Source organism: Nonomuraea roseoviolacea subsp. carminata, from assembly GCF_024172185.1.
In the GTDB taxonomy this organism is placed as follows: domain Bacteria; phylum Actinomycetota; class Actinomycetes; order Streptosporangiales; family Streptosporangiaceae; genus Nonomuraea; species Nonomuraea roseoviolacea.
On the sequence record NZ_JAMZEC010000001.1, the window covers coordinates 1,198,148 to 1,253,170 of the forward strand.

A 55,023-nucleotide genomic window follows, 5' to 3' on the forward strand; every position below is an offset into this window, starting at 1 on the left:
TCGCGCAGCTGCTGCAGGATGACCTGCTTGGCGGTCGTCGCCGCGATCCGGCTGAAGTTGCCCGGAGTGTCGTCGAACTCCCGGACGACCTCGCCGTCCTCGTCCAGCTCGGCCGCCCAGATCGTGACGTGCCCGCTCGTGCGGTCGAGCTCGGCGCGCGCCTTGGGCGCCGCGCCCTCCGTGCGGAAGTAGGCGATCAGCAGCGCGTCCTCGATGGCCTTGACGACCAGGTCGAAGGAGATGTCCTTCTCCCTCTCCAGGCTGCGCAGGACGCTCATGTCGATGTCCACGAGGCTCCCCCCTTAGCCCTCGTCGCCGTCATCGTCGACGTCCGCGTACGCGTCGTCCGCGTCGTCGTCGTCGAACCGGCGGAACTCCACCTGCACCCGTCCGCGGGCCAGGTCCTGATAGTCGAGCCGGCGGACCGTGCCGTCGACCACGAGGTCCACGCCGCCGTCGTCGGCGGAGCGCACCCTGCCCTCCACCACGGTCCCGTCACGCAAATCCGCCTTCACCAGCCGCTTGGCGGCACGCCGCCAGTGACGCGGCTCGGTCAGCGGGCGGTCGACGCCCGGCGAGGAGACCTCCAGCGTGTAGGCCGCCTGGCCCATCACGTCGGTGTCGTCGAGCGCCGCGGAGACGGCCTGGCTCACGTCGGCGACGTCGTCGAGGCTCACCCCTCCGTCGCGGTCGACGATCACGCGCAGCAGGCGGCGCCTGCCCGCCTGTGTGACCGTGACGTCCTCCAGGTCGAGGCCCTCCGCGCTGACGACGGGCTCAAGGAGCTTCATCAGGTGGTCGCGGGGTGACGCGCTGCCCATATCGACCTCCCCTATTGTCATGTCTCAGCCGGGCGGACCTCGCCTGCGGCCCTGCGCCGTCTGGCCGCTCAGCCAGCGACGACAGTTGACACCCTATCTGTAGGAGGACGTCCAAAGAGCGCCAGTCGGCGCGGACGCACCCTGAGCATGGGCGAGCGTACGGGGCGGGGGCTGCGGGCCCGTCACGGGGTCCCCGGAAGGCGCGTCCGGAGCGTTCCGTTGTCGCGGCGACGCGGGGCGAGGGGACGCGACGGTGCGGCGGCGCTTGGGTGCGGGGACGCGGCGGAGCGGGGACATGGCGGGCGCGGGGGTGTGGGGACGGGAGCGACGCGGCGACACGGCGACACGGCGACGACGGACTGTGGGCCTCGCTTGACGGCGGGCAGGGGCGCGAGCCCGTACGATGCTACGTGCGTCCGTAGTCCGGAGGGCTACTCGCGTCCCGTCCGCGGCGCGGAGGACCGGCCAGGTCCCGTCCCGCCCGGCGGGCTCCTCACGTCCAGCCGTGGCCCATGGGGCCGCGTACGTCCGCGTCCTGGAGGTTCCTTCCCGTGGGCCCTTCCCTCTCCCGGCGAGCCGCGCTGGCAGGCGGAGCGGCCGTGGTGGCGCTCACGGGGTGCAGCGGCGAGGACGGCGCCGGGCCGGAGCAGCCGCCGGCCGAGCCGCCGGAGCTGGTGCTCGCGCGGGAGCTGATCGCCGACAAGGAACGCGTCATCGGCCTGTACGGCGTGCTGATCGGCAAGGGGGCCGGTGAACTGGCGCCGTTCCGCGACCGGCACCAGGCGCACCTGACGGAGCTGCGCCGCCGCTTCCCCGCCGCGGCCTCCCCCGCGCCCGGCGCCACCCAGTCCTCGGGCACTCCGTCACCAGGCGCCTCCTCCCCCGCGGCTTCGTCCCCGGGCGCTCCCACGGCGGGGGCGGCCAAGGTGTCGCTGTCGTCGCTGCGCGAGGTGGAACGCAAGGCGGCCGCCCAGCGCGCCCGCCGGCTGTCGGGGATCGCGCCTTCGATGGCGCAGCTCGTCGCCAGCATCGGCGCCTGCGAGGCCGCCCACGCCCTGGCCCTGCCGAGGTCCCTGTGAGCCGCGCCGCCGAGATCTCCTTGAGCGGCCTCGCCGAGGTCGGTGCGGGACACTCTGCCGATGTCCGCGGAGGGCGCCCGGCGGTCGTCCCTGACCGACGCCCTCATCGAGGTGCCTGTGAGACGAGGAGGTCGTCGTGAGCGGTGACGTCGAGAGACTCGGCAAGGCGCTGGCCGCCGAGCACGCCGCCGTCTTCGCGTACGGGCTGATCGGCGCGCGCACCACCGGGGCGCTGCGCTCCAAGGCCACGCAGGCGTTCGACGCGCACCGCGCCCGCCGCGACCAGCTCCGCACCTTCATCACCGGCCGGGGCGGACGGCCCGCCGAGGCCGAGGCGTCCTATTCCCTGCCCCTCGTCCCGTCCACACCGGCCGACGCCGTGCGGCTGGCGGTGCAGATCGAGGCCGGCATGACGGCCGCCTACCTGGAGCTGGTCGCCGGCGATGACGCGGCGCTGCGCAAGTACGCGGCGCTGGCTATGCAGGAGGCGGTGGCCCGCTCGTACGCGTTCCGGCCGGCCGTCGGGACGGCCTTCCCCGGCATGCCGGGCGCCGCGTCCCCCGCGTCCTCGCCCGCTTCCCCGCCGGCGTCGCCGTCCGCGCCCACGGGCGGCTAGGTCGCGAGGGCGCGTCCCGGGCGCGGGCGGCGTGGAGTGTCCACCCCGCGCCGACCCAGCCTCTCCTCGTGCCTGACCGCATGGTGCCTCCCCCGTTCTTGGGGTCGCCCCAGCCGCGACTTTGTAGGGTCGCCGCCCCCCTGAGGGGTCTCAGCCATGTGCCGCCGCTCCTCAGGCCGCCGCGTCCGGCACGCAGGTGTTCCCACCCGCCGCCCTGGAGTCCGCGCAAGCGGTCCAGGCGAGAACGCGACGGCGCCGGAGCCGCGGCAGGCTCCGGCGCCGTGGTCAGGCTCGTCTGAACGAGCGTCAGAGAGCCTGTGACGGCCCGTATGGCGAGCCGAGACCCAGGGCGTCTCTCCGTCGCCCGGAGGGTCGCACAGCGCCCGTGAAAGCCCGGAGGGCCAGAGTCCGGAGGAAGGGGCGGGCGACCCACGCGGGCGCAGTGCGGAACGGCGCAGCGCTGAGTGGGCCCGGTGGACCACATGGCGCCGAGGAGGGCTGGGGGCTCGCCCCCAGCCCCAAGGAGGACGGGGGTGGCTCGCCCCGGCCCAGAGAAGGACTGGGTGGCTCGCCCCCGCCCCGAAAGGGAGGACCCAAGTCACCCACCACGGCCCCGGAGGGCCGGGTGGGCGACGGGTCAGGCGCGGCAGGCCGCCGTGACGCGGTCGGCCGCCTCCGCGAGCGGGATCTCCGTCTTCTCGCCCGAGACCCGGTCGCGCAGCTCCACCACGCCCTGGGTGAGCCCGCGGCCCACCACGACGATGGTCGGCATGCCCAGCAGCTCCGCGTCCTTGAACTTGACGCCGGGCGACACCCCGGCCCGGTCGTCCACGAGGACGCGCAGGCCGCGGGACTCCAGCTCGGCGGCCAGCTCCAGGGCCGCCTCGATCTGGTTCTCCTTGCCCGTGCCGACGATGTGCACGTCGGCGGGCGCGACCTCGCGCGGCCACACCAGGCCGAGCCCGTCGTGGAGCTGCTCGGCCAGGACGGCGACCGCGCGCGAGACGCCGATGCCGTAGGAGCCCATGGTGATGCGGATGGGCTTGCCGTCGGGGCCGAGCGCGTCGAGGCCGGCCGCGTCGGCGTACTTGCGGCCGAGCTGGAAGATGTGGCCGATCTCGATGCCGCGGTCGATGGAAAGCGCGGAGCCGCACCGGGGGCAGGCGTCGCCGGCGCGCACCTCGGCGGCCTCGATGGTGCCGTCGGGCACGAAGTCGCGGCCCGCCACGACGTGGGCGGCGTGCCGGCCGGGCTCGTTGGCGCCGGTCACCCAGGCGCTGCCGGTGACGACGCGCGGGTCGACGAGGTAGCGGATGCCGAGGCCGCGCAGGACCTGCGGGCCGATGTAGCCGCGGACGAGGCCGGGGTGCCTGGCGAAGTCCTCGGCCTCGAAGATCGCGGGCTCGCCGGGGGCGAGCGCCGCCTCCAGTCGCTTGAAGTCGACCTCGCGGTCGCCGGGCACGCCGATGACGAGGGTCTCGACCTTGTCGGAGCCGGGCGTGGTCACCTTGACGACGACGTTCTTGAGGGTGTCGGCGGCGGTGACGGACAGGCCGTGGTGCTCGTTGACGTACGAGACGAGGCTCTCGATGGTCGGGGTGTCGGGGGTGTCGAGGACCCGCAGCGGCTCGTTGTCCTCGATCGGGCGGGCGGCGGGCGCCGGGGTGGTGACGGCCTCGGCGTTGGCGGCGTAGCCGCAGGAGTGGCAGGCGACGAAGGTGTCCTCGCCCGTGGGGGTGGGGGCCAGGAACTCCTCGGAGGCCGAGCCGCCCATCGCGCCCGACGTGGCGAACACGATCTTGTAGGTGATGCCGAGCCGGTCGAAGGTCCGGATGTAGGTCTCGCGGTGCTGCTCGTAGGAGTGCTTGAGACCGTCGTCGTCGAGGTCGAAGGAGTAGGAGTCCTTCATGAGGAACTCGCGGCCGCGCAGGATGCCGGCGCGGGGACGGGCCTCGTCGCGGTACTTGGTCTGGATCTGGTACAGCGTGACCGGGTAGTCCTTGTAGGAGCTGTACTCGCCCTTGACCATGTCGGTGAAGAGCTCCTCGTGGGTGGGACCCAGGAGGTAGTCGGAGCCCTTGCGGTCCTGCAGCCGGAACAGCAGGTCGCCGTACTCGGTCCAGCGGCCGGTGGACTCGTAGTACTCGCGGGGCAGCAGCGCGGGGAACAGCACCTCCTGGCCGCCCATCCGGTTCATCTCCTCGCGGACGATCCGGGTGACGTTCTCCAGGACCATCTTGCCGAGGGGCAGCCACGAGTAGATGCCGGGCGCCACGCGGCGGACGTAACCGGCGCGGACGAGGAGCTTGTGGCTCGGCACTTCCGCGTCTGCCGGGTCGTCCCGCAGGGTGCGAAGAAACAACGACGACATGCGCAGCGACACGGCTACTCCTTGCTCGGGCCGGATGTGGAGGATTACAGGCTATCGACTCGGGAGAGGGGGCCGCTCAGCTTATTCGCGCTCGTCGGCGCTTTCAGGGGCCGATCCAGAGGCCGCCCCACAGCGTGTCCGTCAGGAGGACGGCGACCAGGCCCGCGAGCGCCGCTGAGACCGCGAGGGCGCGCAGCCGCCCGGCGAGGGTCCGGCGCAGCCCGAGCACCAGAGCGATGGTCAGGCCGCCCACCACGATGGCGGTGACGGGCCAGAACGCCCGCTCGGTGGCGATGAAGCCGGGCGTGGAGCGGTCTATCACGTCGGCGAGCAGCGCCGCGCCGATGGCGCCCGCCGCGAGGTCGCCCCAGTGGTCCCGTCTGCGCGCGACATAGCCGAGCAGGCCGAGGCCGACCAGCATGAACAGGATCCAGTTGAGCCCGGCCAGGCTGCCGCCGACGACGTCGAAGGTGAAGTCGCGGCCGTGGACCGCGCTCGCCCCCATGGCCGCGACCAGCATGGACACGGCGGCGAGGAACGTGCTCAGCGCCGCCCAGCCGAACCCCTGCGCGGTCACGCCCAGCGCGATGGCCAGGGCGAGGTAGGCGTAGGGGTCGTAGAGGCGCACGCACCAGGCGGGCCCGCTCCCGGACACGAACATGCCGACGAGGCCGACGGCCAGTCCCCCGATGAAGGCCGCCAGCACGTGCCGCTCGATGCCGCGCTGGCGCCGGTCGTAGTCGGCGAAGTCCGCGTACTCGATCGTCGGTTTCTTCATGTCCATCCCCGCTCATACCTCCCCGGGACCTTCGGGATGGACGACCACATTCCGGTGATGCGGATGTACAAAAACCGCAAAGCTTCCCAACCACGGCCATATCAAGCAATCGCTTGGTAGTCTCGCGGGCGTGACGGTCACCGACGAGCTCCGCGACGTGGTCCGCTCCTACCTGGCCGACCGGCCCGGCGCCTCCTGGGGGATGTTCGCCGGGGAGCTGGGCGTCGCGGGGCTCGCCGTCCCCGAGGAGTACGGCGGGGCCGGGTGCGGGCCGGCCGAGGTCGCGGCCGTGGCCGAGGAACTGGGGAGGGCGCTGTCGCCGCACCCGTTCCTGCAGACCGCGGTGCTCGCCGTCGAGGCGGTCAAGGCGGGCGGCGACGCGGCGGCGATGGCCCGGCTGCTGCCCGTCCTGGCGGGTGGCGGGCGCAGCGCGACCGTGGCGCTGCCCGGCGACGGCGAACTGGTCCTGGAGGACGGGCTGCTGTCGGGCGTCGTGCCGTACGCGCCGGCGGGCGAGCTGGTGCTCGTGTACGCGGCCGGGCTGCTCATGGAGGCGGAGCCGATGCGGCGCGCGCCGCACCGCACCGTGGACGAGAGCCGGCCTCTGGAGGAGCTGACCTTCGAACGCGTTCCGGTACGGCCGGCCGGCGACGGCTCGGGCTGGACCCGGGTGCGCGACCTCGGCGTCGCGGCCCTGGCCGCCGAGCAGACGGGCGGGGCGGCGCGCTGCCTGGAGATGGCCACGGACCACGCCAGGTCGCGCCACCAGTTCGGCCGGCCGATCGGCTCCTTCCAGGCCGTCAAGCACAAGCTGGCCGACCTGCTGCTGCTGGTGGAGTCGGCCCGGTCGGCGGCCCTGGGCGCGGCCGGAGCCGGGGAGGCGGATCTGGAGGAGGCGGCCGCGATCGCCGGCTCGTACTGCTCGGAGGCGTACCTGACGGCCGCCGGCGAGAACATCCAGATCCACGGCGGCATCGGCGTCACGTGGGAGCATCCGGCGCACCGCTACTTCAAGCGGGCCACCTCGGACGCGCAGCTCTTCGGCCCTCCGCAGGCGCACCGCGCGCGCCTGGCCGCCCGCGTGCTCGGGTAGGGCCGCCCAAGGGACTCCCGCCGGGGGCGGCGGGCCGCTCAGCCACCGAGGAGCTCTTCCCAGGGGTGGCGGGCGTTGGTGCGGCGCGTGGTGTCGAGCGCCTCGGCCAGCCGCCAGAAGCCGGGCCTGGCGCGTACGCGGTCGGCGCCCATGGGGTCGATGGCGTGCAGCTCGAACCGCACCCCCATGACGTCGAGCACGGCCGACGCCGCGCCGCCGGGACCGGCGGCGGTGACGGCGCCCGGCGCGGCCAGCCGCTCGGCGAGCAGGGCGGCGGCCTCGGACGCGAACGGCCCGTCGCGCCATTCGAGGTGCCAGCTCTCGTCGGAGCCGCGCCACCAGGTGAGGTCGCGGCAGGACTCGATGAAGTCGGCCTCCGTCGCCAGGGCCGCCATGACCCGGCCCAGGGCTTCGTAGCGGCGCGCCCCGGCGGAGGTGGGGTCGTCCTCGTCCTTCGCCCGCCGCAGCGCGTGCTTTCGCCTCACGAGCATCCACTTTGATCGCGACGGCGCCCTTCCCGCAAGGGTTTACCGCTGATAGTCTCTACCAAGCGAGCGCTTGGTTTACTACTTTCGCCGGAGGCGCGATGACGTCCCTACGGATCAGCCTGGGGTATGAACTGGAGGTCCGCGGGCGCACCCGCGAGGTCGAGCAGAAGGCGTTCCAGAACGTGATCGAGCAGGTCGTCCTGGGCGACCGGCTGGGATTCGACACCGCGTGGTTCGTGGAGCACCACTTCACCCGCGGCTTCTCCCACTCCTCGGCCCCCGATCTCGTGCTCGCCGCCGCCTCGCAGCGCACCGAGCGCATCCACCTCGGGCTCGGCGTCGTGCTGCTGCCGTTCCAGTCGCCGATCCGCACGGCCGAGCGGGTCGCCACGCTGGACGTGCTCAGCGGCGGCCGGGTGGAGTTCGGCACCGGCCGCGGCGCCTCCCCTCTGGAGTACCAGGCGTTCCAGCGGCCGTTCGAGAAGTCGCGGCAGATCTGGGAGGACTGCCTGGAGGCGACGCTGGCCATCTGGCAGGCCGACGGCGAGCCGGTCAGCCGCTCCAACGAGTTCTTCGAGATCCCCGACGTGGCCGTCTACCCGCGTCCCGCGCAGGTGCCGCACCCGCCGGTCTGGGTGGCCTCCACGTCGCTGGAGGGCTACCTCGCCGCGGCCCGGCACGGCTACAACCTGCTCGGCATGACCATGCTCAAGGGCATCGACGACGTGGCCACCGACATCGCCCGCTACCGCGAGGCGCTGGAGGAGGCGGGCTTCGACCCGGCGACGCGGCGGGTGGCCCTGATGATCCCCTGGTTCGTCGGCCCCACCCGGGACGAGGCCGCCGCCACGGCCGCCGACGCCGTGCTGTGGTACATCCGCCGCCAGGTCAACCTGGTCACCCCGCCCGACTACTACGACGCCCGGCACGCCACCCACCGGGTGCTCGGCCAGCTCGCCGCCGGGATGCCGCCTGAGGAGGCGATGGCGACGTTGCGGGAGCACCTGATGGTCGTGGTGGACGACGTGGAGGGGTCGCGCAAGGCGCTGGCCCGCATCGCGGAGGCGGGCGCCACGGACCTCATCCTCCAGTGCCAGGTCGGCGGTCTCGCCCACGAGCACGTGTGCGCGTCCATGCGGCGCTTCATGGCCGAGGTGGCGTCATGACGGCCGGCTCGGGCGCGGCCCGGCACCCCGGCGCGGTCCAGGACTCGGGCGCGGCACAGGATCCGGGTGCCGTCCAGGACCCCGGCGCGGCCCAGGAGCCGAGCGCGGGGCCGTACCGGTGGCTGACGCGCGACGACCTCGGCGCTGCGGCGGCCTCCGCGGGCGGGCTGCTCCACGTCTCCCCCGACGTCTCCGCCGTGTACCCGCTCGCCCTCGCCGACCGCGCCGCGGAGGAGGAGCGGACCGCCGCCGCGCTGCGCGCGGCCGGGGTGGGCGGGCGCGACCGGGTCGTGGTCGCGCTGGCCGAGCCGGCGGGCGCGCTCTGGGCCGCGGCGGCCTCCCGGGTGGCCGCCGCGGCGGCCTCGGTGGGGCCGCGCGGCCGGATGCGCCTGCACCACGCCCTGTCGGCGCTCGGCGCCACCACGCTGGTCGCCACCCCCACGGGCGCCATGGACTTCCTGTCCCGGCTGCACCTGGAGTTCCTGCTCGACCCGCTCGACCTCGGGCTGCGCCACATCGTGCTCACCGGCGAGATCGCCTCGAAGCGGACCCTCGGTCACCTCGCGGGCGAGTTCGACGCCGAGGTCCACGAGGTGTACTCCAGCCCGTTCAGCGGCGGGGCGCTGGCCTGGCGGGCCTCGGAGGAGGCCCAGCTCACCCCGCTCGCCGAGGGCCTGCTGCGGCTCGCCGCGCTCGGCAAGGACGAGCTGTCGCCATACACCGCCGGCACCGCCGAGCTGGTGATCACTCCGGTCGGCCACTCCACGCTCGGCGACGCCGCGCTGCGCACCGGGCAGGTGGTACGCGGCCCGGCGGACGGCTCCCCGGGACGCCCGGACGGCGCCGCCTCCTCCCCGCCTGGCGCGATCCCCGCGCCGGCGCACACCGTGGGCGACCACGTGCTGGTACGCGGGGTGTGGCTGTCGCTGCCGCGCATCGGCCGGACCCTCGCCAAGATCGACGGGGTGGCGCGCTGGGAGCTCGGCGTCAGCAGGCAGGGCACGCTCGACGCGGCGACGCTGACCGTGACGTTCAACCGGCCGAGCCTCGTGGGCAACCCGATGTGGCGCTCCCGCCTCCAGGAGTCGCTGCGGGCCCTGACGCCGATCGCGCTCAAGGTGGAGATCGCGCCGGAGGTCGCCGAGACGTCCGCCCCCGGCATGGTGAGCGACCTGCGCGGTCACCACCTCGGCCGGGACCGGGCCCTGGTGACCTGACCTCCGCAGCACCCCAGCAGCTCGTGACCCGACCCCTCCTGGAGGCGCGAGAGCCGTGGAACCGGTGCCCGACTGGGGGACGATCCCCCGCATGCTGCGCGACCAGGCCGCCCGGCACCCCGACGCGGTCGTCGTGGCCGGCGAGGCGACGCGCATGAGCATGGCGGAGCTGCTCGGCGAGGCCACGCGGGTGGCGCGGGGCCTGATGGCCCTCGGCGTCGGCCCGGGCGACCGGGTCGCGCTGTGGGGCGTGAACGACCCGTCCTGGGTGGTCCACGCCTTCGGCGTCTGGTGCGCCGGCGCGGTCGTCGTGCCGCTGTCCTCCCGGGCCAAGGGGCTGGAGGCGGCGGCGATGATCCGCAAGACCGGCGCCCGGGTGCTGATCACGGGCGAGGGGGCGGGGCACACGGTCCTGGCGGACCTCCTGCCGCCGGGCACCGGCCTGCTCCACGCGGTGGTCCCCGTCCCCTCTCCGCCCGGGAAGAAGCCCGGTCCCGGGCGGCTCACGGTCGCCGAGCTGCGGGAACAGGGCGAGGAGGTCGCGCCGGACGCCGCCGAGCGGCGGGCCCTGGCCGTACGCCCCGACGACCTGTGCGAGATCATGTCCACCTCCGGCACCACCGGCACGCCCAAGGGCGTCATGCTGGACCACGCCCAGGTGCTGCGCGGCTACTGGGACTGGGCCGAGATCGTCACCCTGCGCGAGGACGACCGCTACCCGGTCATCGCGCCGTTCAGCCACGGCTTCGGTCTGAACGCCGGGCTGCTCGCCTGCGTGCTGCGGCGGGCCACGATGCTGCCGGTCCCGGTGTTCACGCCCGACGGGCTGATGGAGCTCGTCTCCTCCGGCCGGATCAGTGTCCTGGCCGGGCCGCCCACGCTGTTCCACCGGCTGCTGGACGAGCTGGACCGGGGCGCGTGGGACGTCTCGTCGCTGCGCGTGGCCATCTGCGGGGCCGCCGCCGTCCCGCCGTCGCTCATCACCCGGCTGGTCGAGCAGGTCGGCGTGGAGCGTGTGATCAACGCGTACGGGCTGATGGAGGGCACGGTCGTCTCCATGACGCGGGCCGGCGACCCGGTCGGGGTGGTGGCCGCCACCACCGGGCGGGCGGTGCCCGGCATCGAGGTCAGGATCGTGGACGAGGCGGGCGAGGACGTCGCGGCCGGCGAGCGGGGGGAGATCCTGCAACGCGGCTACGGCGTGATGCGCGGCTACTGGGACGAGCCGGAGCGGACCGCCGAGGTGGTCGACGCGGACGGGTGGCTGCACACGGGCGACGTCGGCGTGCTCGACGAGGCCGGCAACCTCGCGATCGTGGACCGCAAGAAGGAGCTCTACATCGTCAACGGCTTCAACGTCTCCCCCGCCGAGGTCGAGTCGCTGCTGCTGCGCGAGGGCTCGCTGGCGCAGGCCGCCGTGGTGGGGGTGCCCGACCCCGTCTCCGGCGAGGCGGGCCGCGCGTACGTCGTGCCGCGTCCCGGCGCCGACGTGGACCCGGCGGCGCTGCTGGCCTGGGCGAAGGAGAACATGTCCAACTACAAGGTGCCCAGGCGGATCGTCGTGGTGGACGCCCTTCCCGCCAACGCCAACGGCAAGATCGACAAGCTGGCGCTGCGGGCCCGCGCGACACAGGAGGACTCCGAGCCCGAAAAGAGGCTGTCATAGGCGCCCGTCCGGGTAACAATCGCCACGAGGCGGCGATGCCGGCCGGACGACGTGCCCGGGCCGCGCGGTCGCCGTCGCAGGGAGGCGACGTGGCGTTGCGCGTGGCGGTCATCGGATCGGGTCCCGCCGGGATCTACACGGCCGAGGCCCTGGTCAAGCAGTCGTCGGAGCCGGTCGAGATCGACGTGCTCGAACGGCTGCCCACGCCGTACGGGCTGGTCAGGTACGGCGTCGCGCCCGACCACACCTCGATCAAGTCCATCGCCGGCTACCTGCGGCGGGTGCTGGAGCTGCCCCAGGTGCGCTTTCTCGGCGGTGTCACGCTCGGCGCCGACGTGTCCGTGAGCGACCTGCTGAGCGCCTACGACGCCGTCGTGTACGCCACGGGCGCCATGGTGGACCGGCGGCTCGGCATCCCCGGCGAGGACCTGCCGGGCAGCGTCGCGGCCACCGACTTCGTGAACTGGTACTGCGGCCACCCCGACGTGGACGCCGGCCGGTTCTCCCTCGACAGCTCCGAGGTGGCGGTCATCGGCGTCGGCAACGTGGCCGTGGACGTGGTGCGGATCCTGGCCAAGACGGCCGCCGAGCTGAGCGCGACGGACGTGCCGCACGAGGTGCTCGAACGCCTGCGCGCCAGCCAGGTCAAGGCCATCCACATGATCGGCCGGCGCGGGCCGGAGCACGCCAAGTTCACCCTCAAGGAGCTGCGCGAGCTGGGGGAGCTGGCCAACGCCGACGTGTGCGTGCGCCCGGAGGAGGCCGTCGTGCTCGGCGGCGACTACCCGCGCCAGGTGCGCGGCAACATCGAGGTGCTGCGCTCGTGGTCGGAACGGGTGCCGCAGGGGCGCCCGCGCCGCCTGGACGTGCGGTTCTGGCTGCGTCCCGTGGAGATCCTCGGCGGCGACCGGGTCGAGGGGCTGCGGCTCGAACGCACCCGCCTGACGCCGGAGGGGCGCGTGCAGGGCACCGGCGAGTTCGAGACGCTGCCGGTGGGGATGGTGCTGCGCTCCGTCGGCTACCAGAGCGTGCCGCTGGCGGACGTGCCGTTCTCGATGGAGACCATGACCGTGCCGAACGAGGCGGGGCGGGTGCGCGAGCGGGAGTACGTGGCGGGCTGGCTCAAGCGCGGCCCGACCGGGGTGATCGGCACGAACAAGTCCGACGCCGCCGAGACCGTCCGCACGCTGCTGGCCGACCTCGCGGGCCGTGAGCACGAGCTGAAGACCGACCTCGACACGCTCCTGGCCGAGCGCGGGGTGCGGCCCGTCACCTACGAGGAGTGGCTGGCGATCGAGGCGGCCGAGGCCGATCTGGGCGGCGCGCTCGGCCGCGGCGAGCGGGTCAAGCTGCCCGGCCTGGAGGCCATGCTGCGCGCCTGCCGTCCCTGACCGGCGCCCGCCGGGTGCGGCTAGGGTGCAGGACATGCGGGTGACCATGGGAGACGTGCCGCTGTCCGGATTCGAGGAGGCCCTGCGGACCCAGCGGGCGCGCTATCCCGGCGCCGACCCCGCGTGGCGGCCCGGGTGGCAGCCGGTGCACACCGTGTACGTGCCGGCCGACCGGTTCGAGGCCGGCACGGTCGCGGACTGGGGCGGGCGCGCCCTGGCTTTGGCGCGGGCGCACCTGGCCGGTCCCGCCGAGGTCGCGGACGTGTTCGGGGTGCCGGAGGCGCTGGCGCCGGCCGTGCACGAGCGGGTGCTGCGCAAGCTCGGCCGCGAGCCGGTCGAGGACCTGCGGATCGACTTCGAGGACGGCTACGGCGCGCGGCCCGGCGAGGAGGAGGACGCGGACGCCGTGCGGGCCGCCGAGGCGGTCGCGCGGATGCGGGCGGCGGGGACGCTGCCGCGACGCTGGGGGCTGCGGGTGAAGTCGTTCGCCGACGGCGACCCGGCGCGCTCGGCGCGCACGCTGGACGGTTTCCTCACCGAGGTGACGCAGCGGTGCGGCGGGCTTCCGCCGGGATTCGTGGTCACCTTTCCGAAAGTGCTGATGGAGGAGTACCTGCCGGCGTTCGCCGACCTGCTGGCCCGGCTCGAACGCGGGCTGGAGCGCGGGCTCGGCGGCCGGGCCGAGTTGCGGCTGCGCTTCGAGGCGCAGGTGGAGGCGCCGCAGACGCTGGCGTTCCTGCGGGGCGACCTCGCGGAGCGGCTGGAGGGCAGGCTGGCCGCGGCGCACTTCGGGGTGTTCGACTACACGGCGGCGATCGGCCTGCCGCCGCGCGAGCAGCGGCTCGACCATCCGGCCTGCGACCACGCCCGGCACGTCATGCTGACGGCGTTCGCGGGGACGGGGGTGGAGCTGTCGGACGGGTCGCTGGCGGCCGCGCCGGCCTCGGACGCGGCGGCGGACGTGCGGGCGCTGTGGCGGCGGCACGCGGAGCTGGTGCGGCACTCCCTGGCCCACGGGTTCCACCAGGGGTGGGACATGCACCCCTCGCACCTGGTGAGCCGGTTCGCGACGGTCTACGCCTTCCATCTGGCGACGTACGACGCGTACCGGGAGCGGGTGCGGGCCTGGGAGGAGCGGCGCGCGGCCGGTGGCGGGGTCATGGACGAGCCCGCCACGATCAGGACGCTGGCGGCGGCCCTGGCCCGCGCGGACGCCGCCCTGTCCTGACGGCCCCTCCCTGAGGGCTTCAGTCGCGGTCGACGAGGGCGCGCCACCGCTGGACCAGCCGCGGGTCCACGGGCTCCGACCAGCTCTCCCGTACGGCCGAGCCGACGTGGAAGGCGCGCACGCCGTAGTCGAGCAGGGCCGGCACGTGGGGCGCCTTGAGCCCGCCGCCGGCCATGATGATCGAGCCGTCGCCGGCCTCGGCGCGGCTCTTGAGCACCGGCAGCCCGTCGGCCACGCCGGTGGGCGCGCCCGAGGTCAGGACGGTCGCGAGGTTCGGCAGCAGCCGCACGGCCCGCCAGGCGGCCTGCACGTCGGCCGCGTGGTCCACCGCCCGGTGGAACGTCCAGGGCAGCGGCGAGACGGCGTGGATGAGCGCCTCCGTGGCGGCCAGGTCCACGGCGCCGTCCCCGTCGAGGAACCCGAAGACGAAGCCGGCCGCGCCCGCCTGGGCCAGCTCCTTGGCGGCGCGGCGCAGCCGGTCGAGCGTCTCGGGCCCGGCCGTGAACGTCGCGTCGAGGCGCAGCATGACCATCTGGGGCAGCGGGCACTCGGCCGCGATGGCGGCGACGGTCTCCGGCGACGGGGTGAGCCCGTCCGCCGCCATGTCGGCGACGACCTCGACGCGGTCGGCGCCGCCTCGCTCGGCGGCCACGGCGTCGCGCACGTCCAGCGCGATCACCTCAAGGAGGGATCCGGTCATGAGGAGAGGTTATCGGGTGCTCTACCCCTTTCATCAGGGGAAGCCCCGAAAGCCCGTTACGCCCCACTTGACCTCGCCTGGAGCCCGCCCGGCGAGGAGACCCTCAGGCGCCGATGAGCTCGGGGAGGGTGAGGTCGCGGAAGGCGGCGACCAGGGTGTCCTCCGCGGGCCGCTGGAAGAGGGCGCCCGAGGCGCGGTGCGGGAGGTCCACGGTGCGGACGTGGTGGAAGCCGCGCCGCCGGTAGTAGTCCTGCAGGCCCGGGTTGCGCTTGGCGCAGTCGAGCCGCAGCCAGCGGCGCCCGGAGGCCCACGCCGTGGCGCCCGCCCAGTCCAGCAGGGCGTCGCCGAGGCCCGTCCCGGCCCAGGGCCGGGCCACCGCGAGCTTGTGGACGTACAGGGCGGCGCCGGGGTCGTCGCCGGGGGTCCAGAACTCGGGGTCGGCGTGGTCGTCCAGGGCGATGGTGGCGACCGGCGGGACGTCCTCGTCCGGGTCGAGGTAGCGCAGCTCGTCGTCCAGCAGGTACAGCACGCGCTCCTCGATCAGCGGCTCGATGCGCTCGGGGCCGAAGCCGCCCCGCGGCCACTGGCTCACCCCCTTGGAGTGCAGCCACTCGGCGGTGTCGGCGAGGAGGGTGAGCACGCCCTGGAGGTCGGAGCGGTCGGCCCGGCGCAGTGCCAGCGGGTGGAGGAGGGTGGCCGAGGCGAAGGAGGAGCCGGAGAAGGAGGCGGAGAAGGGGGCCGTGGTGCCGGAGACGGTGCTGGAGTGCATGGTTCGCCCTTTCGATGCGTTGGGTGTCCGAACGACAGCGCACAGTGATGATGCTGTGGCGCACGAGCTCGGCATAGGTGATTAAAGGCGATATGTACGCATATATGCGCATAAATAGGTCTTGGGGAGTACGCGCAACTCCCCTAGCCCTGCGAGGCCGGATTACTCGCGGCGGGCCGCCGGCGGGATCACCCCCAACGGAGCTCGACTAGCGGCGGTCGAGCTCGTATCTGATCAAGTGCTTGTCGGCGGGTAGCACCGAGACCGCGACACGCACCGGCATATCAGCCCTGTCGTAACCAACTCGGACATACACGACAACTGGCGTGCCCAGTTCCAATTGAAGCCGTTCAGCTTCCTCTTGGTTGGGCATTCGCGCCCAAATGTCGTCAATCACGCGAACTTGTTCGTGGCCGAGCTCCTCCAGAACACGGTTCGCCCCTCGCGCGATGTCGCCTGGCCTGGCGATTTCCGAGTTGGCCACCAAATCCCGGGGGAAGTAGGAGTCGTTGGTGTTGTACGGCTGCCCGTCCACGAAGCGGAGCCGCCGGCGCACCACGGCGAGCTCCCCGTCGGCCAGCTCCAGGCGGCTGGCGATCTCCTCGACGGGCGTGACCGTCAGCACCTCGATGAGCTGGCTGGGCTCGCGGCCCTCCTGCGTGACGGCGAAGGCGAAGGCCTCGCGCAGTTCGCCGCTGGGCTGGGGTTCCAGCTCTCGCTGCGGGTAGATGAGCAGCGGCCGGCGATCCCGGACGATCGTGCCGCGGCGCGGGGTGCGGGTGACCAGTCCCTCGTTGACCAGCTCCCCGAGAGCCAGCCGGACGGTGTTGCGGCTCACCCCATGGTCCTCCATGAGCTGGGCCTCGGTCGGCAGCTGCGCCCCGGGACCGAGTACACCGGAGTAGATGGCCTTCCGTAGTTCGGAAGCCACCTGCTGGTACAGCACCGACCTTGCCACTTTCACCCCTTATTGTGCCAACAATTTAGACGATCTGGTTCTAGCAGGCCACAACCCCTTGACCAAAGGGCCCCGACAGCCGCATCATCCATTCGTTGGTACAAATCCATCGAAAGGCCCGGGAGGGGGTGAGGGCCGGTGTCGCCGGTCCACGCGGGTACGCCATACCTGCCCTGGCAAGACCCAGACGATGCACCACGTTTACTGCGTTACGCGGTGCGCCGCCATACGTTCGGTCTTCCCTGCTCGGACACCCGGAATGGCAGTCCCGTACCGACCAGGCCGACCGTGCGTTGCCGGCGACAGGAGTCCTCGCACTCCCCCACCGACTCCGTGCGCGAACCATCGATCTAGGACTCCATCCCTCGCCGGAGTCCTGGCGTCGCCGCGCATGGGGCTGGAAGCGCGTCCTGGCGGGTCCCCCACGCCCGCCAGGGCGCGCGTTCCGTTCCCTGCTCCGAAGAGCCCCTGACGGCCCTCACGGCCCCGCGGGCGGCCGTTCACTCCCCGGCGGGCTCCCAGTCGACGAGCGTGAGCCCCCCGGCCCCCGGCGTGAACACGCCCCTGACCCGCTCCCCGCCGACCGGCTCGCGGGCCGCCCGCCACCCGCCGTGCAGCAGGCAGTCCGGCACGGCGGCCGGCCGCACCATGACCACCACGTACGGCTCGCCGCCGCCCGCCCCGAACGCCTGGTGGTTGACGATCCAGCTCTCCACGGTCCCCTCGGGCTCGGCCGCCTCCCAGTGCCACCGCTCGGTCCGGCAGGCCGGGCAGAACGCCCTGGCCGGCAGGCGCGCGCGGCCGCAGGCGTCGCACCGCTGCACCGCGAACTCCCCCCGCCCGGTCCGCTCCCACCACGGGGCCGAGTCGCGGTCCGTCGTCACCTGGAACACCGGGCGCATGCGATCAGTCCTTCCTGAGGATCAGCGCCGACGTCGCGGGCAGGACGTAGCCGGGCTGGGCCGTCGACAGCGCCACCTCCGCGCCCGGCACCTGCCGGTCCCCCGCGTCGCCGCGCAGTTGCGAGACGGCCTCGGCGACGTGGTTCATGCCGTGGACGTAGCCCTCCGACAGGAAGCCGCCGTGGGTGTTGACCGGCAGCTCACCGTCCAGGGCCGTGGCGCCCGAGGCCACGTACGGCCCGCCCTCGCCCTTCGGGCAGAACCCGTAGTCCTCCAACTGGACGATCACCGAGTACGTGAAGCAGTCGTAGATCTGGGCCACGTCCACCTCGCGCGGGCCGAGGCCGGCCTGGCCGTACAGGCGGGGAGCGAGGGCGGCGGCGGCCGTGGTGGTGGGGTCGGCGGGCCCGCCCGACAGGTGGCTCTCCCCACCGCCCCAGGCGGCGGCCGAGACGAGCACGGGCGGCCGGCGCAGGTCGCGGGCCCGCTCGGCGGTGGTGACGACCAGCGCGCAGGCGCCGTCGGTCTCCAGGCAGCAGTCGAGCAGCCGGAACGGCTCGGCGATCCACCGGCTGGCGAGGTAGTCGTCGAGCGTGATGGGCGCGCGCATGAGGGCTCGGGGGTTCTTGACGGCGTTGGCGCGCTGGGTGACGGCCTGCCGGCCGAAGTGCTCGGCCGTGGTGCCGTACTTCAGCATGTGGGCGCGGGCGTACATCGCGTACTGCTGCGGGGGCGCGAACAGGCCGTACGGCGCCTGGTACTGCACCTCGGGGCTGGCGGGCAGGGCGCGGCCGGTGCCGCCCATGCGGAACTCCGAGCGGGCGTTGATCGCGCGGTAGCAGACCACGGTCTCGGCCACGCCGGCGGCCACGGCCAGCGCGGCCTGGCCGACGACGGCGTGGGAGACGCTGCCCCCGCCGAACTGGTCGAGGTGCCAGCTCAGGTCGCGGATGCCGAGGGCGGGCCCGACCAGCGTGGGCGGCGCCGAGTCGCCGACGCGGTGGGTGGCCAGGCCGTCCACGTCGCCGGGGCCGAGCCCGGCGTCGTCCAGGGCGGACAGCACGGCGCGGCAGGCCAGCGTGAGGGTGCTGACGCCCGAGTCCTTGGTGAAGGGCGTGTAGCCCACGCCGGCGACGGCCGTACGATCCCGGAAATCAAGCAAGCGCTTGGCCATCAGTCCACGCTAGGCCGCCCGTCGCGACCATGTCAACGACGCCCGCGGGGCGGGGCGGCTTGACAGGCTTTCCGCCCCGCGCCTACCGTCCAAGCAAGCGCTTGGTAAGATAGAGTCCGTCAGGCGGACGAAGGAGGCCACACGATGAGCACTCACGCTGCCCGGCTGGTCGCGCCGGACGGCTGTGCCGGCCGTCCCACGCCCTACCAGCGCAGGACCCTCCACGGAGCCGCCATGCCCAACGGCCCTGTTCCCCAGAGCGCGAACGGCCATCTCGACGCCTTACGGTTCCGCCAGGTGCTCGGACGGTTCGCCACCGGCGTGGTGGCGATCACCGCGCTCGACCCGGCGACGGGCGGCCCGTGCGGGCTGGCGGCCAACTCGTTCACGTCGGTGTCGCTGGAGCCGCCGCTCGTCGCGTTCTGCGTGGCGCACACCAGCACGAGCTGGCCGCGCGTGCGGGACGCCGAGGTGGTGACCGTGAACGTGCTGTCCGAGCACCAGCAGCCGGTGTGCGCGCAGATGGCGGCCAGGGGCGGCGACAAGTTCGCCGGGCTGAAGTGGACCGGCTCCCCCGGCGGCAACCCCGTGCTGGACGGGGCGCTGGCCTGGATCGACTGCGTGGTCGAGGCCGAGCATCCCGCCGGCGACCACATGATCGTGGTCGCCCGGGTGCTCCAGCTCGACGTCCACGCCGACGGCGGTCCGCTGGTGTTCTTCCGCGGCGGGTACGGAGGCTTCGTTGAGCCTGCGTGAGCAGGCCGCGGCGGGTACGGGGGCTTCGTCGGGCCTGCGTGAGCAGGCGCGGGCCTGGCTGGAGGAGAACCTGACCGGCCCGTTCGCCGGCGCGCGCGGCCTCGGCGGGCCCGGCCGCGAGCACGAGGGGCACGAGATCCGGCTGGCCTGGGAGCGCCACCTCGGCACGGCGGGCTGGACCTGCCTGGCCTGGCCCGAACGGTACGGCGGGCGCGCGGCGTCCCTGGCCGACCAGGTGGCCTTCCACGAGGAGTACGCCCGGGCCGACGCCCCGGCCCGCGTGGGCCACATCGGCGAAGGGCTGCTCGGCCCCACCCTCCTGCGATTCGGCACGGATGAGCAGAAGGCCCGGTTCTTGCCGCCCATCCAGCGCGGCGAGGAGCTGTGGTGCCAGGGCTACTCCGAGCCGGACGCGGGCTCCGACCTGGCCGGCGTGCGCACCCGCGCGCAACTGGTGGGCGGCCGGTGGGTCGTCGACGGGCAGAAGGTGTGGACGTCGCTGGCCCACGTGGCCGACTGGTGCTTCGTGCTCTGCCGTACGGAGCCGGGCTCCCAGCGGCACCGCGGCCTCTCGTACCTGCTGGTCCCGATGCGGCAGCCCGGCGTCGAGGTGCGGCCGATCGTCCAGATGACCGGCACGTCGGAGTTCAACGAGGTGTTCTTCGACGGCGCGGTCACCGACGCCGCCAACGTCGTCGGCGCGCCCGGCGACGGCTGGCGGGTGGCCATGGCGACGCTCGCCCACGAGCGCGGCGCGTCCACGCTGGGGCAGCAGATCGGGTTCCGGCGGGAGCTGGACAAGGTCATCGAGACGGCGCGGCGCACGGGGGCGGCCGAGGACCCGGTGCTGCGCGACCGGCTGGTGCGGGCCTGGCTGGAGCTGCGGATCATGCGGCTGAACGCGCTGCGCACGATGCGGCCCGACCCGGGGCCGGAGGCGTCGATCGGCAAGCTCTACTGGTCGGAGTGGCACCGCAGGCTCGGCGAGCTGGCCCAGGCCGTCCAGGGCCGGGCGGGGCTCGTCGCCCCCGAGGGCGAGCTGAACGACCTGCAGCGGCTCTACCTGTTCAGCCGCGCCGACACCATCTATGCCGGGTCCAGCGAGATCCAGCGCACGATCATCGCCGAGCGGACGCTGGGCCTGCCCCGGCAGTAGTCCTCCGGAGACGGGAGCACGATGAGACCGCTCTACCCGCGGGCGCACGGCCTGCTCGACGGCAAGGTCACGCTCGTGACGGCCGCGGCGGGGGCCGGCATCGGCTACGCGACCGCCCGGCGCTGCGCCGAGGAGGGCGCCGTCGTCGTCGTGTCCGACCGGCACGAGCGGCGCCTGGGCGAGGCCGCCGAGGCGCTGGCCGAGCTGACCGGCGTGAAGCCGCTGGCCGTGCCGTGCGACGTGACCTCGCAGGAGCAGGTGGACGGGCTGTTCGAGGCGGTCGAGCGGCGGCACGGGCGGCTGGACGTGCTCGTCAACAACGCCGGGCTGGGCGGGACGGTCGAGCTGGCCGCGATGACGGACGAGCAGTGGCACGCGGTCATCGACGTGACCCTGACCGGCACCATGCGCTGCACCAGGGCGGCGCTGCGCCGGATGTCCGCCCAGGGGTCGGGCGTCATCGTCAACAACGCCTCGGTCGTCGGCTGGCGGGCGCAGCGCGGGCAGGCGCACTACGCGGCAGCCAAGGCCGGTGTCATGGCGCTGACCCGGTGCGTCGCGATGGAGGCGGCCGGGGACGGCGTGCGGGTCAACGCGGTGGCGCCGTCGCTGGCCGTCCACCCGTTCCTGGCGAAGGTGACCAGCGAGGAGGTACTGGCCGAGCTGACGGCGCGCGAGGCGTTCGGGCGCTCGGCGGAGCCGTGGGAGGTGGCCAACGTCATCGTCTTCCTGGCCAGCGACTACGCGTCGTACATGACGGGCGAGGTCGTGTCGGTGTCGTCCCAGCACCCCTGACCCTCACCATATCCTGTCTCGCAGGATATAGTGAGCACGTGAACGTCACGGAACCCATGTTCCTCGCCCTCACCGCGCTGGTGGACGAGCCCCGGCATGGCTACGGCATCGTCCAGGAGGTCGAGCGCCTGTCCGGCGGGCGGGTGCAGCTCAAGATCGGCAGCCTGTACGGCGTGCTGGACCGGCTCGCCGGCGACGGGCTGGTCGAGCTCGACCGCGAGGAGGTCTGGCGGGGGCGGCTGCGGCGCTACTACCGGCTGACCGACGACGGCGCCCGGATCCTGGAGGAGGAGGCCGCCCGGCTGGCCGCCAACGCGGCCGCCGCGCGTTCCCGCCTGCGGGCGCGAGGACTGTCCACCCGGCCGGCGGGAGGTCCCGCATGACCGCCGCCGAGTCGTCGTCGACCGAGCATCTGGAGGAACGCGTGGACGATTCCGAGCCCGTGCTGCTGGAGCGTCGCTACCGTGCCGCGTTGCGGCTCCTGCCCGCCTCCTATCGGGCCGAGCGGGAGGAGGAGATGGTGGCGGCGTTCCTGGAGATGTCCGGCGACGTGCCCGACGAGCGCGGGCCTCGGCCGCGATGGGGCGAGCTCGCCAGCGTGGCCGCCCTCGCGGTGCGGGTGCGGCTCGGCGGCGCCGGCGCGCGGGCCGCCGCCTGGGGCGAGACGGTCCGGCTCGTGGCGCTGCTCGGCCTGGCCTTCCAGGCGATGCTGGGGGTTTACGGCCTCGTGGGACGGGCGGCCGCGGCCGCCGCGCACCTCCCCACCCCAGGCGCCGCCACCTCGCCGATCCCGGTGGTGGCGGACGTGCTCTGGATCGTCGCGTTCGCGGCCGCCATGCGCGGCTTCACCGGTCCGGCCAAGGTCGTGGCCGCCGCGGCGGGAGCGGTCTCGCTCCTGCTGATCGGCGCCGGGCCGGCCGTCCAGCTCACCTTGGCCGCGCCGCCCGCCGCGCTCATGGCGTCGGTGCCGCCGCTCGCCCTGCTGGCGGGCTTTCACGCCGAGGCGCCGGCAACGGTCCGCCCGTGGCGCCTCCTCCTGCCACCGGTGGCCGCGACCCTGCCGTTGGTGTTGCTGTCGTGGGCGCCTGTGCCGTGGGACTCGGCGTTCGAACCGCTCCTGGCCCTGTCGTCCCTGCTCTCTCCCGACGGGATCGCGACCGTGGCGTGCGCCGTGGCGGGCATCGTCGCCCTGCGCCGCGGGTGGGCTCCCTCGGCGCGCCTCGCCCTGGCGGCGGCGGGGCTGTTGCTGCTGGCGTGGCGCCTGCCCATGGCGTGGCCGGTGCCGGGCGCCGAGGTGTTGTGGGGGCCCGCCGCGGTGCTGTGCGGCGTGCTGGTGACGGTGATCGTGCCGCTGGTCGTCACGGGGACGCGGCTGCTGCCCCCGGAGCGGCGGGCGAAGCCCGGACGGGCCTCCTGACCGGGCGCGACTGCACCCCTGACAACCTAGGCGGCGGGGGCGGGGACGCCCTACTGTCCGGTGTATGGCAACCCGCTCCTCCTTCCTGCTCGACGTTCTCACCACGGAGTTCGGCGAGTCGATCAAGCGCGACCCGGCCGCGTTCCGGCGCAAGTTCCGCAAGATGGCCGCCTCGCCGTTCGCGTTCTACCGTGGCAGCGCGAGCCTGTTCTACGCCGACCTCACCGGCGACTTCGCCGACGACTCCTACCTGGACGGGCCCACCAGCCGGGTCTGGATCCACGGTGACCTGCACGCCGAGAACTTCGGCACCTACATGAACGCCTCCGGCGTGCTCGTCTTCAACGTCAACGACTTCGACGAGGCGTACGTCGGCCCGTACACCTGGGACCTCAAGCGCTTCGCCGCGAGCGTGGCGCTCATCGGGTACGCCAAGGCGCTGTCGGACGAGGTGATCACCGCGCTCGTGCGCGGCTTCGCCCTCTCGTACCTGGACGAGCTGACCGCCATCGCCCGGGGCGGCGACGACGCGATCGGTTCGCTCACGCTCGGCAGCACGACCGGCGTCCTGCACCGGGTGCTCCAGACGGCGCGGCTGCGGACCCGGGTGGCGATGCTGGACGTGGAGACCGTCATCGACGACTACGACCGGCGTTTCGCGATCATGGAGGGGCGGGAGCCCGTCGACCCGGACGTCCGCTCGGCCGTGCTCGCCGCGTTCGAGGACTACCTGACCACACTGCCCGCGCAGACGACCTCCGTCGAGCACGTCATCAAGGACGTGGCGCTGCGCAAGGGGGTCGGCATCGGGTCGGCCGGGCTGCCCTCGTACAACCTGCTGCTGGAGGGGCGCTCCCAGGCGCTGGAGAACGACGTCATCCTCTACATGAAGCAGGCCCAGGTGCCGGCCGTGGCGCGGTACATCACCGACGAGAAGGTGACCGGCTACTTCCTGCACCAGGGGCACCGCACGGCCGAGTCGCAGCGGGCGCTGCAGGCGTACGCCGACCCGTGGCTCGGCTACACCACGCTGGGCGGCGTGGGGCAGATGGTGGCCGAGGTCTCGCCGTACTCCGCCGACCTCGACTGGGACGACGTCAACGAGCCGGCCGAGCTGGACTCGATCGTGCGCGACCTGGGCCGGGCGGTGGCGCGCATGCACGCCGTCGCCGACGACGAGTCCAGCCACGACCTCGTGGACTTCTCGACCGAGGAGTCGATCGTGGCGGTGGTGGGCGACGACGGCGCCGGGTTCGTCGGCATGCTGGTGGACTTCGCGCACCGGTACGGGACCCAGGCGCGGGCCGACCACCAGACCTTCGTCGACCTCTTCCGCAACGGCCGGCTCCCCGGCGTGTGACGGTCGCGTCAGAGCAGCTCGCGCAGCGCCCTGGCCAGGTTGCGGGGCGCCTGCGGCTCGTAGCGCAGGAACAGGTACGGCTCGGTGAGCTCCAGCTCGATCACCACCGGGGTGCCGTCGGGCAGCCGGACCAGGTCGATCCGCGCGTACAGAAGGGCTTGGGGGATGGCGGCAAGCACCTTCTCGGCGAGTTCGACCTGGTCCGGGTCCGGGGTGCGGAGCTGCGCCCGCACGTGATCGGCGCCCGACTTGCCCGGTGACAGCATGGGGGTGCGGCGGACGGCGTGGCTGAAGCGGCGGTTGAAGTACAGCAGCGAGGTCTCGCCCTCGGACTCGACCATGTCGAGGTAGGGCTGGACCATGGGCGTGCGTCCGGACGCCTCCAGCCAGGCGGCGTGCGCGGCGGCCTCGGCGCGGTCGGTGGTCCTGATGGTGTCGCGGGCGCCCGCCGAGATCGCCGGTTTGACGACGTACTCCTGCCAGTCGGGCAGGCCCTCCGCCGACCAGTGCGTGGGCACGACGGGGAGGTCCAGACGGCGCAGGTACGTCTTGTCGGTGTTGTCGGCCAGCACGGACGCGGGGTTGAGCAGCTTCGTGCATTCCTCGACCCGCCGGGCCCAGGCGAGGAACTCGTCGCGCCGGGAGACGTAGTCCCACGCGGAGCGCACGACCACGGCGTCGTAGGCCGCCCAGTCGGCGGCGGGGTCGTCCCAGCGCTCGGCGCGCCCGTCGATGCCCTCCTCCCTCCAGGCGGCCAGGACGACCTCACGCTCGTCGTCATGGTCGTCTTTGTCGTCAAACGTCACATATGCACAGGTAGTCACGGCGACGATGGTACGGCCCACCGCCCGGGCGGCCCGAGAGGCGGGGAGGGGCCCGCCTCCCGGGGGTCGTCGTCCGGATGAGGTCTCCTCACGGGCACCGGCCGGGCTCTCGCGCTAGTCGACCTGGTTACTCACGGCCGCGCCGCTGCGGCGGGCGGCGGTGGAGGTGTTGGCGTTGACCGAGGTGACGTTGGTGGAGGCGCCGGTGCCTCTGTTCTGGACCGTGATGGTGCCGAAGATGTTGCCCGACTGGGAGGACTCGCGGTTGGAGCTGGAGTCGGAGACGGCCGTGTCGGCGCCGGCGGGGACGGCGGCCAGGCTCGCGGCCGTGGCGAGCGCGGCCCCGGCGGCGGCCACGACGAGGCCGGTGGCGCAGAGCTTCTTCATGCGGGTCTCCTTGGGTTCGAGGTTGTCGGCGGTGCCGGATGGCTCAGGGATGCTCAGGGATGAGGGTGGAGCCGTCCGCCGGAGAAGAACCCCCCGGGGGATGAGGGCCCAGGGAGAGAGAGGCCCACCGGGGGAGAGCCTCTCCGGCGGAGGAGCTCCCGGAAGGGGCTGCCTGCCCGGGAGGGAATGGCAGGCATGGGCGGCCTGCCGGGAAGGGAGCGGCAGGCGGCATCGTGCGCCGGGATGGGGGCGGACGTCGGAGTTCGGCCGATCAGGCCCCGGACGGAGCAGGCTCGGAGGGGACGGGGTGGGCTGATGGAAGCTGGGATGGGAGGCCGGCGGACCGGCAGGGCGCGCGCCCGGTCGGTGCGCCCGGTCGGTGCGCCCGGTCAGTGCGCCCGGTCAGCGGGAAGGCGGTGGCAGGAGGGCCCACCGCGATCAGTAGAAGACGTAGGTGATGACGGTGCTGCCCTGGGTGGCTGTCGTCGCGACACCGTTGACGTTGTTGACGCTGGTGGAGCGGCCCCAGCCGCGATTGGACGCGGCGACGTCGCCGAAGGTGTTGCCGGACTGCGCGGAGTCGACGTTGCGGCTCCAGTTGTCGGTCCAGGTGTCGGCGCTCGCCGGGGCGGCCAGCAGGGTGAGCGCGGCGGCCGCCGTCATGGCGCAGGCGGCGCTCAGACTCTTGATCACGTGGGTACGGCTCCTTCGCCGGTGGACGGGCGGTGACTGACGGGACCGATCCTATAACGATGCGTTACTGATCCATAGCATAGAGTGATCAGAACTTTGCTCGGGTCTTCCGTTCACTGACACAAGGTGTCAGTCGGCCCCTCCTACCGTCACCCGCATGATCTACGAGCTTCGGCGCTACACCCTGCACCCCGGGCGGCGCGACACACTGATCGAGTTGTTCGAGCGCGAGTTCGTCGAGTCGCAGGAAGCGGCGGGCATCGGGCTGGCCGGCCTGTTCCGCGACCTGGACGCGCCAGACATCTTCTGCTGGATGCGGAAATTTCCTGACATGGAGGCTCGGCGGGTGGCCTTGGCCACGTTCTACGGCGGCCCCGTCTGGAAGGCCCACCGCGAGGCGGCCAACGCGACGATGATCGACTCCGACGACGTCCTGCTTCTCCGCCCCGTCGCCTCGTCCGCCGCCGCCGACGGCGGTGACTCCCCGGCGCACCCTCAGGGCCCCTCCGGCCGTCCCGGCACCGCGAACGATCCGTTCCCGGCCGCGACGCCACCTCCCGCGGGGGCCGTCGCTCTTCCGCGGTCCCTCTACCTCGCGACCGTTCACCACGTCGCGGGGGATGCGGCAGGGTTCCCCGCCTTCTTCGCCGAGCGCGTCGCCCCCGTGCTCGCGGGCGCCGGCGCGGCGCCGGTCGCGTGCTTCGAGACCGAGCACTCCCCCAACACCTTTCCCGCCCTCCCCGTACGGACCGGCGAGGACGTCTTCGTCTGGCTCGCCCGGTTCGAGCGGGAGGAGGACCTGGAGAAGGCGCGTGAAGCCCTGGAGGAGGAGGTGTCCCTGCTGGAGGGACGCGTGGCGGGTCCGCCGCAGCGGTTCCGCCTCGCCCCCACCGCCCGCTCCACCGTCCGCTGACCCGGCGTCTCCGCCGTCCGCTGACCCGGCGTCTCCGCCGTCCGCGGACGTCACGGTGTCGAGGGGCGCCCGGTCCAGCGCCACGCCGGTGTCTCGCCTCCCCCGTGGACCTGGATCTCCGCCCCCGTCACGTATCCGGGGCTGCCGAGCCACAGGCACACCCGCGCCACGTCCTCCGGGGTCGCCATGCGGCCCGCCGGGATCGTGGCCTCGGCGGCCGCGCGGCCGCCCTCGTAGTGGTCCTCGGCGTTCTCCGTGGCCGCCAGGCCGACCACCACCGAGTTGACCCGCACCTCCGGCGCCCACTCCGCCGCGAGGCAGCGCGCCAGGTGGTGCAGGCCGGCCTTGGCGGCCCCGTACGCGGAGGTGCCGGGCGAGGGACGGGTGCCGCTCGCGCTGCCGATCATGATGACGGCCCCGCCCGACGCCTTCAGCAGCGGGTACGCCCGCTGTGACACCAGCAGGGGCGCCGTCAGGTTGAGCTCGATGACGCGGGCGTGCAGCCGGGGCGAGGTGCCGTCCAGGGGCGCGTGGGGCGAGCCCCCCGCGTTGTTGACGACGACGTCCAGCCGGTCGAACCCCGAGATCAGGCGGGCGACGTCCTCGGGATCCCGTACATCGGCCCGGACGAACCGGATGGGAGGCACGGCCGCCCGCCGCGAGCTCTCCGCGCCCCTGTCGCCCCCGGCGACCGCGATCCCCGTGCCCCCGGCCGGCGGGGTGCGGGCGCAGACGACGACCGTGGCGCCCGCCTCCTGGAGGGCCCTGGCGATGCCCGCGCCGATCCCCTTGGTCCCGCCCGTCACGAGGACGACCTTGCCCGCGTAGTCGTAAGTCACGGTCACGGGTGCTACCGTACCAAGCAAGCGCTAGGACAAAGCAAGCGCGGGACGAAGCAAGCGAGGCGAGCACTCCGGGAGTGGGATGGGAATCACGCTGCGCGCCGGCCCGATCGCCGAGGTCGTCATGGACGTCCCGCCGGTCAACGCCCTCGCCGTACGGCACTGGCACGACCTCGCCGACGCCCTCCACGACGCCGGGCGGGACCCCGTGACCCGGGTCGTCGTCCTTCGCGCCGAGGGACGCGGGTTCAACGCGGGCGTGGACATCAAGGAGATGCAGTCCGCCGACGGCCACCAGGCGCTCGTCGGGGCCAACCGGGGCTGCCACGCCGCCTTCGCCGCCGTCTACGACTGTCCCGTGCCGGTGGTGGCCGCGGTCCACGGCTTCTGCCTGGGCGGCGGCATCGGGCTGGCCGGCAACGCGGACGTCGTCGTGGCCTCCGACGACGCCTACTTCGGGCTGCCCGAGGTGGACCGCGGGGCGCTCGGCGCGGCGACGCACCTCGCCCGGCTCGTCCCGGCGCACCTCATGCGGGCCATGGTGTACACCTGCCGCAACGTGACGGCCGCCGAGCTGCTGGCGTTCGGCTCGGTGCTGGACGTGGTGCCGCGCCAGGCGCTGACGGACGCCGCGATGGAGGTGGCCGGGCGCATCGCCGACAAGGACCCGTGCGTGATCCGGCTGGCCAAGGAGTCGCTGAACGGCATCGACCCCGTGGACGTCAAGCGGAGCTACCGGTTCGAGCAGGGGTTCACCTTCGAGCTGAACCTCCTCGGCAAGGGCGACGAGCACCGTCACCGGTTCGTGGCCGGTTCATGAGCGAAGGAGCCGCTGGTCATCAGCGAGGAGGCCGCATGGGCAAGGTCATGACCGTCGAGGAGGTCGTCGGGCGGCTGGAGAGCGGCATGACGGTCGGGATCGGCGGCTGGGGGTCGCGGCGCAAGCCGATGGCCCTGGTGCGGGGCCTGCTCCGCTCGCCGTTGCGGGACCTGACGATCGTCTCGTACGGCGGGCCGGACGTGGGCATGCTGTGCGCCGCGGGCAAGGTCCGCCGGGTCGTCGCCCCGTTCGTGACGCTCGACTCGATCCCGCTCGAACCGCACTTCCGCCGGGCCCGCCAGGAGGGGTCCGTCGAGTTCACCGAGTACGACGAGGGCATGTTCATGTTCGGCCTGCTGGCGGCGGCGCACCGGCTGCCGTTCCTGCCGACGCGGGCCGGGCTGGGCTCGGACGTGATGCGGGTCAACCCGCACCTGCGCACCGTCCGCTCGCCGTACGGGGACGGGGAGGAACTGGTGGCCGTGCCCGCGCTCACCCTGGACGCGGCGCTGGTCCATCTCCACCGGGCCGACCGGCGCGGCAACGCCCAGTACCTCGGCCCGGACCCGTACCTCGACGACCTGTACGTCAAGGCGGCGGCCGGCGCCTACGTCTCGTGCGAGCGGCTGGTGGACACCGCGGACCTGCTCAAGGAGGGGCCGGTGCAGTCGCTGCTGGTCAGCAGGTCGATGGTGACCGGCGTGGTGGAGGCGCCCGGCGGGGCCGGGTTCACCGCGTGCGAGCCCGACTACGGGCGCGACGAGGAGGCGCAGCGGCGTTACGTGGAGACCCCGTGGGAGGAGTACGTGCGCAGTGAACAGGGCTGACGTCTGTGTGGTGGCGTGTGCCGAGGTGTTCAGGGGCGACGGCGAGATCCTGGCGGCGGGGATCGGCGGGGCGGTCACGGTGCTGGGGGCGCGGCTGGCGCGGCTGACGTTCGAACCGGACCTGCTGACCAGCGACGGCACCTGCCTGCTCACCGGCGACGTGCCGGCGCTGGGCGAGGCGCCGGAGGTGGTCGAGGGCTGGCTGCCGTTCCGCGACCACCTGTGGCTCGTGCTGAACGGCCGCCGGCACGTGATGCTGGGCGCGAGCCAGATCGACCGGCACGGCAACACGAACATCTCGTGCATCGGCGACTGGAGCCGTCCCAGGGCGCAGCTCCTCGGCGTGCGCGGGGCTCCCGGCAACACCCGCTGCGACCCGACGAGCTACTGGATCCCCCGCCACTCGCCCCGGGTGTTCGTGCCGGAGGTGGACGTGGTCAGCGGCGTCGGCACCGACAGGGGCGCGTACGGGCTGCGGCGGGTGGTGACGGACCTCGCGGTGCTGGACCTCGGCGGGCCGGGAGGCACGATGCGACTGGTCTCGGCGCATCCCGGGGTGAGCGTGGCGGAGGTGGTGGCGGCCACCGGGTTCGAGCTGGACGTGCCCGCCGACGTGCCGGAGACGCGGGCGCCCACGGCCGAGGAGCTGCGGCTGCTGGACGAGGTGCTGGACCCGCGCGGCCTGCGCCACCGCGAGGTCCCCGAGCCGCGCGCCGGACGTGCCGGAGCAGGCGGGGGCGCGGGAGCAGGCGAGGGCGCCGGAGCAGCCGGGGGCGCGGCGTGAGGACCGCGCTGACCGAGCTCGTCGGCTGCCGCCACCCGATCGTGCAGACCGGCATGGGGTACGTGGCGGGCGCCCGGCTGGCCGCGGCCACCTCCCGCGCGGGCGGCCTCGGGATCATCGCCGCCGCCACGATGTCGGTGGCCGAGATGACGAGCGCGATCAGGACGGTCAAGGAGCGCACGGACGCCCCGTTCGGGGTGAACATCCGCTCCGACGCCGACGACGCCGCCGAACGGGTCGAGGTGATGATCCGCGAGGGGGTGCGGGTGGCCTCGTTCGCGCTGGCGCCGCGCAGGGAGCTGATCGCCCGGCTGAGGGACGCGGGCGTGGTGACGATCCCGTCGGTCGGGGCGCGACGGCACGCCGAGAAGGTGGCCGCCTGGGGCGCCGACGCGGTGATCGTGCAGGGCGGCGAGGGCGGCGGGCACACCGGGCCGCTGGCCACGACGCTGCTGCTGCCGCAGGTGGTGGACGCCGTGGACATCCCGGTGGTCGCCGCCGGCGGCTTCTTCGACGGGCGGGGGCTGGTGGCGGCCCTGGCGTACGGGGCGTGCGGGATCGCCATGGGGACGCGGTTCCTGCTGACCCGCGACTCGCCGGTGCCCGACGCGGTCAAGCGGCTCTACCTGGAGGCGGCGGAGACGCTGGTCACCACGAAGGTGGACGGCGTGCCGCACCGGGTGCTGCGCACGCCGTTCGTGGAGTCGCTGGAGCGCTCGCGGCTGCTGCGCGCGGTGGTCAACGGGGCGCGGTTCAGACGGTTGTCCAGGCTGTCGTGGGCGGCGATGATCCGTGAGGGGCGGCGCATGCGGCACGGCCGTGACCTGACGTGGGCGCAGGTGCTCCAGGCGGCGAACACGCCGGTGCTGCTGCGGGCGGCCATGGTGGAGGGCCGCGGCGACCTCGGGGTGATGGCCTCGGGCCAGGCGGTGGGGGTGATCGGCGACCTGCCGTCGTGCGAGGAGCTGATCGGGCGGATCATGGCGGAGGCGGAGGCGGCGCTCAAACGCCTGCCCGCCCCCTGAGCACCTGCCCTCCTGAGCGCCTGGCCCCTGAGCGCCTGCGCGCCTCCCGGCGGCCGAGGCGCGGTCGCACGAGCTGAAGCGCGCTCCCGCGACCGACGCGCGTCCCGGCGGCCGAAGTGCGTCCCCCCGCGGCTGACGCGCGTTCCCGGCGGCGCAGCGGACCGGGGGCCATGCGCGTTCTTCGGTCATGACCCGCGCCGCCCGATGACCGGCGCAGGAGGTCAGAGCACGGTGATGCCGCGGGCGGCCAGGATGGCGGCCGCCTGCGCCTGGTTGACGATCGCGCCCGCGAACGCCCTCAGCTTGGCGTCGTCGGGCTCGCCGAGGTCGGCGCCGCGCAGGTCGGCCTTGGCGAAGACGGTCCTGATCAGCTTGGTGCCGCGCAGGCGGCAGTCGCTGAACGTCGCCCCGGTGAAGTCGCAGCCCGACAGGTCGGCGTCGTCGAAGCGCACGCCCTCGATGACCTGCCCGCGCAGGGAGCAGCCGCCCAGGTTGGCCAGGGTGAGGTTGGAGCCGGTGAGCGTGAAGCCGGTGCCGCGACCGGCCGTCAGCGACGCGCCGATCATGCGGCACCCGGTGAACGCGGCGTCGCTCAGCAGCGCGCCGCCGAACCGGGCGGAGGACAGGTCGACGTCGGTGAAGGTGGCGTCGACGAGGTCGGCGTCGTCGAAGCGCAGGCCCATGCCGCCGCCTCCGCTGAAGACGGCCCCGTCGAGGTCGGCCTTGCGGAAGTCGGCCCGCTCCAGCATGCACGACTCGAAGCGCGCCCCGCCGAGGGCGGCCTCGCGCAGGTCGGCGCCGGTCAGGTCGCAGCCGCGGAAGACGTGGGCCTCGCCGGGCGTGAGCCGCTCCCCCAGCGCGGAGTGGGACAGGTCCTCGCCTTCGACCTCCATGCCGTCAGAGCTCCCCACCGTGAACGACCATGCCGAACGACCATGCCGTCAGAGCTCCCCGCCATGGACCTCTGTGGCGTCAGAGCCTACCGGTGATCACCTCGGCCGCGGCCTGGCCGCAGACCGGTGCCGAGCCGTAGGTGGCGATGTGGACGGCGCCGACGTCGGCGCGTAGGGGCAGGCCCATCTCGACCACCACGGTGTCGGGCCGGGCGCTGAGCAGGTGGCGCAGGGCCTGGGTCTGCCAGGGGTGGCGGTGCGCGTCGCGGACGGCCACGACCAGCGGCTGCCCGGCCGCCCCGCGCAGGAGCTCCTCCAGCGCCGGGCCCGTGGCGAGGGCGGCGGTGAGCCGGGTCACGGTGGTGCCGGGCAGCAGCCGGGACAGCGGCTCCCCCACGCCCCAGGGGGTGTTCCTGTCGATGGCCAGGTTCATCTCGGGGGCCAGCTCGATCACGACGGGCGCGGCGGTGAGCGGCAGCACGGGCTCGGCGGCCCTGCGGGTGACGCGGACGGCCCGGCGGGCGGCGGCGAGCCCGGCATGCCCACCGAGCCCGTGCCCGTCGAGCCCGTGCGCGTCGAGCCCGTGCCCGTCGAGCGCATGCACGTCGGGCGAGAGGGACGGCGGGGTGGTGGCGCTGCCCGAGGAGGCGGTCCAGGCGCCGAGCTCGCGGACCCTGCGAGCGGCGTCGGCCAGGCGCTCCTCGGGCAGCACGCCCGCGGTGACGGCGGCGGCGACGGCGTCGCGCACCTCGACGGCGGTCGCCTCGTCGGCGTGCTCGCCGCCGACGCAGATCGCGTCGGCGCCGGCCGCGATGGCGCGGGCCGCCGCGCCGCCGATCCCGTACGTGCCCGCGACGGCGGCCATCTCGATGCCGTCGGTGACGATCAGCCCGTCGAAGCCCAGCTCCTCCCGGAGGAGGCCGGTGAGGATCTTGGGGCTGAGGGTGGCCGGGAGCACGCCGTCGAACGACGGAACGAGCAGGTGCCCGGTCATGACGGCCTTGACCCCTTCGTCGATCACCTCGCGGAAGGGCCGCAGCGCGTCCTCGATCCCGTCGGCCGCCACGACGGGCACGCCGTGGTGGGAGTCGACCGAGGTGTCGCCGTGGCCGGGGAAGTGCTTGGCGCAGGCCGCCACGCCCGCCGACTGGATCCCGCGGACGAACGCCCGGGCGTGCCGGGCGACCAGCGCCGGGTCGGCGCCGAAGGACCGCAGCCCGATGACGGGGTTGTCCGGGTTGGAGTTGACGTCGGCGGACGGGGCGAAGTCGATGGTGATCCCGGCGGCGGCGAGCTGGGCGCCGAGGTCGCGGGCGAGCGTCTCGGTGAGGTCCACGTCGTCCACGACGCCGAGCGCGTAGCCGCCCGGCCGGCTGCTGCCGGTGCTCACCTCCAGCCGCGTCACCTCGCCCGACTCCTCGTCGACGCCGACGAGCACGGCGGGGTTCTCGGCGCGCAGGGCGGCCGTCAGCGCGGACACCTGCCCGGGGCCGGTGATGTTGCGGGAGAACAGCACCACGCCGCCGAGTCCCTCGCCCAGCCGGCGACGGAGCCAGTCGGGAGGGGTCGTCCCCTCGAATCCCGGCATGAGGACGGCGTCGGCCAGGCGTAGCAGGTGGGCGCTGTTGGGCATGCCTCGCAATCTAATAGGAAAGTTTCCTATTTGCTAGTGGCATTTCCGGCCGTGGGAGGCGTCAGAGCCGTTCCAGGATGGTGACGTTGGCCTGGCCCCCTCCCTCGCACATGGTCTGCAGGCCGTAGCGGCCGCCGGTCCGCTCCAGCTCGTGCAGCAGCTTGACGGCCAGCACGGCGCCGGTCGCGCCGAGCGGGTGGCCGAGCGCGATGGCGCCGCCGTTGGGGTTGACCCGGCCGGGGTCGGCGCCGGTCTCCTTCAGCCAGGCCAGCACGACCGAGGCGAACGCCTCGTTGATCTCCACCACGTCCATGTCGCCGATGGACATGCCGGTCTTGCGCAGCGCGTACGCGGTGGCGGGAATCGGCGCCGAGAGCATCACGACGGGGTCGGCGGCCCGTACGGACAGGTGGTGGACCCGGGCCCGCGGGGTCAGCCCGTGCTCCCGCACGGCCCGCTCCGAGGCGACGAGCAGGGCGGCGGCGCCGTCGGAGATCTGCGAGGCCAGCGCGGCGGTGAGCCGGCCGCCGTCCACGAGCGTCTTCAGCGCGGCCATCCGCTCGGGGCTCGTGTCGCGGCGCGGCCCCTCGTCGTCGGCGACGCCCTCGTACGGCGTGATCTCGCGGGCGAAGCGGCCCTCGTCGATCGCGGCGATCGCCCGCCGGTGGGAGGCGTAGGCGTACGCCTCCATGTCCTCGCGGGAGACGTCCCAGTCGGCGGCGATCCGCTCGGCCCCGGCGAACTGGGAGACCTCCCGGGTGCCGTACCGCTCGCTCCAGCCCTTGGAGCCGGAGAAGGGCGTCTCGTGGCCGAGCGGCACGCCCGCGTGCATGGCCGAGGAGATCGGGACCATGCTCATGTTCTGCACGCCACCCGCCACGACCAGGTCGGCGGTGCCGGACAGGACGGCCTGCGCGGCGAAGTGCAGCGCCTGCTGCGAGGAGCCGCACTGGCGGTCCACCGTGACGCCCGGCACCTCCTCGGGCAGTCCGGCGGCCAGCCAGCAGGTGCGGGCGACGTCGCCGGCCTGCGGCCCGATGGTGTCGACGCAGCCGAAGACCACGTCCTCGACGGCGGCCGGGTCGGCCCCGGTGCGCGTCATCAGTTCCTGCAGCACGTGGGCGCCGAGGTCGGCGGGGTGGGCGCGGGACAGGCCGCCGTTCCTGCGCCCGACCGGGGTCCTGACCGCGCCGACGATGTAGGCCTCGTTCATCACCCGATTGTAGCAATCGCTTGGTCGGGGCAGGAATGGCGGATGAGCAGGCACACTTCGGTGAACAAGCGATTGTCCCAGGGCCCATAATGGAGAGCGTGACAACGCGTAAGAGCTCCGGCTCCACCACGGCCGCCCCCGCCAAGCGCCAGCGCGCAGGTTCCTCGGGTCCGGCCTCGGAGCGCCGCGACCATCTGGTCAAGCTCGCCGCGGAGATCTTCGCACGCAAGGGCTTCCAGGCCACGACCGTACGCGAGATCGCCACAGAGGCGGGCATTCTCTCCGGAAGTCTCTATCACCACTTCGACTCCAAGGAGACGATCGTCGACGAGGTGCTGTCCACCTTCCTCGACGACCTCATCGCCCGCTACCGCGCCGCCCTGGAGTCCGGCTCCGACCCGCGCACGGTGCTGTCGGAGATGGTGCGCATCGGCTTCGGCACGCTGGAGCCGCACCGCGCCGCGATCACCGTCATGCAGAACGACTGGAACTACCTGCGCCAGTTCGAGCGGTTCAACTACCTCGTCAAGGCCGAGGACGAGGTCGAGCAGATGTGGGTGGCGCAGATCAAGGCCGGCCAGGCGGCCGGGCAGTTCCGCGCCGACGTCGACCCCAAGCTCACCTACCGCATGATCCGCGACACCATCTGGGTGGCCGTGCGCTGGTTCCGGCCCGGCGGCCGGCTCAACACGACCGGCCTGGCCGAGCACTACATCACGGTGCTCTTCGACGGCCTGGCCACCGGCGAGCGCACCACCCAGAAGGGATGAGCGCGCCCGAAACCACGCCCGAGGCCGTGCGCGACGCGGTGCGCGCGGCCCTGCGCGCGGCGGCCGAGCCCGCCAAGGCCCCGCTCATGCAGGCGTACATGAAGTCCTCGATGCCCTTCCTCGGCGTCCAGGCGGGGCCGCGCCGGGCCGCGCTCAAGCGGGTCTTCGCGGGCCACCGCATCGCCACCGCGCCCGAGTGGCGGCAGGCCGTGCTCGCGCTCTGGCGCGAGGCCGAGTACCGCGAGGAGCGCTACGCGGCGGTCGAGCTGACCGGCCACGCCCACTACCGCGCGTTCCAGACCCTCTACACGCTGCCGATGTACGAGGAGATGATCGTCAGCGGCGCCTGGTGGGACTTCGTGGACGAGCTGGCCACGCATCGCGTCGGCGGGCTGCTGGCCGCCTTCCCCGAGGCGATGCGGCCCCTGCTGCTGGAGTGGGCGCACGACGGCGACCTGTGGAAGCGGCGCACGGCCATCCTGTGCCAGAACCGGTTCAAGGAGCGCACCGACACCGCCCTGCTCTACGCCTGCATCGAGCCGAGCCTGTCCGACAACGACTTCTTCGCCCGCAAGGCGATCGGGTGGGCGCTGCGCGAGTACGCCAAGACCAACCCGGACGAGGTCGTGCGCTACGTGCGCGCCAAGGGCATCAGCGGGCTCAGCCGCCGCGAGGCGCTGAAGAACCTCCCCGTGGCCTGACCCCGCCGTCTCCGGCGGTCAGCGGGTCCAGAGGGCGTCCTGCACGGCCTGCACCAGGGCCATCAGCTCCGGCGTGACCCGTTCGCGCGACCAGGCCAGCCCGTAGGTGATCCGCAGGTCGCCGGCGGCCAGCGGCACGAACGTCACGTCGTCGCGGCGCACCGCCCGCACCAGGAGCTGCGGGGCCGGCAGCAGCCCCGCCCCGGCCGCGACCAGGTCGAGGGCCGCGGCGAAGTCGTCGCCCGGCGCCGCCCGGGTCCGGCCCGGCAGCCCCGGCCACGGCCGCCCGCCCGGCGCGAGCACCGTGCGGCCCGCCAGGTCCCGCGGCTCGACGCGCGGCCGGGCGGCGAGCGGATGCCCCACGGGCACCGCCAGATGGTCCACGGACACGTGGAAGCGGGCCCCGGTGACCAGGGGCGCGGGCGCGGGGACGACGAGGACCGCCGCCGACACCTCGCCCCGGACCAGCGCGGCCGACGCCTCGGCGCGGTCGGCGACGCGCAGCTCCACGCCGACGGGCGGGGTGCGCGCGGCCAGCCGCCTGGCGACCCGGGCGACGAGCGAGCCGACGAGCGGTGGATAAGCCAGATGAATGCTCGGCCGGGCCAGCCGGGAAGCCTCCGCCGAGAAGGCCGACGCGGTCTCCAGCACCTGCTCCGCGTACGGCAGCAGGGCCCTGCCCTCGGCCGTGAGCCGGACCGCCCGCGCGCTGCGCTCGAAGAGACGGAGGCCGGCCGACCGCTCCAGCCGGGTGATCGCCTGGCTCATGGCCGGCTGCGACATGCCGAGGTCGGCGGCGGCCCGCGAGAAGCTGAGCCGGTCCGCCACGCGGGCGAAGCACTGGATCTCCCGGAGCATAAGCGTCACGAATCCATGGTGCACCCACCGGGAAGGGGTGGGCACGATTCCCGGCATTGATCAAGCCGCGCGTCGATCGCGCCACGACCACTCAGGGAGCACACATGTCCACGCCGCCCGCCTTCCCGGCCTCCACCGTGCTGGGCTATCCCCGGATCGGCCCGCGCCGGGAGCTGAAGCGCGCCCTTGAGGCGTACTGGGACGGCCGCTCGACCCGCGAGGAACTGGACCGCGCCGGGGCCGAGCTGCGGGAGCGGACCTGGCTCCGGCTCGCCGAGCTGGGGCTTGAGGCGCTGCCGTCCAACACCTTCTCCCTCTATGACCACGTGCTGGACACGGCCGTGCTGCTGGGCGCGGTGCCGAAGAGGTACCTGGACGCCGAGGACCCCTACTTCGCCATGGCGCGCGGCACGGACGGCCTCGCGCCGCTGCGGATGACCAAGTGGTTCGACACGAACTACCACTACATCGTGCCCGAGGTCGGGCCGGACACGGCCTTCGCCCTCGACACCGCCAAGCCCCTCGGCGAGGTGCGGCAGGCGCGGGCGCTCGGCCTGGAGACGCGGCCCGTGGTGCTCGGACCGGTGACGTTCCTGCTGCTGTCGGAGCGCGGCGCGGCGGCGCTGGACCGGCTCGGCGACGTGCTGGACTGCTACGAGCGGCTGCTGGCGGAGCTGGCCGCCGAGGGCGTCGCCTGGGCGCAGCTCGACGAGCCCGCGCTGGTGACCGACCTCGGGCCGGCCGGGCTCGCCGCGGTCCGCGAGGCGTACGAGCGGCTCGGGGGCGCCGCCGCCCGGCCCGGCCTGCTCGTCGCCGCCCCCTACGGCGACCTCGGCGAGGCGCTGCCGGTGCTGGCCGCCACGCCCGTGGAGGCGATCGGCGTGGACCTGGTGCGCGGCGGCCTGGACGGGGTCGCGGCGCTGGCGGGCAAGACCGTGGTGGCGGGCGTGGTGTCCGGGCGCGACGTGTGGCGCACCGCGCCGGAGCGGGCCGCGCACGCGCTGCGCACGGTCCGCGCGCACGCCGCGCACGTGGTGGTCGGCACGTCGTGCTCGCTGCTGCACGTGCCGTACGACGTGGCGGCCGAGCCGGACCTCGACCCGGCGCTGCGGGCGCGGCTGGCCTTCGCCGAGCAGAAGGTCGCCGAGGTGGTGGAGCTGGCGCGCTCCTCCTGGGACGGACCGGAGCCGGCGGCGGCGTCGGTGCCGCTGGCCGCGCCCGTCCCGGCCGGGGAGCGGGCGCCGTACGGGGTGCGCGCCGCCGCCCAGGCCGAGCGGCTGGGGCTGCCGCCGCTGCCCGTCACCACGATCGGCTCGTTCCCGCAGACCGGCGAGCTGCGCGCCGCCCGCGCCGCCGTGGCCGCCGGGACGCTGCCGGAGCAGGAGTACGACCGGCTGGTGGAGGCGGAGATCGAGCGGGCCGTCCGCGTCCAGGAGCGGCTCGGCCTCGACGTGCTCGTCCACGGCGAGCCCGAGCGCAACGACATGGTGCAGTACTTCGCCGAGCACCTGGACGGCTTCGCGGTCACCCGCGAGGGCTGGGTCCAGTCGTACGGTTCCCGCTGCACGCGTCCGCCGATCCTGCACGGCGACGTCTCGCGGCCCGGGCCGATCACCGTGCGCTGGGCCCGGCACGCCCAGTCGCTGACGGACCGCCCGGTCAAGGGCATGCTCACGGGGCCGGTCACGATCGTCGCCTGGTCGTTCGTCCGGGACGACCTGCCGCTGCGCGACGTGGTGTTCCAGGTGGCGGAGGCGATCCGGGAGGAGGTGACCGACCTGGAGGCGGCCGGGGTGCCGGTGATCCAGGTGGACGAGCCGGCGCTGCGCGAGCTGCTGCCGCTGCGCCGCGCCTCCCGGGCGGAGTACCTGGAGTGGTCCGTCGCCGCGTACCGGCGGGCCACCTCGGGCGCGGGCCCGGCCACCCAGATCCACACGCACCTGTGCTACTCGGACGCCGACCAGATCCTGGCCGCGATCGACGGCCTGGACGCCGACGTCACCACCGTCGAGTCGGCCCGCTCGGGCGGGCGGATCCTGGGGGCGGTCGGCGGGTTCGGGCGCGGGCTCGGTCCGGGGGTGTACGACATCCACTCGCCGCGGGTGCCGGGCGGCGAGGAGGTCGAGCGGCTGCTGCGCGAGGCGCTGAAGGCGCTGCCGGCCGGGCGGCTGTGGGTGAACCCGGACTGCGGGCTGAAGACCCGTACGTACGAGCAGGTCGAGGCGGCGCTGGCCAACGTGGTGGCGGCCACGCGCCGCCTGCGCGAGGAGCTGGCCCTCAGCTGAAGGCGCTCAGCTGAACGTGCGGACCAGGTTGGCCAGGGCGGCGTCCGCGTAGTGCCGGGGGCCCGTGCTCAGGCCGTAGGCCAGGTCCTCGATGAGGGCGCACCGGGCGTAGAAGCGCACCCGCGCCCGGTCGTCCTCGCCGAGGCCGCCGTCGTAGTGCGCGGCGGCGGCCTCGAACACCTCGGGGCCGAAGTCGCGGTAGACGCGGGCGAAGTCGTGGGCCGGGTCGGTGAACGCCGCGTCGGTCCAGTCGAGGACGCCCGTCAGCAGGCCGGTCTCCGGGTCGGCCAGCAGGTGCTCGGCGCCGAGGTCGTTGTGGCAGAAGCGCAGCGCGCCGGTGTCGGCGGGCACCGGGGCGCGCAGGAACGCCTCGACCAGCGGGCGCTGCTCCTCCGGCACGTGCTCCTCGACGTCTCGGTAGTCCTGGCCGGCGTCCTGGAGCAGCGTCGGCGCGGGGTAGAGGTCGGGCGGCGCCAGCTCGCGCAGCCCGTCGGCGGGGGCGGCGTGCAGGGCGCTGAGGAACGCGCCCAGCGGCTCGGCCAGCCGCATCGGGTCGGGCACCGGGTGCAGGTTGACCGGCCGGCCGGGCAGCTTGCGGTAGGCGATGACGGCGGCCTCCGGGTCGCTGAAGACCACCTCGGGCACCGGCAGCGGGGAGATGGCGCGCACGGCGGCGAGCAGCGCGGTCTCGCGCCGGGTCTCGTCGCCGTCGGCGACCCTCGCGCCCCGGACGATCAGCTCGCCGTCGACCTCGTACACGACGTTGTCCAGGCCCTCGCCGAGCCGGACGATGGAGTGGATCTCGTGGCCGGGCAGATGGCGGGCCAGCAGCGCGCGGATGTCGGCGATCACACTGCGCAGCCTAGGCCCGCCGGGCCCGCCGTGCGAGGGCCCATGCCCGTCCGCGATCAGCCCGTCACTTCAGCGCCCCCGCGGTCAGCCCCGCCTGGATCTGCCGCTGGAAGATCGTGTAGACGACCAGCATGGGCAGGATGGCCAGGGTCAGGGCGGCGAACAGCGCCGACCAGTCCTGGTCGTAGCCGGCCGCGGTGGAGATGTCGGCGATGCCCTGGGTGAGCACCCACTTGTCGCGCTCCTGGAGCAGCACCAGCGGGAGCTGGTACTGGTTCCACTGGCCGAGCACGTTGAAGATGGTGACGCTCACGATGCCGGGGCGGGCCATCGGCAGCATGATCTGGAAGAACACGCGGGTGTGCGAGGCGCCGTCCACCATGGCCGCCTCGCCGACCGCCGTGGGCAGGGTGCGGAAGAAGGCCGCGAGGAAGAACACGGTGAACGGCATCGAGTACGCGATGTAGACCAGCACCAGCCCGGCGTGGGTGTTGAGCCCGATGAACGGCCCGAGGACCGGCACGTTGCCCATGTTCTGCACCACGAAGAACAGCGGGGTCAGCGCCAGGTACACCGGGAAGGCCAGGCCGGAGACGAACAGCAGGTAGAAGGCCCGGTTGCCGCGGAAGGGGTAGCGGGCCAGCACGTACGCGGCCATGGAGCCGAGCAGCATGGTGCCGATCGTGCCGAACGACACGACGATGACGCTGTTGAGCGTGTACTGCCCGATGTGCGCCTGCTCCCAGGCGCGGGCGAAGTTGTCCCAGTGCAGGGTGGCGGGCAGCGACCAGGCGTCGCCGAAGATCTCGTCCTCGCTCTTCACCGAGGCGAGGAACGTCCACAGGATCGGCACCACGACCAGCACGGTCCACACCAGCAGCGCCATGTGCGAGAGCACGCCCAGCGGGCCGAGGCGCCGCCTGCGGACCCGCCGCGCCTCCCCCCGCGAGGTCGCGACCGTCCCCGAGGTCATCGTTGTCATCAGTACTCGATTCGTTCGCGCCTCGACAGGCGCAGCGAGATGATCGCGAAGCCGACGGTGAAGAAGAACATCATGACGCCGAGCGCGGAGGCGTAGCCGAAGCGGAAGTACGAGAACGCGTTGCGGTAGATCTCGGCCGCCATCACGGTCGTCGAGAAGTCCGGGCCGCCGTGCTGGTCGGTCATGACCCACACGATCGCGAACACGTCGAGCGCCAGGATGCCGAGGTACACCCACGCCACCTGCACGGTGTCCCACAGCAGCGGCAGCGTGATGCGGAAGAACAGGCTGCCCCGCCCGGCCCCGTCGATCTGCGCCGCCTCGAACATGTCGCGCGGGATCGAGGCGAGGCCGGCGGAGAAGAGCACCACGTAGAACCCGACGGCCTGCCAGACCATGACGCCGAGGACCGACCAGAAGGCGATGTCCGGGTCGGACAGGAACCCGATGGGCTTGACCCCGAGCGCCATGAGCGGCCCGTTGAGCATGCCGCTGCCGTCGGGCCGGAACACCTGCTGGAACAGCACCGCGACCACCGCCACGGCCAGCACCTGCGGGAAGAAGAAGATCACCCGGTAGAGCTTCGACCCGCTGATCCCCTGCAGGCCGCCGGTGCCGCCGCCCACGTTGAGCAGGAAGGCGAAGAACAGCGCGATGACGATCGTCAGCAGCGGCAGCAGCACGAGCAGCGCCGCGTTGTGCCGCACCGCCTGCCAGAAGATCCCGTCGGAGAACAGCCTGGAGAAGTTCTCGAACCCGACGAACCGCGGCGCGGCGGTCACCCCGCGCCAGTCGGTCATCGCGATGTAGAAGGCCTGGATGTACGGCGAGATGACGTACACCAGGTAGAGCGTCACCGGGGCCGCGAGGAACGCGGTGATGAACAGCCCGCGCCGGTAGCGCTGGAACAGCATCAGCGCTTGAACTTCTTGATCGAGGAGTCGCCCTTGATCTCGTCGGCCTTCTTCTGCAGCCGCTCCAGGTACTTGTCGGGCGTGAGGCCGCCGGTCATCAGCTCGCCGGTGGCGGCGATGGCCTCGTCCTTGAGCTGGGCGTACCAGGTCTGCCAGCGGTAGGTGACGGTGTTGGCGCCCGCGGCGGTGACGGCCTTGGACGCGCTGGCCGCGCCCGGGGAGAGCTGCCGGCCCTCGCCCGCGCCCTTGACGACCGAGACGGTGCGGACCAGCTCGCTGAAGTCGCCGGCCGCCTTCTTCGACAGCATGGCGCGCAGGTACTCCATGCCGCCCTGGGGGTTGGCGCCCTTGGCCGGGACGATGAAGTTCTCGCCGGGCGAGGTGTGCAGGGTGCCGTACGGCATCTTGTCGGAGCCGGTGAAGTCGGGCAGCGGGAACATGCCGTACTCGAAGTCGGCGGGCGTGGTGGTCTTCTGCTCGTTCTCCAGCCACGACCCGGCGGGCAGCATGGCCACCTTGTACTTGTTCTGCGCGGTCTGGGTCTGGACGTGGTCGAGGCCGGCGGTGCCCTCCATGAGGTACTTCGCGCCGATCTCGGCCCAGGCGGCGGCCGACTGCTTCATCGGCTCGCTGGTCCAGGCGCCGTCCTCCAGGTTGTCGATGTTGACCAGCACCTCCGGCCCGCCGATCTTGGCGGCCAGGGTCAGCAGCGGCTCGTACAGGTACTGGGGGAACTTGCCGGCGTAGGTGAACGGCGCCATCTTGCCGGACTTCTTGATCGTCTCGCAGAGCTTGAGGAACTCGTCCCAGGTCTTCGGCGGCTGCCAGCCGTTGTCGCGGAAGGCCTTCTGGGAGTACCAGATGCCGAAGATGTAGTTGACGTAGCCGAGCACGCTGAACGTGCCGTCGTAGGTGCCGATCTCGATGACGGCCGGGTCGAGCAGGTCGCGCACCTTGACGTTGGGGTCGTCCCAGCTCGGCGCGTCGAGCAGCGGGGTGAGGTCGTGGAGCTGGCCGTCCTGGGCGAGCGCGCCGAAGTCCATGGCGTTGGCGCCGGAGTTGTCGATGACGTCCGGCGGGTTGCCGCCGGCGAAGCGCGGCTGCAGGACCTTGGTGATCTCCTTGGTGGACTCGATCTTGATCTGCGCCTGCGGGTACTTGGTCTTGAACAGCGGCTGGTGGATGTCCTTGGCGTAGGCGGTGCCGAAGCCGCCGTCGAAGATCCAGACCTCCAGCGGCTTGTCGGCGGCCACGCCGAAGGGGTTGGCGGCGCTGGTGGCCACCGGAGCGGCCGAGGACGAGGCCGGCGCCTTGGACGCCGGGGTGGCGCAGGCGGCGAGCGCGCCGGCCACGGGGACCAGCGCGGCGCCCCGGAGGAGCTGGCGCCGGGTGATGTTCTGGGGGGTGTCGGTCATGATGGTGCTCTCCTGACTTTCAGGCTCCGCGTCTGATGCGCCCCGCGTAGCGGCTCTCCAGGGCCTTGTTGTGCTCGTCGCCGCCGGTCACGTTGACCGACAGGTAGATGGGCGGCGTCTCGCCGAGGGCCGCCAGGCGCTCCACCGCCTCGGTGACGACCATCTGCGCGAGCAGCGCCGAGGTGATCGTGGAGACGGCGCCGTACGCGCCGCCGCCGGGCAGGTCGAGGACGGCGTCCCCGTACGGGGAGCCGTTGTCGAGGACGACGTCGGCCAGGTCCAGCAGCCGGCGGCCGGACGGGTGGCGCGAGGTCATCCGGGTGCTGTGCTCGACCGAGGTGATCGCGATCAGCGGGTGGCCGCGCTCCTTGACGATCGTGGCCAGCTCCACCACCGTGCCGTTGACGCCGGAGCTGGAGACGAGCACGAACACGTCGTGCGGGTCCACCGGGGCGAGGTCGTAGATCCGCCGGGCGACCGCGGGGTCGCGCTCCAGCTCGGGGGTCAGCACGCCGGGCGGCTCCCCGCCGTACAGGACGAGGTCGCGCGGCGAGAGCCGGTTGCTGGGCACCAGCCCGCCGGCGCGACCGGCGATCTCCATGGCGATCGCCTCGGAGTGCCCGGACCCGAAGGCGTTCACCACCCCGCCGGCCCGCAGCGCCTCGACGATCAGCCCCGCCGCCCGGTTCACGGGCTCCGCCTGGCTCTCGGCGACCCGGTGCGCGAGCTCCAGGGCCTTGGTCGCGTACGTCATTCAGCCTCTCTCCACCCGGTGGCTCTCCACGGCGCTGATCGTGCGCTCGAACGCCTCGTTGGTGCGCTCGTAGGTGCGCTGGGCGACCGCCACGTACACGGCGTCCAGCACGAACAGCTGCGAGTGGACGGCGGCCAGCCCGCCGAGCCGGAACGTGGTCTCCCGGCTGGCCGTCGTGAGCACCAGGTCGGCCAGCTCGGCCAGCGGCGAGCGGGCGAAGGAGGTGACCGCGACCGTCGTGGCGCCGTGGCTGCCGGCCTCGGCCAGCGCCTCCATCACCTCGCGGGTGCGCCCCCGGTGACTGATGCCGATCGCGACGTCGCCCGCGCCGAGCAGCGCGGCGTCGGACAGCGCGACGTGCGCGTCGCCCGCGCTCCAGCACGGCAGACCGATGCGGCGCAGCCGCCCTTCCAGCATCGTGGCGACGTTGCCGCTGGTGGAGACGCCGACCAGCAGCACGCGTCGGGCGGCCACGACGGCGTCGGCCACGCGGGCGACCGTCTCGGAGTCGAGCTGGGCGGCGGTGTCCTGGATGAGCCGGGCGTCGGCGGCGGCCATGACCTCGATGGCGGAGTCGAGCGGGTCGTCCGGGCCGATCTCGTGGCCCACGCCCGCGCCCCACCCGGCCTGCGCGGCCCGGCCGGTCTCGGTGGCCAGCGCCACCCGCAGCTCGGCGTAGCCGGAGAAGCCGAACGCGCGGCAGAAGCGCGTCACCGTGGCGGGCGAGCTGCCCGCCCGCTCGGCGAGCGCGATGATGGTCGAGCGCGCGGCCTCGGCGGGATCGCCGAGGATCACCTCGCCGACCCGGCGCAACGCCTCCGGCAAACCGGGTAGTTCTGTTTCGACGCGCCCGAGCGCTCCTGAAGTCACGAATATTCCTTCCGAATACCCGGTCTTCTGGCGAAAATTATTCTTGCTAGCTGGTCGAGTCAACCCCCAGAATCGGACCGTGACGAAGTCGTTCGTGATCGGGGTCGACGCCGGCGCCACCTCCACCCGGGTGGCGGTCCACGCGCTGGACGGCTCGCGCGCCGGCTACGCCCGGGCCGGGGCCGGCAACCCGAGCGCCCACGGCCTCGGCAAGGCGGTCGCGGCGATCGGCGCGGCCCTGGCCGAGGCGCTCGACGGCATCGACCCGTCCCGGGTGGTGGCCTCCCTGGCCGGCGTGGCCGGGCAGGTCGAGGAGCTGCCCGGCGAGCTGGCCAAGGTCTGGGCCGAGCACGGCGTCGCCGCCGGGCCCCGGGTCACGGGCGACGTGGTGATCGCGTACGTGGCGGGCACGCCGGAGCCGTCCGGCTCGCTGCTGCTGTCGGGCACCGGCGCGGTGGCCGCCCGCGTCACGGACCACGAACTGGAGGCCATCGCCGACGGGCTCGGCTGGCTGCTGGGCGACGCGGGCTCCGGCTTCTGGATCGGCCGCGCCGCCGCCAAGGCCGTGGTCGCGGCGCTCGACCGCGGCACCCGCGAGGGAGCGCTGGTCGAGCTGGTCCTGGACGACTTCCTCGGCGGATGGCGGGGCGCGACGACCCGCGCCGACGCCGACCGGATCGTGCGGCTCGCCCAGGCCGACCACATGCGGCTCGCGGCGCTGGCGGCGCCGGTGAGCCGGGCCGCCGCGGCGGGCGACCCGATGGCCGTGGAGATCGTCCGCGAGGCGGCCGGCCACCTGGCGGCCACGGTCGGGCGGGTCCACGTGTCCGGGCCGACCGTGCTGGCCGGGAGCGTGCTCACCAGCGACGGCCCCGTCCGTCAGGCGGTGGGCGCGCTGCTGGCGGGCCGGGAGGTGGCGACGGCGGGCGACGGGGCCGGGGCGGCGGCCTGGCTGGCGGCCCGCGAGCTGATGCCGCCGGAGCGGGCGCGCGAGCTGCACCCGGTCTTCACCGCCGCCCGCTGATCACTCGCTCGTGTCCTCCGGGGGCTTGGGGCCGCCGTAGAGCGGGTTGTTGGCGACCCGCTTCTCGGACACCAGGAGGCGCACGACACCCGGCTGGTCCGCCACAGCCTCCCAGACGGTCCAGTCGTCGCCCACCGGGTCCGACTGCCTCTGGGGGTTCATGCCGTAACCGTTGCCGTCCGCGTTGGGCTCGATGATCTCGAAGACCGCCTTGAGGCCGCGCCGGTGGACCTCCGCCAGGACCTCGCGCACCGGCCGCTCGTCCACGCGGACCCCGGCCAGCATCTCCCCCTTGCGGGTGGCCACGGTGAACGACTGGTAGTGCTCCCCCGGTCGGGCCGGACGGCCCAGGCTGAGCTGGACCTTGCCGGTCAAGTCCTTGCCCACCTGGATGGTGAGCGCGCAGTCCTCGTGGCCGAGCGTGCAGCCGGCGGGCTCCAGGTCACCACTGACGCCGACGACGTCGCCGGGGGCGGGCGGCTTGGCGTCGCGCATGCCGACCTTGACGAGCCTGCCCACGGAGCCGGGGGCGACCGGCACCAGCGTGAGCTCCACGTCCAGCCCCACCGCCCGGAACCCCTCGGTGTAGAGGGCGTGGTCGGCGAGCGGGTCGCGGATCCGGGCGATCCACTGGTCGCCCTCCCGCCGGACCTCGATGGCCGAGTTGGCGTAGGAGGTCGCCGGACCCGAGCCGTCCTCCAGGAAGCTGGGCCCGAGCACGACCGCGCCGGCGAGCGCGGCCGTCGCCAGAGCCCCGGCGAGCAGGCGGCGGGTGCGGCGCCTGCGCGGGTTCCCCGGCGCGGGCACCGCGTGCGGGATCTCGTCCGGGTCCACGGCCGTGACGGAGGCCAGCAGCGCCCGCGCCCCCGCGCCGGACGCCCGGCCCGCCAGCTCGTCGTCACGGACGCGGGCGAGGTCGGTCAGCTCGTTCATACGGTCTCCACTGCTGCGAAGCGATGGGCGCACACGCCCGCGCCGGTCAGAGCCTTGGCGAAGCGCTTGCGCGCGCGATAGAGGCGGATGCGCACGGCGTTGCGGGAGCAGTCCAGGACCTTGGCGATCTGGCCCGCGTCGAGCCCTTCCCAGGCGACCAGCGACAGGAGCTCCCTGTCGCTGTCGGGCAGCTCCTTGAACGCCCGGGCGATCGCGCTCAGCTCGACGCCGCCCTCGGGCGAGTGGGCGTAGGCGTCGGCCACGTCGACGTCGAGCGCGACCAGGCGCCACCGGGCCGCGCCGCGGCGATGGTTGGCCAGGACGTTGCGGGCCACGCCGTACAGCCACAGCCGGACCTCGTCGCCGCGCGGCAGCGCGTCGGCGCGGCGCCAGGCGATGGCGAACGTCTCGGACACCACGTCGGCGGCGTCCTCCGGCGAGTCGCAGCGGCGCACCGCGTATCCGAGGATCTGCTCGTACGTCTGCTCATAAACGGCCTCGAACCGGATCCTCCGGTCGTCATCCACGGGCGGTCCCCATGGTCGGCCTCCTGTGTCAGGGGATGATGGAACACCCCTTCATGTCGGAAGACGTCCGAGCATTTCAGGATTTTTCATGAGGTGAGGATCGCGGCGCTTCCGTAGCTGCCGCCGAAGCCCGTGACCAGCGCCGCCTCGCGGCCCGCGCGCAGCTCCCGCACGGCCTGCGCCACGTTGTTGAGGCCGTGCACATACCCCTCCGACAGCAGGCCGCCGTGCGGGTTGACCCACGCGTGGCGGCGCTCCAGCAGGTACGCCCCGAGGTCGGCCCGCTCCACCAGCCCGAAGTCCTCCAGTTGCCGGGGGACCAGCCACGAGTACGCGTCGTAGGGAAGGGCCGCGTCCACGTCCGAGGGGCGCATGCCCGACGCCTCCCACAGGATGGGCGCCACGTACGCCGAGAAGACCTCCGTGACGTCGGGGGCCCGGTCCATCGCCGAGCAGCCGGGCCCGCCGCCGCGCACCACGGCCCGCACGCGCGGACCGCCGAGCACGCCGCTGACCAGCAGCGCGCACGCGCCGTCGGCCTCCTGGCAGCAGTCGGCGGTGCGCAGCGGCGTGCAGACGTACGGCCTGGCCAGGTAGTCGCCGAGCTCCATCGGCCCCCGGCGCAGCGCCCGGGGGTTGGCCTTGGCGTTGGCGCGCGACTGGGCGACGACCGCGTGCAGGTGCTCCTCGGTGAGGCCGGTGTCGTACAGGTAGCGGGTGGCGGCCAGGGCGAACAGCGGGATCGGCCCGGCCATGCCGTAGGTGAAGCGCTCCTGCGGGCCGGTGGAGACGGTGTTCATGCGCCGCCCGGAGCGGCCGTTGAGCGCCCGGTAGACGAGGACGTTGCGGGCCAGCCCGGCGTGGATGAGCAGCGCGGCGTCGCCGAGGATGGAGGCGGCCTGCGTGCCGCCCCCGGCGATGTCGTTGTGCCAGCCGAGGCGCTCGATCCGGAGCGCGCGGGCCACCTGGACGACGGGCACGGAGTCGTTCATGTGGTAGCTGAGGACGGCGTCCACCTCGGCGGGGACCAGGCCGGCGTCGGCGCAGGCGGCGCGGCACGCCTCGATCGCCTGGTCCAGCACGGTGCGGCCGGACTCGCGGGTCAGGGCGGTCATCCCGATCCCGGCCACGGCCGCGCGCCCGGCGAACGGCTGCATGGGCGTCCTCCCCTGGCCGGGCGCACGGGTGGGCCGGCTGCGGTCGCGGTCGCCCGCCGGGACGGGGCGCGATCCGTCCCGGCGGGCGACGTCTGCGGTGCTCGCCGTCACGCTAACGCGCCGCCGTTCTGTAGACAAGCGCTTGCTCGGCAATCTCCGGCTGTAATACGGGAAGGTGATCAAGCGATACCCGATCCCCATCACCAAGAGGTGAGCGATGGATCTACGGCACGTACGGCACGCGATCGCGATCGCCCGCGCGGGCAGCCTCCGGCGGGCCTCCGCGGTGCTCCAGGTCCCCCAGCCGACCCTGTCGGAGCAGTTGCGCGCCCTGGAGAAGGAGATCGGGGTCGAGCTGTTCACGCGCTCGCCCAGCGGCGTGCGGCTGACCGAGGCGGGCGAGGCGTTCCTGGCGCAGGCGACGGTCGCGGTGGACGCCTTCGAGCGTGCCGTCGGCGCCGCCCGGGGCAAGGGGCGCGCGATCCGGCTCGGCGTGGCCGACGGCCTCGGCGACGTCGTGGCGCGCATGCTGGCCCGCGTCGAGGGGACCAGGCTGCGGGTGGCGCCGATGAGCACGGCCGAGCAGCTCGTCTCCATCGCCGACGGCACCCTCCAGGCCGGCCTCGGATACGCCCCGGGCTCGCTGCCGCGGGGCGTCGCCCGCATGACGGTGCGCCGCTGCCGAGTGCGCGCCCTGCTGCCCCGCGGGCACGAGCTGGCCGCGCGCGACCCCCTCTCCCTGACCGACCTCGCCGCGCTCCCCTGGTGATGCCCGACTCCGACGCGGTCGCCGGGGCCCGCCGCTTCCTGGAGGGGTTCGTCCGGATGGGCTTACACCCAAGGCTCGGCCCGTCGGCGGCCGGGCACGACGCGGTGGTCGCCATGGTCGAGGCGGGCGCCGGATACTCGTTGAGCGTTCGCGAGGAGGTCGCGGTGCCGGAGGGCCTGGTGTTCGTGCCGCTGGCGGAGGACGTGCCGCCGATCGAGGTGGTCTTCCTGTGGAACCGCCAGGCCGAGGTGGACGACCTGGCGCACGCGGCGCGGCACCTCGCCCGTACTGGATAGCGCTATTATCCAACGATGCGCATCTCGGAGCTGAGCACTCGGTCCGGCGTGGCGATCGCGACCATCAAGTACTACCTGCGCGAGGGCCTGCTGCACCAGGGCGAGCAGGTCGCCGCCACCCGCGCCGAGTACGACGAGTCCCACCTGCGCCGGCTGCGGCTGATCCGGGCCCTGCTGGAGGTCGGCCGGCTGCCCGTGGCCGCCATCAAGCAGGTGGTCGAGGCCGTGGAGGACGAGACGCTGCCCATCCACGAGGTCCTCGGCACCGCCCACTACGCCCTCGGCCCCACGGTCGAGCCCGAGCCCGGCGAGGCGTGGGACGCCGCCCTGGCCGAGGTCGACCGGATCGTCGCCGGCCAGGGCTGGACGATCACGCCGCACGCGCCCACCCGGGCCGAGCTGGCCCAGACGCTGCTCACCCTGCGCCGGCTCGGCATGTCCGTCGACCTGACCCGCTACGCCGAGAGCGCGCGGCGGATCGCCCGCGACGACATGGACAAGATCCCGCTCGACGCGCCCCGCGAGAGCGCCGTGGAGGCGATGGTGCTCGGCACGGTCCTGTACGGCCGGGCACTCGACACGCTGCGCCGCATGGCCCACGAGTCGGAGTCCGCGCACCGCCTCGACCTCGCCCCGCAGGACACCTTCGGCCCCGCCCCGGAAGACGCCCCCTCCGAGGGGGATCGAGACGCGCCCACCGGGTAGGCACGATCGCATGTTCGAGAACTTCGCGGTAGACCGGATCGACGTGGGCGAGGCCGAGCTGTTCGTCCGCCACGGCGGCGCCGGCACCCCGGTGCTCCTGCTCCACGGCCACCCGCGCACCCACGCAACCTGGCACCAGGTGGCCGCCCGGCTGGCCCCCCACCACACCGTGGTCTGCCCCGACCTGCGGGGCTACGGCCGCTCCTCCAAGCCCCCCACCACCCCCGACCACGAGCCGTACTCCAAGCGGGCGATGGCCCGCGACATGGTCGCGCTGATGCGCGCGCTCGGCCACGACCGGTTCGCCGTCGCGGGCCACGACCGCGGCGCGTACGTCGCCCACCGGCTGGCCGTGGACCACCCCGACGCCGTCAGCCGGCTGATCGTGCTCGACGCCGTCCCGATCGGCGAGGCGCTGGCCCGCTGCGACGCCGGGTTCGCCGCGAGCTGGTGGCACTGGTTCTTCCTCGGCCAGACCGCCAAGCCCGCCGAACGGGTCATCAACGCCGACCCGGACGCCTGGTACCAGTACACCGACGAGCACATGGGCCGGGAGGCGTACGAGGACCTGCGCGCGGCTCTGCACGACCCGGAGGTCGTGCACGCTATGTGCGAGGACTACCGGGCCGGCCTCGGCGTCGACCGGGAGGCCGACGAGGCCGCGCAGGCGGCGGGCCGCCGGGTGCGCTGCCCGACGCTGTTCCTGTGGGGCTCCAAGGACGACATGGAGGACCTGTACGGCGACCCGCTGGCGATCTGGCGCTCCTGGGCCGACGACGTGCGCGGGCACGCCGTCGACAGCGGCCACCACATGGCCGAGGAGATCCCCGGCGAGCTGGCGCGGGAGATCCGGGAGTTCCTGGCGTCAGTCCCCCACGGTGACGGGGCGCTTCAGTAACCACAGCGCGGCGCGCCGCAGCAGCGTCCGGTGGATCTCGTTGTCGTAGGAGCGGGTGTCGTGGCCGAGCGCGTCGTAGACCACGCGCCCGCGCCGCACCGGCCGGGCCCAGACGAGCGGCTGCCCGCCCGCCGAGGCGAGGGGCCGCACGTCGGGCAGCACCTCCAGGTCGCTGTAGACCTCGTCCACCACGTCGAAGTCGCGCAGCCCCTCCACGATCGGGTGCTCGCCGTGGACGCGCACCCCGGTCCAGCCGAGCGGCGGGTGGTGCGACTTGGGCCAGGTCCAGCACCCGCCCAGCACGCGCGGCCACCCCTGCCAGTCGTCGAAGCAGATGGAGGCGGCGTGCATGGCCAGCACGCCGCCGCCGCGCTCCAGGTGGTCCAGCAGCGTGGTGCGGGCCTGGGCGGGCAGCTCGAAGCGCCACTGCTCGCGCAGGTCTGCGAAGCGGTCCTGGCCCATCCGCCAGCGCAGGGCGTTGACGGTGATGAGCTGGGTCTCGGAGGGCTCGCTGAGCGCGCCGGCGATGTCCTCGGTGATCTCCGACTCGATTCCGACCTCGGCCAGCACCTCGGCGAGCGCGGCGGAGGTGGCGTCGAAGTCGTGGAAGGGGCCGCCTGACAGGATCAGATTTCTCGCCATCGCCTCACCCCATCATGCCCGCCGCGGCTTTTCCACCGGCGCGTTCAGGCGGAAGCGGCGGCGGCCAGGTCGCGGCGGGGCTCCTATAGTCACCCTCGTGACTCCTCCGTTCCCTGACGGGAGCGGCTTCTCGCTAAGCCGCTCCCGCGGCGTCGCGAAGGGCAAGCCCTGCCCTGAGGATGTTGACGGCCGCGTTCACGTCGGCATGCGCAGCGTGACCGCACGCCGTGCAGGTGAACACGGCTTGGCTGACGCGGTTCTCCGCAGCGATGTGCCCGCAACGGGCGCACGTGCGGGAGGTGTTGGCGGGGTTCACCGCGATCAGCTTGCGACCGGCGCTTTCAGCCTTGTACGCGAGGACCGTCAGGAACACCCCCCAACCCGCGTCCAGGATGCTCCGGTTGAGGCCGGACTTGGCCGCGACATTGCGACCGGGCGACTTGAGCGTGCCGGACGCCGAGCGGGTCATGTTCGAGATCCGCAGGTCCTCGTGCACGATCATGTCGTACCCGCGGACCAGGGCGAGCGCGGCCTTGTGCGCGCCGTCCAGACGTTGCCGCCGCACCTTGGCATGCAGCGCCGCCACCTGCGCGACAACCCTACGGCGGCGCCTGGACCCACGCTTTTTGCGGGCCAGAGCCCGCTGCGCGTCCGCCAGACAGCTGGCGGACGCTTCCAGATGGCGCGCATTGGCCACATGCTCGCCGTCGGACGTCGTCACCAGCCAGGCCACGCCCACGTCAACGCCGACGGCCACGCCCGTGGCGGCAAGAGGCTCGGCCGGCACATCATCACAGCAGAGGATCAGGTACCAGCGGGCGCCTTCCCGCCGCACGGCGATCGTCTTCACCCGGCCCTTGACGGTGCGATGCTGGTGGACGCGCACATGGCCGATTCCCTGCAGACGTACGAAAGTCGCCGAAGGGCGCTCCGGCTGGGAGTCCCACCGGCAGCCGTCACCGTCCTTGGCCCAGGTCACCGTGTCGAACCAGCCGCGTCCCTTGAACCGCGGGAACCCCGGTGCGCGCCCGGCCTTGACCCGGGCGAAGAACGCGGCGAACGCCTTGTCCAACCGGCGCAGGGTGGCCTGCTGGGAGGAGAAGGACCACCGCCCCTGACCATCCGCGTCATGGGCACGGATGTGCTTCAGATCCGCCGACTGCTCACCGTACCGGACGCTCACGCCCGCCTTCCGGTAAGCCGTACGCCGGTGCTCCAACGCCGCGTTGTACAACTGGCGGTGGTCCTCCAGGCACGCCGCAAGTGCGATCTCCTGGCGACAGGTCGGCCGTAGCAAGAACTTATAGGACCTGCGCACGACCGCCACTCCTCGCGGCGCGTTCGTTCCGTCTCCCGCTGTGGCGCCGCACCATGTATCCAGGGTCGTACGCGACGCCTGGACACGCACACACCTGGCACGTCACGCGATGATTATGACGGCACCACGTGCTCTGAAGAGAGGAAGTCATGGATCTCGGTATCGCGGGCAAGGTCGCACTCGTCACGGGAGGCAGCGCGGGCATCGGCCTGGCCGCCGCGCGGAGCCTGGCGCGGGAGGGGTGCGCCGTCTGCGTGTCGGCCCGTGACCCCGAGCGGCTGGCCGACGCCGTGGTGGGGCTCCAGGAGTTCGGCGGCGTGGTCCACGCCGTGCTGGCCGACGTGGAGGACCCGGCCTCGGCCGCCCGCGTCGCCGCCGAGACGCGCGACGTGCTGGGGCCGGTCGACATCCTCGTGGCCAACGCCGGGGGCCCGCCCGCCGGCCGGTTCACGGACAAGAGCCTGGAGGAGTGGGAGGTGGCGATCCAGCGCAACCTGCTGGGCACGGTCCGCCTCATCCACGCGGTGCTGCCCGAGATGCGCTCGCGCGGCTGGGGGCGGATCGTCACGGTGACCAGCCGCTCGGCGCGCGAGGCGCTCGACGGTCTCGCCCTGTCCAACGCCACCCGCTCGGGCGTGGCGGGCATCGTGCGGACTCTGGCGCGGGAGGTGGGCGGCGACGGCGTGCTGGTCAACAACGTGATGCCGGGCCCGATCGCGACCGACCGGCTGCGCGAGCTGGCGGGCGGGGACGAGGGCCTGGCCGGGCGGGCCGCGGCGGTGCCGGTGGGGCGGATCGGCGAGCCGGAGGAGGTGGGCGACGTGGTGGCGTTCCTGGCCAGCGAGCGCGCCTCGTACGTCAACGGCGTCTCCCTGCTGGTGGACGGCGGCGAGAGCCGGGTCATCGCCTGACCGGGGCTTCTGGACGGCCTGCCGGCGCCGACTTGCCGGTAGGCCCGTTTCGCGTGACATGCTTCGAATGAGAACTTCGTGGGGAAGGCAGGGCCATGGACAAGCCGGTCATCGTGACGGTGGACGACGACCCGGGGGTGTCGCGGGCGGTCGCCCGTGACCTGCGCCGCCGTTACGGGCAGAGCTACCGGATCGTCCGCGCCGAGGCGGCCGACCAGGGCATCGCGGCCGTCAAGGAGATGCGCCTGCGCGGCGACGAGGTGGCGGCGATCCTCGCCGACTACCGCATGCCGCAGATGAACGGCGTGGAGTTCCTCGAGGCGGCCATGGACATGTACCCGTACGCCCGCCGGGTGCTGCTGACGGCCTACGCCGACACCGACGCCGCGATCCAGGCGATCAACGTGGTGGACCTCGACCACTACCTGCTCAAGCCGTGGGACCCGCCGGAGGAGAAGTTCTACCCGGTGATCGACGGCCAGCTCGACGCCTGGCACCGCACGGACCGGGTGGAGGTGGCGGAGCTGCGCGTGGTGGGCGACCGCTGGTCGGCCCCGTCGTACCGGGTGCGCGACTTCCTGGCCCGCAACCACGTCCCGTACCAGTGGATGCTGGCCGAGGACCCCGAGGGCGCCCAGCTCGTCGCGGCGGTCGGCGAGCAGTGCCACCTGCCGCTGGTGGTCACGG

At 73.5% G+C, this 55,023-nt stretch carries 58 protein-coding genes (2 of these 58 only partly in view); 29 read left to right on the plus strand and 29 right to left on the minus strand.

From position 1 onward, the window contains the following. Window positions 1-290, minus strand: the beginning of a protein-coding gene (nusA, locus tag HD595_RS05440) for a transcription termination factor NusA (protein ID WP_253766187.1). It extends 715 nt beyond the left edge of the window; only the first 290 of its 1,005 coding nucleotides appear in the window; it begins with the start codon at window positions 288-290; its stop codon lies beyond the left edge, outside the window. Between the two features lie 12 nt (window positions 291-302). Then, window positions 303-821: a ribosome maturation factor RimP gene (gene rimP / locus HD595_RS05445; RefSeq protein ID WP_253766189.1), complete on the minus strand. Its 519-nt coding sequence runs from the start codon at window positions 819-821 to the stop codon at window positions 303-305. Between the two features lie 551 nt (window positions 822-1,372). On the opposite strand from rimP, the gene HD595_RS05450 reads away from it, so the two are divergent. Together HD595_RS05450 and HD595_RS05455 are read left to right on the plus strand one after the other, a co-directional pair. After that, the gene (locus HD595_RS05450) at window positions 1,373-1,900 is read left to right on the plus strand and encodes a hypothetical protein (RefSeq protein ID WP_253766192.1); all 528 of its coding nucleotides are present in this window, start codon (window positions 1,373-1,375) and stop codon (window positions 1,898-1,900) included. A 136-nt stretch (window positions 1,901-2,036) separates the two neighbouring features. Further along, window positions 2,037-2,516: a ferritin-like domain-containing protein gene (locus HD595_RS05455; protein WP_253766194.1), complete on the plus strand. Its 480-nt coding sequence runs from the start codon at window positions 2,037-2,039 to the stop codon at window positions 2,514-2,516. A 637-nt stretch (window positions 2,517-3,153) separates the two neighbouring features. Here HD595_RS05455 and HD595_RS05460 read toward each other — a convergent pair. Then, a complete protein-coding gene (locus HD595_RS05460) occupies window positions 3,154-4,899 on the minus strand; it encodes a proline--tRNA ligase (RefSeq protein ID WP_253766196.1) in 1,746 nt (581 codons plus the stop codon). 91 nt (window positions 4,900-4,990) lie between these two features. After that, entirely contained in the window at window positions 4,991-5,665 is a 675-nt protein-coding gene (locus tag HD595_RS05465; protein WP_253766198.1) for a hypothetical protein, read from the minus strand. 130 nt (window positions 5,666-5,795) lie between these two features. Between HD595_RS05465 and HD595_RS05470 the strand changes: the two genes are divergently transcribed. Then, the gene (locus tag HD595_RS05470; protein WP_253766200.1) at window positions 5,796-6,758 is read left to right on the plus strand and encodes an acyl-CoA dehydrogenase family protein; all 963 of its coding nucleotides are present in this window, start codon (window positions 5,796-5,798) and stop codon (window positions 6,756-6,758) included. Window positions 6,759-6,796: 38 nt separating this feature from the next. On the opposite strand, the gene HD595_RS05475 is transcribed toward HD595_RS05470, so the two are convergent. Then, window positions 6,797-7,249, minus strand: coding sequence for a hypothetical protein (locus tag HD595_RS05475; protein ID WP_253766202.1), 453 nt, complete (start codon window positions 7,247-7,249; stop codon window positions 6,797-6,799). Window positions 7,250-7,344: 95 nt separating this feature from the next. On the opposite strand from HD595_RS05475, the gene HD595_RS05480 reads away from it, so the two are divergent. The 5 genes from HD595_RS05480 (at window position 7,345) to HD595_RS05500 (ending at window position 13,914) form a co-directional block, all read left to right on the plus strand. Continuing rightward, entirely contained in the window at window positions 7,345-8,412 is a 1,068-nt protein-coding gene (locus tag HD595_RS05480) for an LLM class flavin-dependent oxidoreductase (RefSeq protein ID WP_253766204.1), read from the plus strand. Beyond that, a complete protein-coding gene (locus HD595_RS05485) occupies window positions 8,409-9,629 on the plus strand; it encodes a hypothetical protein (RefSeq protein ID WP_253766206.1) in 1,221 nt (406 codons plus the stop codon). Before HD595_RS05480 ends, HD595_RS05485 begins: the two co-directional genes overlap by 4 nt. Before the next feature lie 91 nt (window positions 9,630-9,720). After that, complete coding sequence (locus HD595_RS05490; protein WP_253781063.1) at window positions 9,721-11,295, plus strand: AMP-binding protein; 1,575 nt, start codon at window positions 9,721-9,723, stop codon at window positions 11,293-11,295. 35 nt (window positions 11,296-11,330) lie between these two features. Continuing rightward, window positions 11,331-12,686, plus strand: coding sequence for an FAD-dependent oxidoreductase (locus HD595_RS05495; RefSeq protein ID WP_420540689.1), 1,356 nt, complete (start codon window positions 11,331-11,333; stop codon window positions 12,684-12,686). 34 nt (window positions 12,687-12,720) lie between these two features. Next, window positions 12,721-13,914 carry a DUF6986 family protein gene (locus tag HD595_RS05500; protein ID WP_253766210.1) on the plus strand — a complete coding sequence of 398 codons (1,194 nt, stop codon included), beginning with the start codon at window positions 12,721-12,723 and terminating at the stop codon, window positions 13,912-13,914. A gap of 19 nt (window positions 13,915-13,933) precedes the next feature. On the opposite strand, the gene HD595_RS05505 is transcribed toward HD595_RS05500, so the two are convergent. The 5 genes from HD595_RS05505 to HD595_RS05525 all read right to left on the minus strand — a co-directional run bounded on the left by HD595_RS05505 (window position 13,934) and on the right by HD595_RS05525 (window position 18,417). Then, window positions 13,934-14,614 (minus strand): copper homeostasis protein CutC, encoded by a 681-nt coding sequence (locus tag HD595_RS05505; RefSeq protein WP_253766212.1) that lies wholly within the window; start codon window positions 14,612-14,614, stop codon window positions 13,934-13,936. A 103-nt stretch (window positions 14,615-14,717) separates the two neighbouring features. After that, the gene (locus tag HD595_RS05510; protein WP_253766214.1) at window positions 14,718-15,383 is read right to left on the minus strand and encodes a GNAT family N-acetyltransferase; all 666 of its coding nucleotides are present in this window, start codon (window positions 15,381-15,383) and stop codon (window positions 14,718-14,720) included. 208 nt (window positions 15,384-15,591) lie between these two features. Next, entirely contained in the window at window positions 15,592-16,329 is a 738-nt protein-coding gene (locus HD595_RS05515; RefSeq protein WP_253766216.1) for a GntR family transcriptional regulator, read from the minus strand. A 512-nt stretch (window positions 16,330-16,841) separates the two neighbouring features. Then, window positions 16,842-17,243, minus strand: a complete 402-nt coding sequence (locus HD595_RS05520; protein ID WP_253766218.1) for a Zn-ribbon domain-containing OB-fold protein — start codon at window positions 17,241-17,243, stop codon at window positions 16,842-16,844. A 4-nt stretch (window positions 17,244-17,247) separates the two neighbouring features. Continuing rightward, entirely contained in the window at window positions 17,248-18,417 is a 1,170-nt protein-coding gene (locus HD595_RS05525; RefSeq protein WP_253766220.1) for a thiolase C-terminal domain-containing protein, read from the minus strand. A gap of 144 nt (window positions 18,418-18,561) precedes the next feature. On the opposite strand from HD595_RS05525, the gene HD595_RS05530 reads away from it, so the two are divergent. The 6 genes from HD595_RS05530 to HD595_RS05555 all read left to right on the plus strand — a co-directional run bounded on the left by HD595_RS05530 (window position 18,562) and on the right by HD595_RS05555 (window position 23,901). After that, the gene (locus tag HD595_RS05530; protein WP_425566418.1) at window positions 18,562-19,173 is read left to right on the plus strand and encodes a flavin reductase family protein; all 612 of its coding nucleotides are present in this window, start codon (window positions 18,562-18,564) and stop codon (window positions 19,171-19,173) included. Further along, window positions 19,160-20,329: an acyl-CoA dehydrogenase family protein gene (locus tag HD595_RS05535; protein ID WP_420540690.1), complete on the plus strand. Its 1,170-nt coding sequence runs from the start codon at window positions 19,160-19,162 to the stop codon at window positions 20,327-20,329. Before HD595_RS05530 ends, HD595_RS05535 begins: the two co-directional genes overlap by 14 nt. 21 nt (window positions 20,330-20,350) lie before the next feature. Then, a complete protein-coding gene (locus HD595_RS05540; RefSeq protein WP_253766223.1) occupies window positions 20,351-21,124 on the plus strand; it encodes an SDR family oxidoreductase in 774 nt (257 codons plus the stop codon). Between the two features lie 38 nt (window positions 21,125-21,162). After that, the gene (locus HD595_RS05545; protein WP_253766225.1) at window positions 21,163-21,507 is read left to right on the plus strand and encodes a PadR family transcriptional regulator; all 345 of its coding nucleotides are present in this window, start codon (window positions 21,163-21,165) and stop codon (window positions 21,505-21,507) included. Beyond that, a complete protein-coding gene (locus HD595_RS05550; protein ID WP_253766227.1) occupies window positions 21,504-22,541 on the plus strand; it encodes a hypothetical protein in 1,038 nt (345 codons plus the stop codon). Before HD595_RS05545 ends, HD595_RS05550 begins: the two co-directional genes overlap by 4 nt. A gap of 64 nt (window positions 22,542-22,605) precedes the next feature. Next, window positions 22,606-23,901 (plus strand): DUF2252 domain-containing protein, encoded by a 1,296-nt coding sequence (locus HD595_RS05555; protein ID WP_253766229.1) that lies wholly within the window; start codon window positions 22,606-22,608, stop codon window positions 23,899-23,901. Window positions 23,902-23,909: 8 nt separating this feature from the next. On the opposite strand, the gene HD595_RS05560 is transcribed toward HD595_RS05555, so the two are convergent. From HD595_RS05560 to HD595_RS05570, 3 genes are all read right to left on the minus strand, one after another. Continuing rightward, window positions 23,910-24,725 (minus strand): ATP-grasp domain-containing protein, encoded by an 816-nt coding sequence (locus HD595_RS05560; protein ID WP_253766231.1) that lies wholly within the window; start codon window positions 24,723-24,725, stop codon window positions 23,910-23,912. A gap of 114 nt (window positions 24,726-24,839) precedes the next feature. After that, window positions 24,840-25,112, minus strand: a complete 273-nt coding sequence (locus tag HD595_RS05565; protein ID WP_253766233.1) for a hypothetical protein — start codon at window positions 25,110-25,112, stop codon at window positions 24,840-24,842. Between the two features lie 438 nt (window positions 25,113-25,550). Next, window positions 25,551-25,805 (minus strand): hypothetical protein, encoded by a 255-nt coding sequence (locus HD595_RS05570; RefSeq protein ID WP_253766235.1) that lies wholly within the window; start codon window positions 25,803-25,805, stop codon window positions 25,551-25,553. Window positions 25,806-25,962: 157 nt separating this feature from the next. Here HD595_RS05570 and HD595_RS05575 point away from each other — a divergent pair, with 157 nt between their 5' ends. Further along, window positions 25,963-26,718 carry an NIPSNAP family protein gene (locus HD595_RS05575; RefSeq protein ID WP_253766237.1) on the plus strand — a complete coding sequence of 252 codons (756 nt, stop codon included), beginning with the start codon at window positions 25,963-25,965 and terminating at the stop codon, window positions 26,716-26,718. Between the two features lie 50 nt (window positions 26,719-26,768). On the opposite strand, the gene HD595_RS05580 is transcribed toward HD595_RS05575, so the two are convergent. Next, a complete protein-coding gene (locus HD595_RS05580; protein ID WP_253766239.1) occupies window positions 26,769-27,563 on the minus strand; it encodes an SDR family oxidoreductase in 795 nt (264 codons plus the stop codon). Between the two features lie 79 nt (window positions 27,564-27,642). Here HD595_RS05580 and HD595_RS05585 point away from each other — a divergent pair, with 79 nt between their 5' ends. From HD595_RS05585 to HD595_RS05600, 4 genes are read left to right on the plus strand one after another with little or no spacing between them, the layout of a single operon-like run. Beyond that, complete coding sequence (locus tag HD595_RS05585) at window positions 27,643-28,380, plus strand: enoyl-CoA hydratase family protein (protein ID WP_253766241.1); 738 nt, start codon at window positions 27,643-27,645, stop codon at window positions 28,378-28,380. A 35-nt stretch (window positions 28,381-28,415) separates the two neighbouring features. Next, a complete protein-coding gene (locus HD595_RS05590) occupies window positions 28,416-29,207 on the plus strand; it encodes a CoA transferase subunit A (RefSeq protein WP_253766243.1) in 792 nt (263 codons plus the stop codon). Next, window positions 29,194-29,991: a CoA-transferase subunit beta gene (locus HD595_RS05595; protein ID WP_253766245.1), complete on the plus strand. Its 798-nt coding sequence runs from the start codon at window positions 29,194-29,196 to the stop codon at window positions 29,989-29,991. The genes HD595_RS05590 and HD595_RS05595 overlap by 14 nt, the downstream gene beginning before the upstream one ends. Beyond that, window positions 29,988-31,016 carry an NAD(P)H-dependent flavin oxidoreductase gene (locus HD595_RS05600; protein WP_253766247.1) on the plus strand — a complete coding sequence of 343 codons (1,029 nt, stop codon included), beginning with the start codon at window positions 29,988-29,990 and terminating at the stop codon, window positions 31,014-31,016. The genes HD595_RS05595 and HD595_RS05600 overlap by 4 nt, the downstream gene beginning before the upstream one ends. A gap of 221 nt (window positions 31,017-31,237) precedes the next feature. Here the strand turns inward: HD595_RS05600 and HD595_RS05605 are convergent, their stop codons facing one another. From HD595_RS05605 to HD595_RS05615, 3 genes are all read right to left on the minus strand, one after another. Next, entirely contained in the window at window positions 31,238-31,909 is a 672-nt protein-coding gene (locus tag HD595_RS05605) for a pentapeptide repeat-containing protein (protein WP_253766249.1), read from the minus strand. Window positions 31,910-31,988: 79 nt separating this feature from the next. Then, window positions 31,989-33,542, minus strand: coding sequence for a glycoside hydrolase family 3 N-terminal domain-containing protein (locus HD595_RS05610; RefSeq protein ID WP_253766251.1), 1,554 nt, complete (start codon window positions 33,540-33,542; stop codon window positions 31,989-31,991). A 61-nt stretch (window positions 33,543-33,603) separates the two neighbouring features. Continuing rightward, entirely contained in the window at window positions 33,604-34,755 is a 1,152-nt protein-coding gene (locus tag HD595_RS05615) for an acetyl-CoA C-acetyltransferase (RefSeq protein ID WP_253766253.1), read from the minus strand. An 89-nt stretch (window positions 34,756-34,844) separates the two neighbouring features. On the opposite strand from HD595_RS05615, the gene HD595_RS05620 reads away from it, so the two are divergent. Together HD595_RS05620 and HD595_RS05625 are read left to right on the plus strand one after the other, a co-directional pair. After that, on the plus strand, window positions 34,845-35,525 hold the full coding sequence (locus HD595_RS05620) for a TetR/AcrR family transcriptional regulator (RefSeq protein WP_301309449.1): 681 nt from the start codon (window positions 34,845-34,847) through the stop codon (window positions 35,523-35,525). Next, window positions 35,522-36,226, plus strand: coding sequence for a DNA alkylation repair protein (locus HD595_RS05625; protein ID WP_253766257.1), 705 nt, complete (start codon window positions 35,522-35,524; stop codon window positions 36,224-36,226). Before HD595_RS05620 ends, HD595_RS05625 begins: the two co-directional genes overlap by 4 nt. Before the next feature lie 18 nt (window positions 36,227-36,244). Here HD595_RS05625 and HD595_RS05630 read toward each other — a convergent pair whose 3' ends face one another. After that, a complete protein-coding gene (locus HD595_RS05630; RefSeq protein ID WP_253781066.1) occupies window positions 36,245-37,084 on the minus strand; it encodes a LysR family transcriptional regulator in 840 nt (279 codons plus the stop codon). A gap of 104 nt (window positions 37,085-37,188) precedes the next feature. Here HD595_RS05630 and metE point away from each other — a divergent pair, with 104 nt between their 5' ends. Then, the gene (gene metE, locus HD595_RS05635) at window positions 37,189-39,369 is read left to right on the plus strand and encodes a 5-methyltetrahydropteroyltriglutamate--homocysteine S-methyltransferase (RefSeq protein ID WP_253766259.1); all 2,181 of its coding nucleotides are present in this window, start codon (window positions 37,189-37,191) and stop codon (window positions 39,367-39,369) included. Window positions 39,370-39,375: 6 nt separating this feature from the next. Here the strand turns inward: metE and HD595_RS05640 are convergent, their stop codons facing one another. The 6 genes from HD595_RS05640 to HD595_RS05665 form a co-directional block, all read right to left on the minus strand. Continuing rightward, a complete protein-coding gene (locus HD595_RS05640; RefSeq protein ID WP_253766261.1) occupies window positions 39,376-40,221 on the minus strand; it encodes a phosphotransferase family protein in 846 nt (281 codons plus the stop codon). A gap of 64 nt (window positions 40,222-40,285) precedes the next feature. Then, window positions 40,286-41,203 (minus strand): carbohydrate ABC transporter permease, encoded by a 918-nt coding sequence (locus HD595_RS05645; protein ID WP_253766264.1) that lies wholly within the window; start codon window positions 41,201-41,203, stop codon window positions 40,286-40,288. Further along, the gene (locus tag HD595_RS05650; protein WP_253766266.1) at window positions 41,203-42,117 is read right to left on the minus strand and encodes a carbohydrate ABC transporter permease; all 915 of its coding nucleotides are present in this window, start codon (window positions 42,115-42,117) and stop codon (window positions 41,203-41,205) included. The genes HD595_RS05645 and HD595_RS05650 overlap by 1 nt, the downstream gene beginning before the upstream one ends. Beyond that, a complete protein-coding gene (gene ngcE / locus HD595_RS05655) occupies window positions 42,117-43,532 on the minus strand; it encodes an N-acetylglucosamine/diacetylchitobiose ABC transporter substrate-binding protein (RefSeq protein WP_253766268.1) in 1,416 nt (471 codons plus the stop codon). The genes HD595_RS05650 and ngcE overlap by 1 nt, the downstream gene beginning before the upstream one ends. 19 nt (window positions 43,533-43,551) lie before the next feature. Next, on the minus strand, window positions 43,552-44,286 hold the full coding sequence (locus tag HD595_RS05660) for a sugar isomerase domain-containing protein (RefSeq protein WP_253766270.1): 735 nt from the start codon (window positions 44,284-44,286) through the stop codon (window positions 43,552-43,554). After that, complete coding sequence (locus HD595_RS05665; RefSeq protein WP_175594269.1) at window positions 44,287-45,156, minus strand: MurR/RpiR family transcriptional regulator; 870 nt, start codon at window positions 45,154-45,156, stop codon at window positions 44,287-44,289. A gap of 79 nt (window positions 45,157-45,235) precedes the next feature. On the opposite strand from HD595_RS05665, the gene HD595_RS05670 reads away from it, so the two are divergent. Continuing rightward, on the plus strand, window positions 45,236-46,180 hold the full coding sequence (locus HD595_RS05670; protein ID WP_253766273.1) for an N-acetylglucosamine kinase: 945 nt from the start codon (window positions 45,236-45,238) through the stop codon (window positions 46,178-46,180). On the opposite strand, the gene HD595_RS05675 is transcribed toward HD595_RS05670, so the two are convergent. The 3 genes from HD595_RS05675 to HD595_RS05685 all read right to left on the minus strand — a co-directional run bounded on the left by HD595_RS05675 (window position 46,181) and on the right by HD595_RS05685 (window position 48,797). Continuing rightward, on the minus strand, window positions 46,181-47,113 hold the full coding sequence (locus HD595_RS05675; protein ID WP_253766275.1) for a hypothetical protein: 933 nt from the start codon (window positions 47,111-47,113) through the stop codon (window positions 46,181-46,183). It lies immediately after the preceding gene. Then, complete coding sequence (locus HD595_RS05680; protein ID WP_253766277.1) at window positions 47,110-47,640, minus strand: RNA polymerase sigma factor; 531 nt, start codon at window positions 47,638-47,640, stop codon at window positions 47,110-47,112. The genes HD595_RS05675 and HD595_RS05680 overlap by 4 nt, the downstream gene beginning before the upstream one ends. Window positions 47,641-47,726: 86 nt before the next feature. Further along, complete coding sequence (locus HD595_RS05685; protein WP_253766279.1) at window positions 47,727-48,797, minus strand: thiolase C-terminal domain-containing protein; 1,071 nt, start codon at window positions 48,795-48,797, stop codon at window positions 47,727-47,729. Between the two features lie 217 nt (window positions 48,798-49,014). Between HD595_RS05685 and HD595_RS05690 the strand changes: the two genes are divergently transcribed. From HD595_RS05690 to HD595_RS05705, 4 genes are read left to right on the plus strand one after another with little or no spacing between them, the layout of a single operon-like run. Further along, on the plus strand, window positions 49,015-49,566 hold the full coding sequence (locus tag HD595_RS05690; RefSeq protein WP_253766281.1) for a LysR family transcriptional regulator: 552 nt from the start codon (window positions 49,015-49,017) through the stop codon (window positions 49,564-49,566). Next, window positions 49,566-49,862, plus strand: coding sequence for a LysR substrate-binding domain-containing protein (locus tag HD595_RS05695; protein WP_253766283.1), 297 nt, complete (start codon window positions 49,566-49,568; stop codon window positions 49,860-49,862). Before HD595_RS05690 ends, HD595_RS05695 begins: the two co-directional genes overlap by 1 nt. Before the next feature lie 15 nt (window positions 49,863-49,877). Next, on the plus strand, window positions 49,878-50,567 hold the full coding sequence (locus tag HD595_RS05700) for a MerR family transcriptional regulator (protein WP_253766285.1): 690 nt from the start codon (window positions 49,878-49,880) through the stop codon (window positions 50,565-50,567). A gap of 10 nt (window positions 50,568-50,577) precedes the next feature. Then, a complete protein-coding gene (locus tag HD595_RS05705) occupies window positions 50,578-51,465 on the plus strand; it encodes an alpha/beta fold hydrolase (protein ID WP_253766287.1) in 888 nt (295 codons plus the stop codon). Here the strand turns inward: HD595_RS05705 and HD595_RS05710 are convergent. Both HD595_RS05710 and HD595_RS05715 read right to left on the minus strand, forming a co-directional pair. Next, window positions 51,433-52,107 (minus strand): ThuA domain-containing protein, encoded by a 675-nt coding sequence (locus tag HD595_RS05710; RefSeq protein ID WP_253766289.1) that lies wholly within the window; start codon window positions 52,105-52,107, stop codon window positions 51,433-51,435. The two genes, HD595_RS05705 and HD595_RS05710, sit on opposite strands and share 33 nt — an antisense overlap. A gap of 133 nt (window positions 52,108-52,240) precedes the next feature. Further along, on the minus strand, window positions 52,241-53,425 hold the full coding sequence (locus HD595_RS05715) for an RNA-guided endonuclease InsQ/TnpB family protein (protein ID WP_253766291.1): 1,185 nt from the start codon (window positions 53,423-53,425) through the stop codon (window positions 52,241-52,243). 149 nt (window positions 53,426-53,574) lie between these two features. On the opposite strand from HD595_RS05715, the gene HD595_RS05720 reads away from it, so the two are divergent. Continuing rightward, window positions 53,575-54,336, plus strand: coding sequence for an SDR family NAD(P)-dependent oxidoreductase (locus HD595_RS05720; protein ID WP_253766293.1), 762 nt, complete (start codon window positions 53,575-53,577; stop codon window positions 54,334-54,336). 95 nt (window positions 54,337-54,431) lie between these two features. After that, window positions 54,432-55,023, plus strand: the 5' end (the start) of a protein-coding gene (locus HD595_RS05725; protein ID WP_253766295.1) for an NAD(P)/FAD-dependent oxidoreductase. 1,058 nt of this gene lie beyond the right edge of the window; 592 of the gene's 1,650 nt are visible here — the first part of the coding sequence; the start codon lies at window positions 54,432-54,434; its stop codon lies off the right edge, out of view.

Bases quoted from the DNA above. Each gene is read 5' to 3' on its own strand.
- rimP (WP_253766189.1), bottom strand. From the start codon at position 821: ATGGGCAGCGCGTCACCCCGCGACCACCTGATGAAGCTCCTTGAGCCC.
- HD595_RS05465 (WP_253766198.1), bottom strand. From the start codon at position 5,665: ATGAAGAAACCGACGATCGAGTACGCGGACTTCGCCGACTACGACCGG.
- HD595_RS05475 (WP_253766202.1), bottom strand. From the start codon at position 7,249: ATGCTCGTGAGGCGAAAGCACGCGCTGCGGCGGGCGAAGGACGAGGAC.
- HD595_RS05480 (WP_253766204.1), top strand. From the start codon at position 7,345: ATGACGTCCCTACGGATCAGCCTGGGGTATGAACTGGAGGTCCGCGGG.
- HD595_RS05485 (WP_253766206.1), top strand. From the start codon at position 8,409: ATGACGGCCGGCTCGGGCGCGGCCCGGCACCCCGGCGCGGTCCAGGAC.
- HD595_RS05490 (WP_253781063.1), top strand. From the start codon at position 9,721: ATGCTGCGCGACCAGGCCGCCCGGCACCCCGACGCGGTCGTCGTGGCC.
- HD595_RS05495 (WP_420540689.1), top strand. From the start codon at position 11,331: ATGCCGGCCGGACGACGTGCCCGGGCCGCGCGGTCGCCGTCGCAGGGA.
- HD595_RS05500 (WP_253766210.1), top strand. From the start codon at position 12,721: ATGCGGGTGACCATGGGAGACGTGCCGCTGTCCGGATTCGAGGAGGCC.
- HD595_RS05505 (WP_253766212.1), bottom strand. From the start codon at position 14,614: ATGACCGGATCCCTCCTTGAGGTGATCGCGCTGGACGTGCGCGACGCC.
- HD595_RS05510 (WP_253766214.1), bottom strand. From the start codon at position 15,383: ATGCACTCCAGCACCGTCTCCGGCACCACGGCCCCCTTCTCCGCCTCC.
- HD595_RS05520 (WP_253766218.1), bottom strand. From the start codon at position 17,243: ATGCGCCCGGTGTTCCAGGTGACGACGGACCGCGACTCGGCCCCGTGG.
- HD595_RS05525 (WP_253766220.1), bottom strand. From the start codon at position 18,417: ATGGCCAAGCGCTTGCTTGATTTCCGGGATCGTACGGCCGTCGCCGGC.
- HD595_RS05530 (WP_425566418.1), top strand. From the start codon at position 18,562: ATGAGCACTCACGCTGCCCGGCTGGTCGCGCCGGACGGCTGTGCCGGC.
- HD595_RS05540 (WP_253766223.1), top strand. From the start codon at position 20,351: ATGAGACCGCTCTACCCGCGGGCGCACGGCCTGCTCGACGGCAAGGTC.
- HD595_RS05550 (WP_253766227.1), top strand. From the start codon at position 21,504: ATGACCGCCGCCGAGTCGTCGTCGACCGAGCATCTGGAGGAACGCGTG.
- HD595_RS05555 (WP_253766229.1), top strand. From the start codon at position 22,606: ATGGCAACCCGCTCCTCCTTCCTGCTCGACGTTCTCACCACGGAGTTC.
- HD595_RS05565 (WP_253766233.1), bottom strand. From the start codon at position 25,112: ATGAAGAAGCTCTGCGCCACCGGCCTCGTCGTGGCCGCCGCCGGGGCC.
- HD595_RS05575 (WP_253766237.1), top strand. From the start codon at position 25,963: ATGATCTACGAGCTTCGGCGCTACACCCTGCACCCCGGGCGGCGCGAC.
- HD595_RS05585 (WP_253766241.1), top strand. From the start codon at position 27,643: ATGGGAATCACGCTGCGCGCCGGCCCGATCGCCGAGGTCGTCATGGAC.
- HD595_RS05590 (WP_253766243.1), top strand. From the start codon at position 28,416: ATGGGCAAGGTCATGACCGTCGAGGAGGTCGTCGGGCGGCTGGAGAGC.
- HD595_RS05605 (WP_253766249.1), bottom strand. From the start codon at position 31,909: ATGGAGGTCGAAGGCGAGGACCTGTCCCACTCCGCGCTGGGGGAGCGG.
- HD595_RS05610 (WP_253766251.1), bottom strand. From the start codon at position 33,542: ATGCCCAACAGCGCCCACCTGCTACGCCTGGCCGACGCCGTCCTCATG.
- HD595_RS05615 (WP_253766253.1), bottom strand. From the start codon at position 34,755: ATGAACGAGGCCTACATCGTCGGCGCGGTCAGGACCCCGGTCGGGCGC.
- HD595_RS05620 (WP_301309449.1), top strand. From the start codon at position 34,845: ATGGAGAGCGTGACAACGCGTAAGAGCTCCGGCTCCACCACGGCCGCC.
- HD595_RS05625 (WP_253766257.1), top strand. From the start codon at position 35,522: ATGAGCGCGCCCGAAACCACGCCCGAGGCCGTGCGCGACGCGGTGCGC.
- HD595_RS05630 (WP_253781066.1), bottom strand. From the start codon at position 37,084: ATGCTCCGGGAGATCCAGTGCTTCGCCCGCGTGGCGGACCGGCTCAGC.
- metE (WP_253766259.1), top strand. From the start codon at position 37,189: ATGTCCACGCCGCCCGCCTTCCCGGCCTCCACCGTGCTGGGCTATCCC.
- HD595_RS05645 (WP_253766264.1), bottom strand. From the start codon at position 41,203: ATGACAACGATGACCTCGGGGACGGTCGCGACCTCGCGGGGGGAGGCG.
- HD595_RS05650 (WP_253766266.1), bottom strand. From the start codon at position 42,117: ATGCTGTTCCAGCGCTACCGGCGCGGGCTGTTCATCACCGCGTTCCTC.
- ngcE (WP_253766268.1), bottom strand. From the start codon at position 43,532: ATGACCGACACCCCCCAGAACATCACCCGGCGCCAGCTCCTCCGGGGC.
- HD595_RS05660 (WP_253766270.1), bottom strand. From the start codon at position 44,286: ATGACGTACGCGACCAAGGCCCTGGAGCTCGCGCACCGGGTCGCCGAG.
- HD595_RS05675 (WP_253766275.1), bottom strand. From the start codon at position 47,113: ATGAACGAGCTGACCGACCTCGCCCGCGTCCGTGACGACGAGCTGGCG.
- HD595_RS05685 (WP_253766279.1), bottom strand. From the start codon at position 48,797: ATGCAGCCGTTCGCCGGGCGCGCGGCCGTGGCCGGGATCGGGATGACC.
- HD595_RS05690 (WP_253766281.1), top strand. From the start codon at position 49,015: ATGGATCTACGGCACGTACGGCACGCGATCGCGATCGCCCGCGCGGGC.
- HD595_RS05695 (WP_253766283.1), top strand. From the start codon at position 49,566: ATGCCCGACTCCGACGCGGTCGCCGGGGCCCGCCGCTTCCTGGAGGGG.
- HD595_RS05700 (WP_253766285.1), top strand. From the start codon at position 49,878: ATGCGCATCTCGGAGCTGAGCACTCGGTCCGGCGTGGCGATCGCGACC.
- HD595_RS05705 (WP_253766287.1), top strand. From the start codon at position 50,578: ATGTTCGAGAACTTCGCGGTAGACCGGATCGACGTGGGCGAGGCCGAG.
- HD595_RS05710 (WP_253766289.1), bottom strand. From the start codon at position 52,107: ATGGCGAGAAATCTGATCCTGTCAGGCGGCCCCTTCCACGACTTCGAC.
- HD595_RS05720 (WP_253766293.1), top strand. From the start codon at position 53,575: ATGGATCTCGGTATCGCGGGCAAGGTCGCACTCGTCACGGGAGGCAGC.